At 65.9% G+C, this 54,290-nt stretch carries 62 protein-coding genes (1 of these 62 running past the window's edge); 32 read left to right on the top strand and 30 right to left on the bottom strand.

The genetic code is table 11. The features are described from left to right. From J8G26_RS04070 to J8G26_RS04100, 7 genes are all read right to left on the bottom strand, one after another. Positions 1-214, bottom strand: a 214-nt coding sequence (locus J8G26_RS04070; RefSeq protein WP_210568047.1) for a hypothetical protein, incomplete at its 3' end; no start/stop codon positions are given. Then, a complete protein-coding gene (locus J8G26_RS04075) occupies positions 211-654 on the bottom strand; it encodes a hypothetical protein (RefSeq protein ID WP_086911679.1) in 444 nt (147 codons plus the stop codon). The genes J8G26_RS04075 and J8G26_RS04070, both read right to left, overlap by 4 nt. Next, positions 651-1,268, bottom strand: coding sequence for a DUF3164 family protein (locus J8G26_RS04080; RefSeq protein WP_086911678.1), 618 nt, complete (start codon positions 1,266-1,268; stop codon positions 651-653). The genes J8G26_RS04075 and J8G26_RS04080 overlap by 4 nt, the downstream gene beginning before the upstream one ends. A gap of 12 nt (positions 1,269-1,280) precedes the next feature. Continuing rightward, complete coding sequence (locus tag J8G26_RS04085; RefSeq protein ID WP_086911677.1) at positions 1,281-1,562, bottom strand: hypothetical protein; 282 nt, start codon at positions 1,560-1,562, stop codon at positions 1,281-1,283. Between the two features lie 13 nt (positions 1,563-1,575). Next, on the bottom strand, positions 1,576-1,782 hold the full coding sequence (locus tag J8G26_RS04090) for a hypothetical protein (protein ID WP_157896544.1): 207 nt from the start codon (positions 1,780-1,782) through the stop codon (positions 1,576-1,578). Beyond that, entirely contained in the window at positions 1,779-2,414 is a 636-nt protein-coding gene (locus tag J8G26_RS04095) for a hypothetical protein (RefSeq protein WP_086911676.1), read from the bottom strand. Before J8G26_RS04095 ends, J8G26_RS04090 begins: the two co-directional genes overlap by 4 nt. Further along, complete coding sequence (locus J8G26_RS04100) at positions 2,414-2,608, bottom strand: hypothetical protein (RefSeq protein ID WP_094122659.1); 195 nt, start codon at positions 2,606-2,608, stop codon at positions 2,414-2,416. Before J8G26_RS04100 ends, J8G26_RS04095 begins: the two co-directional genes overlap by 1 nt. Between J8G26_RS04100 and J8G26_RS04105 the strand changes: the two genes are divergently transcribed. From J8G26_RS04105 to J8G26_RS04155, 11 genes are all read left to right on the top strand, one after another. Further along, positions 2,607-2,876, top strand: a complete 270-nt coding sequence (locus J8G26_RS04105) for a hypothetical protein (protein WP_086911674.1) — start codon at positions 2,607-2,609, stop codon at positions 2,874-2,876. The two genes, J8G26_RS04100 and J8G26_RS04105, sit on opposite strands and share 2 nt — an antisense overlap. A gap of 5 nt (positions 2,877-2,881) precedes the next feature. Next, positions 2,882-3,472 (top strand): phage protein Gp27 family protein, encoded by a 591-nt coding sequence (locus J8G26_RS04110; RefSeq protein WP_086911673.1) that lies wholly within the window; start codon positions 2,882-2,884, stop codon positions 3,470-3,472. 47 nt (positions 3,473-3,519) lie between these two features. Continuing rightward, positions 3,520-6,003: a hypothetical protein gene (locus tag J8G26_RS04115; protein ID WP_086911672.1), complete on the top strand. Its 2,484-nt coding sequence runs from the start codon at positions 3,520-3,522 to the stop codon at positions 6,001-6,003. Then, the gene (locus J8G26_RS04120; protein ID WP_086911671.1) at positions 6,000-6,680 is read left to right on the top strand and encodes a hypothetical protein; all 681 of its coding nucleotides are present in this window, start codon (positions 6,000-6,002) and stop codon (positions 6,678-6,680) included. The genes J8G26_RS04115 and J8G26_RS04120 overlap by 4 nt, the downstream gene beginning before the upstream one ends. Before the next feature lie 51 nt (positions 6,681-6,731). Further along, positions 6,732-6,902 (top strand): hypothetical protein, encoded by a 171-nt coding sequence (locus tag J8G26_RS04125; protein WP_157896543.1) that lies wholly within the window; start codon positions 6,732-6,734, stop codon positions 6,900-6,902. Further along, positions 6,902-7,579: a hypothetical protein gene (locus J8G26_RS04130; protein WP_086911670.1), complete on the top strand. Its 678-nt coding sequence runs from the start codon at positions 6,902-6,904 to the stop codon at positions 7,577-7,579. Before J8G26_RS04125 ends, J8G26_RS04130 begins: the two co-directional genes overlap by 1 nt. Then, on the top strand, positions 7,580-9,094 hold the full coding sequence (locus J8G26_RS04135; RefSeq protein WP_086911669.1) for a sialidase family protein: 1,515 nt from the start codon (positions 7,580-7,582) through the stop codon (positions 9,092-9,094). Between the two features lie 12 nt (positions 9,095-9,106). Next, positions 9,107-9,607 (top strand): hypothetical protein, encoded by a 501-nt coding sequence (locus tag J8G26_RS04140; protein ID WP_086911668.1) that lies wholly within the window; start codon positions 9,107-9,109, stop codon positions 9,605-9,607. Then, positions 9,604-9,852 carry a hypothetical protein gene (locus tag J8G26_RS04145; RefSeq protein WP_086911667.1) on the top strand — a complete coding sequence of 83 codons (249 nt, stop codon included), beginning with the start codon at positions 9,604-9,606 and terminating at the stop codon, positions 9,850-9,852. The genes J8G26_RS04140 and J8G26_RS04145 overlap by 4 nt, the downstream gene beginning before the upstream one ends. 146 nt (positions 9,853-9,998) lie before the next feature. Then, entirely contained in the window at positions 9,999-10,235 is a 237-nt protein-coding gene (locus J8G26_RS04150; protein ID WP_086911666.1) for a Com family DNA-binding transcriptional regulator, read from the top strand. Then, entirely contained in the window at positions 10,159-10,947 is a 789-nt protein-coding gene (locus J8G26_RS04155; protein ID WP_086911665.1) for a DNA adenine methylase, read from the top strand. The genes J8G26_RS04150 and J8G26_RS04155 overlap by 77 nt, the downstream gene beginning before the upstream one ends. 166 nt (positions 10,948-11,113) lie before the next feature. Here the strand turns inward: J8G26_RS04155 and J8G26_RS04160 are convergent, their stop codons facing one another. The 9 genes from J8G26_RS04160 to J8G26_RS04200 all read right to left on the bottom strand — a co-directional run bounded on the left by J8G26_RS04160 (position 11,114) and on the right by J8G26_RS04200 (position 18,673). After that, positions 11,114-11,752, bottom strand: coding sequence for a DUF2026 family protein (locus J8G26_RS04160; RefSeq protein WP_086911664.1), 639 nt, complete (start codon positions 11,750-11,752; stop codon positions 11,114-11,116). Positions 11,753-11,793: 41 nt separating this feature from the next. Continuing rightward, positions 11,794-13,590 carry a DUF2326 domain-containing protein gene (locus J8G26_RS04165; RefSeq protein ID WP_086911663.1) on the bottom strand — a complete coding sequence of 599 codons (1,797 nt, stop codon included), beginning with the start codon at positions 13,588-13,590 and terminating at the stop codon, positions 11,794-11,796. Further along, positions 13,577-13,825, bottom strand: a complete 249-nt coding sequence (locus J8G26_RS04170; RefSeq protein ID WP_086911662.1) for an ABC-three component system middle component 8 — start codon at positions 13,823-13,825, stop codon at positions 13,577-13,579. Before J8G26_RS04170 ends, J8G26_RS04165 begins: the two co-directional genes overlap by 14 nt. Further along, positions 13,809-14,774, bottom strand: a complete 966-nt coding sequence (locus J8G26_RS04175) for an ABC-three component system protein (RefSeq protein ID WP_086911661.1) — start codon at positions 14,772-14,774, stop codon at positions 13,809-13,811. The genes J8G26_RS04170 and J8G26_RS04175 overlap by 17 nt, the downstream gene beginning before the upstream one ends. 37 nt (positions 14,775-14,811) lie before the next feature. Next, the gene (locus J8G26_RS04180) at positions 14,812-15,132 is read right to left on the bottom strand and encodes a helix-turn-helix transcriptional regulator (RefSeq protein WP_086913969.1); all 321 of its coding nucleotides are present in this window, start codon (positions 15,130-15,132) and stop codon (positions 14,812-14,814) included. 2 nt (positions 15,133-15,134) lie between these two features. Beyond that, positions 15,135-15,494, bottom strand: a complete 360-nt coding sequence (locus J8G26_RS04185) for a type II toxin-antitoxin system RelE/ParE family toxin (protein WP_086911660.1) — start codon at positions 15,492-15,494, stop codon at positions 15,135-15,137. Between the two features lie 98 nt (positions 15,495-15,592). Next, positions 15,593-16,954 carry a site-specific integrase gene (locus J8G26_RS04190; protein ID WP_086913968.1) on the bottom strand — a complete coding sequence of 454 codons (1,362 nt, stop codon included), beginning with the start codon at positions 16,952-16,954 and terminating at the stop codon, positions 15,593-15,595. A gap of 414 nt (positions 16,955-17,368) precedes the next feature. Beyond that, positions 17,369-17,587, bottom strand: coding sequence for a hypothetical protein (locus tag J8G26_RS04195; protein WP_087747034.1), 219 nt, complete (start codon positions 17,585-17,587; stop codon positions 17,369-17,371). A gap of 147 nt (positions 17,588-17,734) precedes the next feature. Further along, the gene (locus J8G26_RS04200; protein ID WP_087747036.1) at positions 17,735-18,673 is read right to left on the bottom strand and encodes a LysR substrate-binding domain-containing protein; all 939 of its coding nucleotides are present in this window, start codon (positions 18,671-18,673) and stop codon (positions 17,735-17,737) included. A gap of 218 nt (positions 18,674-18,891) precedes the next feature. Here J8G26_RS04200 and J8G26_RS04205 point away from each other — a divergent pair, with 218 nt between their 5' ends. After that, a complete protein-coding gene (locus J8G26_RS04205; RefSeq protein WP_087747038.1) occupies positions 18,892-20,097 on the top strand; it encodes an acyl-CoA dehydrogenase in 1,206 nt (401 codons plus the stop codon). A 208-nt stretch (positions 20,098-20,305) separates the two neighbouring features. Next, on the top strand, positions 20,306-21,577 hold the full coding sequence (locus tag J8G26_RS04210; RefSeq protein WP_210568048.1) for a CaiB/BaiF CoA-transferase family protein: 1,272 nt from the start codon (positions 20,306-20,308) through the stop codon (positions 21,575-21,577). Positions 21,578-21,601: 24 nt separating this feature from the next. On the opposite strand, the gene J8G26_RS04215 is transcribed toward J8G26_RS04210, so the two are convergent. Both J8G26_RS04215 and J8G26_RS04220 read right to left on the bottom strand, forming a co-directional pair. Beyond that, on the bottom strand, positions 21,602-22,795 hold the full coding sequence (locus J8G26_RS04215) for a sugar transporter (RefSeq protein ID WP_210568049.1): 1,194 nt from the start codon (positions 22,793-22,795) through the stop codon (positions 21,602-21,604). A 330-nt stretch (positions 22,796-23,125) separates the two neighbouring features. Continuing rightward, positions 23,126-23,620, bottom strand: coding sequence for a hypothetical protein (locus tag J8G26_RS04220; protein ID WP_210568050.1), 495 nt, complete (start codon positions 23,618-23,620; stop codon positions 23,126-23,128). Between the two features lie 214 nt (positions 23,621-23,834). On the opposite strand from J8G26_RS04220, the gene J8G26_RS04225 reads away from it, so the two are divergent. The 3 genes from J8G26_RS04225 (at position 23,835) to J8G26_RS04235 (ending at position 26,597) form a co-directional block, all read left to right on the top strand. Beyond that, positions 23,835-24,794: a chemotaxis protein gene (locus tag J8G26_RS04225; RefSeq protein ID WP_210568051.1), complete on the top strand. Its 960-nt coding sequence runs from the start codon at positions 23,835-23,837 to the stop codon at positions 24,792-24,794. Positions 24,795-25,141: 347 nt separating this feature from the next. Continuing rightward, positions 25,142-25,762, top strand: coding sequence for a hypothetical protein (locus J8G26_RS04230; protein ID WP_210568052.1), 621 nt, complete (start codon positions 25,142-25,144; stop codon positions 25,760-25,762). Between the two features lie 184 nt (positions 25,763-25,946). Then, a complete protein-coding gene (locus J8G26_RS04235) occupies positions 25,947-26,597 on the top strand; it encodes a DUF4124 domain-containing protein (RefSeq protein WP_210568053.1) in 651 nt (216 codons plus the stop codon). 18 nt (positions 26,598-26,615) lie between these two features. On the opposite strand, the gene J8G26_RS04240 is transcribed toward J8G26_RS04235, so the two are convergent. Further along, entirely contained in the window at positions 26,616-27,566 is a 951-nt protein-coding gene (locus J8G26_RS04240; protein ID WP_210568054.1) for an NAD-dependent epimerase/dehydratase family protein, read from the bottom strand. 181 nt (positions 27,567-27,747) lie between these two features. Between J8G26_RS04240 and J8G26_RS04245 the strand changes: the two genes are divergently transcribed. After that, entirely contained in the window at positions 27,748-28,806 is a 1,059-nt protein-coding gene (locus tag J8G26_RS04245) for a CDP-6-deoxy-delta-3,4-glucoseen reductase (protein ID WP_210568055.1), read from the top strand. Positions 28,807-28,911: 105 nt separating this feature from the next. After that, on the top strand, positions 28,912-29,889 hold the full coding sequence (locus J8G26_RS04250) for a tripartite tricarboxylate transporter substrate binding protein (protein ID WP_210568056.1): 978 nt from the start codon (positions 28,912-28,914) through the stop codon (positions 29,887-29,889). A 43-nt stretch (positions 29,890-29,932) separates the two neighbouring features. On the opposite strand, the gene J8G26_RS04255 is transcribed toward J8G26_RS04250, so the two are convergent. Then, positions 29,933-31,246, bottom strand: coding sequence for an aminotransferase class III-fold pyridoxal phosphate-dependent enzyme (locus tag J8G26_RS04255; RefSeq protein ID WP_210568057.1), 1,314 nt, complete (start codon positions 31,244-31,246; stop codon positions 29,933-29,935). Between the two features lie 118 nt (positions 31,247-31,364). Here J8G26_RS04255 and J8G26_RS04260 point away from each other — a divergent pair, with 118 nt between their 5' ends. Continuing rightward, positions 31,365-32,102, top strand: coding sequence for a TetR family transcriptional regulator (locus tag J8G26_RS04260; RefSeq protein ID WP_210568058.1), 738 nt, complete (start codon positions 31,365-31,367; stop codon positions 32,100-32,102). Here J8G26_RS04260 and folK read toward each other — a convergent pair. Genes folK through hda form a run of 4 tightly spaced genes read right to left on the bottom strand, consistent with a single transcriptional unit; the run spans position 32,099 to position 35,799 of the window. Next, a complete protein-coding gene (folK, locus tag J8G26_RS04265; protein ID WP_210568059.1) occupies positions 32,099-32,596 on the bottom strand; it encodes a 2-amino-4-hydroxy-6-hydroxymethyldihydropteridine diphosphokinase in 498 nt (165 codons plus the stop codon). The genes J8G26_RS04260 and folK overlap by 4 nt on opposite strands. 14 nt (positions 32,597-32,610) lie before the next feature. After that, positions 32,611-34,275 carry a polynucleotide adenylyltransferase PcnB gene (gene pcnB / locus J8G26_RS04270; protein ID WP_210568060.1) on the bottom strand — a complete coding sequence of 555 codons (1,665 nt, stop codon included), beginning with the start codon at positions 34,273-34,275 and terminating at the stop codon, positions 32,611-32,613. A gap of 52 nt (positions 34,276-34,327) precedes the next feature. Then, positions 34,328-35,065 (bottom strand): HAD family hydrolase, encoded by a 738-nt coding sequence (locus J8G26_RS04275; protein WP_210568061.1) that lies wholly within the window; start codon positions 35,063-35,065, stop codon positions 34,328-34,330. A 35-nt stretch (positions 35,066-35,100) separates the two neighbouring features. Beyond that, the gene (gene hda, locus J8G26_RS04280; protein ID WP_210568062.1) at positions 35,101-35,799 is read right to left on the bottom strand and encodes a DnaA regulatory inactivator Hda; all 699 of its coding nucleotides are present in this window, start codon (positions 35,797-35,799) and stop codon (positions 35,101-35,103) included. 175 nt (positions 35,800-35,974) lie between these two features. On the opposite strand from hda, the gene purM reads away from it, so the two are divergent. Continuing rightward, a complete protein-coding gene (gene purM, locus J8G26_RS04285) occupies positions 35,975-37,051 on the top strand; it encodes a phosphoribosylformylglycinamidine cyclo-ligase (RefSeq protein ID WP_087747069.1) in 1,077 nt (358 codons plus the stop codon). A 16-nt stretch (positions 37,052-37,067) separates the two neighbouring features. Beyond that, complete coding sequence (locus J8G26_RS04290; RefSeq protein ID WP_087748339.1) at positions 37,068-38,147, top strand: AI-2E family transporter; 1,080 nt, start codon at positions 37,068-37,070, stop codon at positions 38,145-38,147. Positions 38,148-38,229: 82 nt separating this feature from the next. Here J8G26_RS04290 and J8G26_RS04295 read toward each other — a convergent pair whose 3' ends face one another. Continuing rightward, entirely contained in the window at positions 38,230-39,309 is a 1,080-nt protein-coding gene (locus J8G26_RS04295; RefSeq protein ID WP_210568063.1) for a PHB depolymerase family esterase, read from the bottom strand. A gap of 309 nt (positions 39,310-39,618) precedes the next feature. Here J8G26_RS04295 and J8G26_RS19310 point away from each other — a divergent pair, with 309 nt between their 5' ends. The 4 genes from J8G26_RS19310 to J8G26_RS04315 all read left to right on the top strand — a co-directional run bounded on the left by J8G26_RS19310 (position 39,619) and on the right by J8G26_RS04315 (position 41,908). After that, entirely contained in the window at positions 39,619-39,762 is a 144-nt protein-coding gene (locus tag J8G26_RS19310; RefSeq protein WP_246881237.1) for a hypothetical protein, read from the top strand. Next, a complete protein-coding gene (locus J8G26_RS04305) occupies positions 39,759-40,385 on the top strand; it encodes a DJ-1/PfpI family protein (protein WP_210568064.1) in 627 nt (208 codons plus the stop codon). The genes J8G26_RS19310 and J8G26_RS04305 overlap by 4 nt, the downstream gene beginning before the upstream one ends. Next, the gene (locus J8G26_RS04310; protein ID WP_210568065.1) at positions 40,367-41,377 is read left to right on the top strand and encodes a helix-turn-helix domain-containing protein; all 1,011 of its coding nucleotides are present in this window, start codon (positions 40,367-40,369) and stop codon (positions 41,375-41,377) included. Before J8G26_RS04305 ends, J8G26_RS04310 begins: the two co-directional genes overlap by 19 nt. A gap of 132 nt (positions 41,378-41,509) precedes the next feature. Further along, positions 41,510-41,908, top strand: coding sequence for a universal stress protein (locus J8G26_RS04315; RefSeq protein WP_210568066.1), 399 nt, complete (start codon positions 41,510-41,512; stop codon positions 41,906-41,908). A gap of 70 nt (positions 41,909-41,978) precedes the next feature. Here J8G26_RS04315 and J8G26_RS04320 read toward each other — a convergent pair whose 3' ends face one another. Further along, complete coding sequence (locus tag J8G26_RS04320) at positions 41,979-42,830, bottom strand: tetratricopeptide repeat protein (protein ID WP_210568067.1); 852 nt, start codon at positions 42,828-42,830, stop codon at positions 41,979-41,981. 77 nt (positions 42,831-42,907) lie between these two features. Beyond that, on the bottom strand, positions 42,908-44,473 hold the full coding sequence (gene murJ / locus J8G26_RS04325; RefSeq protein WP_210568068.1) for a murein biosynthesis integral membrane protein MurJ: 1,566 nt from the start codon (positions 44,471-44,473) through the stop codon (positions 42,908-42,910). 190 nt (positions 44,474-44,663) lie between these two features. Here murJ and rpsT point away from each other — a divergent pair, with 190 nt between their 5' ends. Next, complete coding sequence (gene rpsT / locus J8G26_RS04330; protein WP_087747085.1) at positions 44,664-44,963, top strand: 30S ribosomal protein S20; 300 nt, start codon at positions 44,664-44,666, stop codon at positions 44,961-44,963. 185 nt (positions 44,964-45,148) lie between these two features. Here rpsT and J8G26_RS04335 read toward each other — a convergent pair whose 3' ends face one another. Continuing rightward, positions 45,149-45,472: a DUF3579 domain-containing protein gene (locus tag J8G26_RS04335; protein WP_087747087.1), complete on the bottom strand. Its 324-nt coding sequence runs from the start codon at positions 45,470-45,472 to the stop codon at positions 45,149-45,151. A 231-nt stretch (positions 45,473-45,703) separates the two neighbouring features. Between J8G26_RS04335 and J8G26_RS04340 the strand changes: the two genes are divergently transcribed. After that, the gene (locus J8G26_RS04340; RefSeq protein WP_210568069.1) at positions 45,704-46,900 is read left to right on the top strand and encodes an aspartate aminotransferase family protein; all 1,197 of its coding nucleotides are present in this window, start codon (positions 45,704-45,706) and stop codon (positions 46,898-46,900) included. A 22-nt stretch (positions 46,901-46,922) separates the two neighbouring features. Then, on the top strand, positions 46,923-47,843 hold the full coding sequence (gene argF, locus J8G26_RS04345) for an ornithine carbamoyltransferase (protein WP_210568070.1): 921 nt from the start codon (positions 46,923-46,925) through the stop codon (positions 47,841-47,843). A gap of 82 nt (positions 47,844-47,925) precedes the next feature. Here the strand turns inward: argF and J8G26_RS04350 are convergent, their stop codons facing one another. Further along, positions 47,926-49,086, bottom strand: a complete 1,161-nt coding sequence (locus tag J8G26_RS04350; protein ID WP_210568071.1) for a sensor domain-containing diguanylate cyclase — start codon at positions 49,084-49,086, stop codon at positions 47,926-47,928. Positions 49,087-49,296: 210 nt separating this feature from the next. Here J8G26_RS04350 and kynB point away from each other — a divergent pair, with 210 nt between their 5' ends. The 4 genes from kynB to J8G26_RS04370 all read left to right on the top strand — a co-directional run bounded on the left by kynB (position 49,297) and on the right by J8G26_RS04370 (position 53,703). Further along, positions 49,297-49,923 carry an arylformamidase gene (kynB, locus tag J8G26_RS04355; protein WP_210568072.1) on the top strand — a complete coding sequence of 209 codons (627 nt, stop codon included), beginning with the start codon at positions 49,297-49,299 and terminating at the stop codon, positions 49,921-49,923. Between the two features lie 81 nt (positions 49,924-50,004). Further along, entirely contained in the window at positions 50,005-51,327 is a 1,323-nt protein-coding gene (gene kynU / locus J8G26_RS04360) for a kynureninase (protein ID WP_210568073.1), read from the top strand. Positions 51,328-51,345: 18 nt separating this feature from the next. After that, a complete protein-coding gene (gene kynA / locus J8G26_RS04365; RefSeq protein ID WP_210568074.1) occupies positions 51,346-52,233 on the top strand; it encodes a tryptophan 2,3-dioxygenase in 888 nt (295 codons plus the stop codon). A gap of 201 nt (positions 52,234-52,434) precedes the next feature. Beyond that, positions 52,435-53,703: an MFS transporter gene (locus J8G26_RS04370; RefSeq protein WP_246881244.1), complete on the top strand. Its 1,269-nt coding sequence runs from the start codon at positions 52,435-52,437 to the stop codon at positions 53,701-53,703. Between the two features lie 55 nt (positions 53,704-53,758). Here the strand turns inward: J8G26_RS04370 and J8G26_RS04375 are convergent, their stop codons facing one another. Then, positions 53,759-54,290, bottom strand: partial view of an FAD-dependent monooxygenase gene (locus J8G26_RS04375; RefSeq protein WP_210568075.1) — the 3' portion only. Its footprint extends 677 nt past the window's final position; the window shows 532 of its 1,209 coding nt (coding positions 678-1,209); its start codon lies beyond the right edge, outside the window; the stop codon is at positions 53,759-53,761.

Below are 54,290 nucleotides of genomic sequence, written 5' to 3' on the forward strand. Positions count from 1 at the left end.
ATTCCCCTATCGGAATGTCCGAAAAAACTTGACCAGGACACCCGATTTTGAAGAACTTGGCTTCGCGATCAGTAAGAGGAAAACCCTCGTCGTCGTCGCCCAGCTTGAGCAAGGTTCCTTCCTTGGAAGCCTCTTGGACGTCACGCAAATTGCTCACCTTCTTGCTATGCCACGCGGTGAGCATTTCAACGAAATCACCCAATTCGTCGTTCATGCTGCGCTCCCTTCCTTACGCTCCACCAGAGCCAGGGGATAGCGGATGTTGTCTACCGAGGTGGAATCGCCCATGGAGCGGTAGTGCACCGTGTCGCCAGCGCGCAGCCGGTCGTAGCCCAACACGTACTTGCCTTTCCAGACAAAACCTTGGAACGGCTCACAGCCAATCACCTTGCCCTTGGCGTCCAGTTCCCAGCGCAGGAAATCCTGGCCGAAGTCGGTGAAGTGCAGCACGGTAGCGACCTTGTCGAAATAGCGCAGGCGGCGCTGCACCGCTGCCGCGACGGTCTTCTGCAGGCCGGGTAGCTTGAGGGCTGCCTCGCACTGCGCGCGGTCGAACCATGCAACAGCCCGAATACGGTCCTCGGCCACGCCGTAGTAGGTCTGGGTGCCACCGTGAACTCCGGCCTTGAACGGGTTGATTTCTTCCACGCTCATACCGCCACCATGTCCAGCGAGATAGGCGCATAGCGGTCTGAGTCACCCACGCGCTCGTAGAACCGCACGTACTGCTTGGTGCCGATCACCTGCACAGATTCGCCGATGGCCTTCATGGCGTTCTGCCAGCGCTCGTCGGTGATCTCCAGGCGACGCAGCGCCAGAATGCGGCCCACGTTGACGTTGCCCTCCTTGTCGGTCTGGAACGCCTGCTGTACCAACACCATGATCTCGGGGCGACTGCCCTGGGACCATTCGGTGATGCACTCGTCCACCAGGGCCTTGGCGGCTTGCAGACGCTCGTCGAATGTCACGTTCTCTGCCGTGGCGATCTGCAGCTTGAAGGCGCCGTCGTAGGTGTGCAGCGTGATGTTGCCTTTGGCCCCGCCGCGCTTTACACCGTACTGCTCGGCACTCAGTTCGGCGAATGCGGCCACGTCCCCGAAGATCTTGGTCTTGCTCGCCACCAGGCGGGCATTCAGGTCCTTGGCAATGGCCACCAGCTCGCGCACCAGGCGGTCGCGTTCCTGGTCCACGGGCTTGACCAGGTCGAGGGGGACAAGATGGCCTTGCGCGTTGCGCATGTAGCCATCGGGAACTTTGGGTTGATCCATGAGGATCTCCTTTCAGTGAACGGCGGAAGATCCGCCAAGGGTGGGAGGGTTGGACAAGGCGGCGGACTTCTGCATCAGCTCACCCGCGTACGCAGCCATTGCCACGGCCACTTGACCTACCGCATCGGGCGGCAACTGCAAAGCCGTGAATCGATGGACTCGGCAGAGCGCCTCCAGGAGCACAAACGGGTATTGAGGCCCTTCAAGGGCCTTGACGATCTGGCTGGCCAGATCGTTGGCCTGCTGGTGAAACTGCGCCCGCTGTTCAGGCGTCGGTTCAGTGGTTTTAGGCATGGGCTTCTCCTGATCAGCACCGAAAGCCACGGCTCTCAATGCTCATGTGGTTGAGGGCACCGGCCCGAACGGGCGCGGCAGGTATCGCGGTCCAGACCGGTGCTCGCATCCGGTCGTACTGAGCAGCGGGCACCACATTGGTGGGCCGTGCATGGGGCTTGGGCTTGTTGAGCGAGCCCAAGGGGCGGCCAATTGGCGCGCGGGTAGCGTGGTTGCTCATGGACGGCCCCTCTTTCCCAGCAGCTCAGCCACCTTGGCGCGCACGTCCGAGGGCATCGGTGCGGCCTTCTGGCTGCGCGCGTCGATCTCGGCCAAGGCAGGCTCCTTGCCCGCATATGCCACCTGCAGGGCCTCGCCAATGGGCAGCGTCTGCCCGCGCACCTGCACCGTGTCGCGTTGCGGAACAACGCGGCGGTCCTGCTCGCGCTGCGCCTCCTGCTCGGCCTCGGTCCTGTCGGACTTGCGCAGCAGCACGCTATATAGATAGGCATTGCCGTTCTTCAAAGGCACTTCAAGCGATCCCTTGTCCACGGCGGCAAACACCGCCGCAAAGGCACCCTTCCAGTCCTCCGCGCTGACCATCCAGTTGCGCCCGCTGCGCTCAATGGCACTGCGCTGCATATCCGGCACCAGCTCCGCGAGCAGCGCAGCAACCTTCTCCATGCGCAGGCGCTGCTTGGCAGGCTTGTGCAAGCGCAGGTAACGCACCACAAGGCCACCAAGCGGGAGCGACATGGTCACCACATCGGCGATCAGCCGGCGCACCGTGTCGTCATCGATCATGCGGTGCAGAACGGAGTCCAGCGACTCCTCCGCACCACAGGTCTGGCATGCGTTGACAAACTCAGCCATCAGAGCAGCCCTCCGGATTGGCGCGCGGCGGGCTTGGGCGCTGGTGCACGCTGCAACTCGCTGCGAAAGCCCAGGCACATCTGCTGCCCTAGCTCCATACCGGCCATGTGCACGCGGTCCAGCTGCACATCGGCAACGTCGCGCTGCGAAACCACAAAAACCAGGGCGAACACCCGTGACCGCAGCGCCTTCATGCGCTGGGTGCTGCTGCTGGCCATGAACATCAACCGGCCCACGCATTCCACCCTGCGCTTCCTGCTGCAGGTGGTGCGCGGCGAATACGATGACGCCACCGAAATGCAGGTGCGCCGTGAGCTGGACTATCTGGAAAGCCGCGACCTGGTCAAGGTGTTCACCGACCCGTTGGGCCAGGTCAGCGCAGACCTCACGCGCCATGGCATCGACATCGCTGAATACACGGTGGACGTGGAGCCGGGCATTGCCCGCCCACCGAAGGTGTGACGTCCATGGGCCGAAAAAGCAGCATTGACCGGCTGGACGCGGAGATCAAGGCCTACATCCAGGCCATGCTCGCCCTGGGCAGCATGACACTCGATGAACTGATCGCCGACCTGCAGGCCCGCTACCCAGCCGCAGCCACGGCGGGAGACCTGCCGAGCCGCTCGGCGGTGGGGCGCTATGGCCAGAAGCTGGAGCGGCGCCTTTCCGCCATCCGCGCCAGCACCGAAGCCGCCAAGATGATCCAGGCCCACGCGGGCGACGACAAGGACGCCCGCAGCGAGGCTCTCACGGCCATGGTGCAGACCGAGCTATTCGAGGCCATCCTGGCGTTGCAAGAGGCCGACGAGATCGGTGAGGACGGCGAAAAGCCCGACCCTGGCGAGCGCGTGGCCCTGCTCAGCAAGGCCGCCAAGAACATTGCCACCCTGACCAGGTCGAGCATCAACCTCAAAGAATTCCAGGCCAAGGTCGAAGAGGCCACGCGGAAGAAGCTGCTGGCCGAGCAGCAGGCCAACCTGGAGCAGATCGCCAAAGCCCAGGGCATGGGGCAAGAGCAGCTTGATTTCTGGATGAAAAACTTCCTGGGCATCAAGTAAATGGCCTCCGTCATCCAGCCCCTTGCCTCAACGCTGCGCGTCCTTGAGTGGGACGACCTGCCCGCCACCGTGCGCAGCATCCCGGCCAACCTCAATCTGTTAACCTCCTGGGCCTGGCCAGCAATGCCAGCAGCCTGTACTCCGCAGCCACGGGCAACGGCATTTTGGGCAATGCGGTCAGCACGGTGGGCGGCTGGCTGGGCTTTGGCGGTGCTGCGGCCAGCGGCCTTGGCCTGACGGCCGCAGCTGGTGCCGGCACCACGCTGGCCGCCGCAGGCACCGGCCTGGGCCTCACGGGCGGGCTGGGCGCCGGGTACGGCCTGGCCGCTGGCGGCGGCCTGGGTATCACCGCAGGCAGCGCCGGCGCCGGTGCCATCGGCGCCGGCCTTGGCACGAGCGCGGCCGCAGGCGGCACCGCTGCCGCAGCTGGCACGGGCCTGAGCGGCGCGCTGGCGGCGATCCCCGGCTGGGGCTGGGCGCTCGCCGGTGTCGCTGTGCTGGGCTCCATGCTCAGCAAGCCTTCCACGCCGCACATGGGGGCGCTTGCCGAATACAGCGCGAGCACGGGCCTGAAGACCGGCGACGGCTACCAGTCCGGTAGTTATGGGACGGGCTTTGGCGGCGTTGCAATGAACGCCGAGACCGAAAAGCTCACGGCCGGCATGGCCCAAAGCATCGTCGGCATCCTCGATGGCACGGCCGCCGCGTTTGGCAAGCAGGTCGGGTTCTCCGCCGCAACAGCGTTCGCGGACGATACGTCCAAGGACGGCGCCTGGGGCGGCCTGCGCATCGCGCTGGGCGGCCTGGACATCGTCAACTGGAACGACGACCGCACCAGCCGCTGGGCGCCGAAAGAGTTCGCAGACGGCGAAGCCGGCATGAAGCAGTACCAAGCCACTGCGGCTCTGGGCGTGCGCGATGCGCTGTATGCGATTGACCTGCCCGGCTGGGCCGACAACGCACTGGCCGCCCTGGGCGAGGCGCCCTCGGTCGAGGGGCTTGCCGCGGCTGTCACGCAGATCAATGCGGTGCAGGCTGCATTGCAGCGCATTGGCATGGCCATGCCGCAGATCGCCGCCATGTCCGACGCGGCCATCACCGCGCTGATCAACGCAGCGGGCGGCGCCGACGTCCTGGCCGGAGGCCTGGCCAGCTTCTACGCGAACTATTTTTCAGAAGCCGAGAAGACAACGGTGGCCACGCGCATGGTCACAGACGAGCTGGCCACGCTTGGCTACGCCATGCCCAGCTCGCGCGACGAGTTCCGCGCCTGGGTCGAGAGCGCCATCGATGCGGGCGAATCGGGTGCCAAGAGCGCTGCGGGCCTGTTGCGCCTCGAAGGCGCAGTCGCTGCCGTCCTGCCTGCGACCGAAAATGCGGCCGATGCGATAGACAGCCTTGCCGGTGCACTGGAGCGCGAGCAGCAAGAGCGCAAGACGCTGGCCAGCCTGGCGCAAGACCAGCACGGCCTGTGGGCCGACCTGGCTGAAGCCCAGGGCGACCACGCCACCGCTGCGCAGCGCCGGTACTGGATCGAGACCGCAGGCATGACAGCGGCAGAGCAGGCGGCATACGATTACAACCAAAGCATCCGCGAACAGATCGCAGCTGCAAACGACGCTGCCGCTGCGGTGCAACGCGCATCGAGCGCGATGTCGAGCCTTGGCGACACCCGCTTTGACCTCGAAAACGAATTGCTGACTCTCTCGGGCAACACCAGCGAAGTCGCCCGCCGGCAGCGCGAGCGCGATCTCGCCGAGATGAGCGCTGGTCTGGATGCCGAGCAGGCCGCAAAGATCACCGCTGCATACGACTACAACGTGGCTCTGCGCGAGCAGATCAAGGCCCAGCAAGATGCCCAGGCAGCGGCCGAGGCCGCAGCCCAGGCGCAGGCCCAGGCATCGCAGCAAGCGGCCCAGGCCGCCCAGCAGCTCACGGCCGCCTGGCAGGGCATCACCGACTCAATCTTCGACGAGGTCAAGCGCATCCGGGGCATCACGTCCGGCAACACCGCAGCGAGCCTGGCCGGCGCGCAGTCCGAATTCGCCATTGCGACGGCCCAGGCCAGAGCGGGCGACCAGGAAGCCGCCAAGCGCCTGCCCGAGCTGAGCCGCGCCATGCTGTCGCTGGCCGAGTCCAGCGCGGCCAGCCTGCTCGACCTACGCCGCATCCAGGGCCGAACCGCAGCCAGCCTGGCGCAGACGGGCGGCGGCCTGGCTCAGTCCTACGGGCTCAAGGTGCCGGCGTTCGACGTGGGGACGAACTATGTCCCGCACGACATGCTGGCAATGATCCACAAGGGCGAGGCCATCGTGCCCGAGCGCTTCAACCCTGCGGCCTTCGGTCTGCAGCAGGCCGCGCTCGATCCGCGCGCCGTGCAACTGCTGGGGCAAATCTTCGACGTCCTGCAGAGCATGCAGGCCGAAACCCGGTCCACAGCCGTCAGCAGCGCCTCCGTCGCCAAGGCACTGACGCGGGTCATGACCCCGGCGCGCGATGCGCTGCGCACCCAAGAAAAGGTCTCGGCATGAAGGTGCTCAAGCCCATTGCGCTCACCGACGCGATGATCGTCTCCAACTCGATCCCGCCCGACACGCGGCCTGCCTGGGTGTCCGGTGCCAACTATGCCCAAGGCGCCGAATGCGTGTACCAGCACCGCGCATACGAGCGCCTGGGCGCCGGCGCGGGCGTCAAGACGCCCGACATCGATGTCGACTACTGGCTCGACCTGGGGCCGACCAACGACCGGGCGATGTTCGACAACGTGATCGGCACCGTGAGCCACGGCGACTCGCCGCTCACGCTGGTGCTGCAGCCCGGCGGCGTGGGAGGCGTGGGCTTCGTCGAGGTCTCGGGACGCGAGATCGAAGTGACGCTGACCGACCGACCCGGCCCCGGTGCCACCCAGGTCTACCACCGCAAGATCGATCTGGACGGCACGCCGATTTTCAGCGTCTACGACTGGTTTTTTGCCGAATACGAACCCCTGCGCGACGTGGTGCTGACGGACCTGCCAGAGCACTGGCGCAGCGGCGAGCTGACGATCAAGGTCACGGCCACCAGCGGCCAGGCGAGCATTGGCGTGTGCAAGCCCTGCCGGGTGCTCGACGTGGGCGGCACGCGCTGGGGCGCGCGGGTCTCCATCCTCGACTTCGGGGAAAAAACCCGCGACAAATGGGGCAACTACAGCTACCGCCCCGGCGAGTGAGCCAAGACGGGCTCGTTCGAGGTCGAGTTGCCAACGGCCCGGTTTTCTGCGGTGTACCGCGCCCTCGCGCAGCTGCGCGGCCAGCCTATTTTTGTAGTCGGCGCCGACGGGCTGCGCGGCTACGAGCCCCTCATTGGCTACGGCATCTACAAGGACTTCTCCATCGCCGTGCCGTATGCCAAAACTGTTCTCTGCTCGCTTGACTATGAAGGACTCACCTGATGGCCGCCATCGCCCCATTGCCGTCGATTGACCGCACCTCACCGGATTTCCGGGACGATCTCGATGCGTACTTTTTAACGGAGCTGCCGCGCTTCGGCGTACAGCTCGAAAGCGCGCGCCTGGAGGTGCTGGACGCCGAGCGGTCGGCCGATGAAAGCGCCGGCACCGCCACCGATGCTGCAGCCATAGCCAGCGCCGCCGCCCAGGCCGCCACCGGCAATGCCGCCACCATAGCCGCGCTGGCCGGTGCCGCGCTGTGGACGCCCGGCACCTACGCCGCAGGCAGTGCGCGCTACAGCCCGGTCACCCAGCGCGTCTACCGCGCCCGCGTCGACCACACCGGGGCCATCGACCCCAGCGCCGACCCGGTGCACTGGGCCGTGGTCTACGCCGGCATGCCACTCGTGCCCGCGGCCGACACGCTGGTGCCCGCCCAGGCCGGGCTGCACTACGTGCTGCTGGCCGAGGCCGCGACCACGCTCGTGCTGCCCGCCGAGCCTGGCGCGGGCGATGTGGTCGCCGTCACCACCACCAACGGCCTGGAGACCAACGTGATCGCCTGCGCGGGCCAACCTGTCATGGGCGTGGCCGAAGACATGGTGCTCGACATCGCGATGCAGACCCTGCGTCTGCAGTGGATCGAGGCGCCCGGAATTTCAACCTGGAGGATCGTTTAAATGAGCGCGCTGTCTGACTTTCAACCCTCGGGGCGCCTGCCCGCTGGCGCCTTGCTGCCGGCGATGGCCGCCGACCCCAAGCTGCTGGCCAAGGGCTGGGCGACCTTGGACGGTTCGCTGGTCTCGCGCGCCTTGTACCCCGATGCCAAGAGCGTGGTGGGCGATGTGCGGTTTTTCGACGGTACGCCGCTGGTGGCGGACACCGCGATGGCGCCGCCAGCGGGCGCCACCACATCCGCTGGCTCTTCCAAGACCGTTGCGATCGGCAGCACGTTCATCGTTGCGCCGATCATCAGCTATACCGCAAGCGGCACCACGATGCGCCTGTGGCGCTCTACCGATGCCGGCGCCAACTGGTCCACGGTGGACGTCAATGCAGGCGCTGGTACTCAGGTCAGTGCCGTGGCACTGGAATGGTTTGGCGCTGGCCGCTTGCTGATGGTTGTGCGCGCATGGAACTCAAGCACAGGTTCCTTCTCGCATGCGATTGTTTTTTCCAACGATCTGGGGGCAACCTGGAGCGCGCCGCAGATAGTGGGAAATGGCTACGATCTGAGCAGCATCACCGTGACTGCCGACGCGCAGATGCTGGCCTCTGGCACAGGCTACTACTACGTTGGCGCGACGATGAGCTCGACGCCTGGCCAAGGCGTGCTCTACGCGCTCAACCCGCTGACCAACACGGTCAAGACCTATAACATGGGGCCCGATGGCGCCAGCTTTGGCAACTGCATCGTGCTCGGCGGCCGGGTCACGGGTGCCGGCACCAGCGAGATCCTGCTGGCAAGGTATGTCAGCAGTGTGCTCACGCCGCTCAAGCTGACGTTCGACGGCGCGGCGTTCACCACGGGCGTGGCTGGCGTGGCCTACAGCGCCAGCTACTTCCCGCCGGTGGCTGGCGGGCGCAGCTACCTGACCCGGGGTGGCGACGGCAATGACTATCTGGCCATGGCCACGGGCGCGGTCTACCGCATGCCGGCCAGCTGGAGCGGCACTCCCGTGCAGATCCACACCGGGCTGACCGACGCAGGCACGCGCCTCATCAGCAACACGCTGAGCAACCCGCTGACCGGCCTGGGCTTCGACCTCGCGACCGGCGCCGAGACCCGGCTGTCTGGTGCCAACGCCGGCGCATCGAAGATCGGCGCGCAATACGGCTTGGCGGCAAAAGACTGGACCATCGCCCCGGCCACAGACAAGGTGCCCAGCGCAAACCGGCACTTCATGCAGATCGCCAGCCAGGCTGGGTCTTTCGCGGTGCGCAGCACGCGCTGCGCGAGCAACTTCATGGGCGGCTTTGCGGGCACGGCAGACGCCGGTCGATTCATGACCTACTCCGCAGGCCCGGATATCCGCTGGTACGACCCGGACACGGGTGTCTGCAAGACCGTGCAAATGGTCAACACGGCCGGCAGCAACTACAGCCTGCGCGTCTCAAGCTACGCCCCCGCCCAGGACTACGCCAACTACGTGCACATGCCCTACCTGCCGGGCCTGGTTTGCCGCATCAAGTAAGGAGCCGACCGCATGCCCACCCTCTACCAAATCGGCGCCGCAGGCTACTGGACCGGCGCCACGCAAACCGTCGCCAGCGCGGCCAACGTGCCCTCGGGCTGGACGGCCCGGCCCGTGCCCCAGGACGTGCCGGAAGGCCACTATGTGCGCCTCACGCTGGCAGGCTGGGAGACCACTGCGGAGCCGGCGCCCGAGGCCCTGATCGCCGAGCCCCAGGCTGTGCCCGAGCTGCGGCGCATCACCAAGCGGGCCTTCCGCAGCCGCTTCACCAAGCCCGAGCGCACAGCCATCGAATGGGCTGCCGTGGACCGCCCAGAGCTGACCACCGAGCAGCGCATGCAGGCCGCCGCGCTGCGCTCCGACCTCAAGGACCAGGAGCAGGCGACCTACATTGACTTGGACGATCCAGACGTCGAGTTGGGCGTGCAGACCCTGGAGGCCATCGGTTTGCTGGATGCGGGACGCACCCTGGAAATCATCAATGCCCCGGTGCAGTCCGAGGAGCTGCCATGAGCTGGGCCCTGAACATCGCCATCGCGCTCGACCAGTTGGCCAACGTGCTGCTGGCAGGCGCGCCCGACGAAACGCTGTCGTCGCGCGCACACCGCATGCGCGTCAAGGGGCACCGCTATTGGGGCTGGACCGCCAACGCCATCGACCGGCTGTTCTTCTGGCAGCCGGGCCACTGCGAGCGGGCCTGGCGTTCCGAGCTGCTGCGCCTGCAGCAGCCACCAAGCCTTCGGGTGGATGAGCACTAAATAAAAGACGGGCGACCTGACCAGGCGCGCGAACGCCTGGCCAAACCCCAACCTGCAGATCGAGCCTGCAAGCCGACAAGGCCCGCCACCCTGTACAGAGTGCGGCGAGTCTAGCGGAAGTTACAACCAGCGTAACGGGCTTGCAAATGGAAGAAATACGGTGCGGCGCCTGCCGCCGCAAACTGGGTGAGGGTGAATACACCCGCCTGGTCATCAAGTGCCCCCGCTGTGGGGCCATCAATTCGCTGAGGGCCGAGAGCTCCATCCCAGAGCGCCATGGAGCGTCAAACACCACTGGACCCCACCATGGCTCCCATCATTCCCTGGATCGGCGGCAAACGCCGCCTCGCCGAGCTGCTCCTGAGCCGCTTCCCGCCCCATAGCTGCTACGTCGAGGTCTTCGCGGGCGGTGCGGCCGTGTTCTTTGCCCGCCACCCGGCCGAGGTCGAGGTGCTGAACGACGTCAACGGCGACCTGGTCAACCTCTACCGGGTCGTCACGCATCACCTGGAAGAGTTCGTGCGCCAGTTCAAATGGGCGATCTCTTCGCGCCAGGTGTTCAAGTGGCTGCAGGAGACCCGACCCGAGACGCTGACCGACGTGCAGCGCGCGGCGCGCTTCTTCTACCTGCAGCAGGAGTCGTTCGGCGGCCGCGTGTCTGGCCAGACCTGGGGCACCGCCACCACAGCCCCGTCGATCAACCTCTTGCGGATCGAAGAAAACCTGAGTGCCGCCCACCTGCGCCTGGCTGGCGGTACCTATATAGAGCAGCTCGACTGGGTGGCCTGCGTCGACCGCTACGACCGCCCGCACACCTTGTTCTATTTGGACCCGCCTTACTGGGAGACCGAGGGCTATGGTGTTCCGTTCCCCTGGGAGCAGTACGAGCTGATGGCCGCCAAGCTCAAGACGATCAAGGGCAAGGCCGTCATCAGCATCAACGACCACCCGGCGATCCGGGAGTGCTTTGCAGGCTACGACATGGAGTCGCTCAAGATCGACTACACGGTCGGCGGTGGTGCAAACCGGGTCGAGCGCGGCGAGCTGGTGATCTACAACTGGGACCGCCAAGCCGAACCGGCCGGGTTGTTCTGATATCTGTAATTCGCTTGCGCCTGCTGAAACGGCGCAGCATCTGCTTTATCGCACCGATTCAGGCCAAGTTATCGCGGCGCGCTTCAGCCTCCATGTGCTGCGAACTAAAGGGAGTGATGTGAGCCATGTGCGGGAAGCCGATGGATAAGCGCGTGATCGACCGTACTCACCACGCACCGGCCACCGCGGCATTGCCCAGTCTTATCCTGGTGATTTCTCCCAGGTCGTTTTGCATCTGTAGTTCGGGGAGAATCGATTTCGGTGGCCGTCTGTACCAGTGCAAGCAGACGTTAACGAGATCTGCCCCGGCGGGCTTTTTCAGAAACGACTGCCGCAAGTCGATTGTCAGTCCCGGATTGGGCACCAGGTGAAAGTCGCCCTCTCGATCCAGATGCTCGTGGCTCGGAGCCATGTCAACCCACTTCTTCTGGAACATGCGCCGCGGTGCGATAAACGGATGACCGGCAGCCGCGCACGTCTCCGGAAATATCGGCGCCATAAAGTCGATCACGTATCCATCGCAATGGACCCAGGCGTGAAACGCCGTGTCCGAGCTTTGAACCTGTCCTTCCTCCAACGTTGCGAAAGATATGACATTCCGCTGTTGTTCGTTGACGAGGTAGAACGCGGCCCCGGCGACCTGCACGGCCTCCTTCTTATAGAACTCTTGAAGAATGGCCGCGCCCGCAACGCTGAAGAACATACACGCATGCGCTGTATGCGCATCGACGCTGTCCAGAACCGACCTGATAACCCCGTGAATACGCAGGTAGTCCAACAAAGGAATGAGCGGCTTGGTCTTCATTGCATGTCTTGCCGTGTCCTGATGATCCGTGCCACGCAATGTCACCAAGCTTTCATTTTGAATAGGCGGCCTTGCTCGTTTTCGTCATGCAGGCTCACCACGATTTCATCCTTGCTGAATACCGGCTCATCCTTCTCTGTGCGCACGGGCAAGTCGGAATCGATCAAGGTGATGGTGGGTTGAAGACCAAGGTCGGCATACCGACGAATGACGGCCAAGAGGTTTTCCTTCTTTCGATCATCCAACGACTCGAACACGCCGTCGTGATAGACGAAGCGCGGGAACTTGTCCTCGATATGGGCACGCAGGATTGCCATGTCGAAGGCGATGCACAGCAGCTTGCGGTAGGTGTGCCCGAGGTCAGCGCTCGTCGCATTACCGGATTCGTCCAGAATCTCGGCCTTGAACTCCAGATGCCCTTCTTTATTGGGTGATACGCTGAGCAAAGCCTTGCGGTTGATCACCTCTTCGACGATCTCGCTGAAGAACAGGCGGATGACCGAGAACAGGCTGCTCTTGTCCGAGTTCTGCCTTTCAACGTCTGCCTCGATCTGCGTTTGCAGATGACCGCGCTCTTCCGTCAATGCGCGGATGTCCGTGCGCAATTCTTGCAGTCGGTGCAGGAAACCCCGCTGACGCTCCAGGGACGTGATGTCGGCACGCAGCGTCACCATGTCATCGGACACCTGCTTGTATTTGGTGAACACGTCGGTGCAGCTAAGGAACGACAACATGTCCGAACGTTTCTTGCCCAATGCATTCAGTTCGGCATTGATGCGCTTCAGTTCAGCTTCGACCTCCGTACGCTCCTCTTGGAGATAACCGCGACGCTCGTCCGTAATGGCCTTGTTGAAAGCAATCAACTGCTGGAAGTCCTTCTTGATCTGCCCTTTGAACAGTACGCCCGCTTCCTCAAACATCCGCTGCGCTTCGTCGGGATTGAACAGGATCTGATCCTCCTCCAGTGACGCCAGGATTTTCTTCCTATTCTGGTTCAGCGAGTAGCGCTCGGCGTTGAGTGCTGCGATGCGCTCATCAACGTCGTCGACCACTTGCTTGGTGCGATCCTTGTCCTGAGCCCGGAAGTCGAAGGCGTCGAGCAGCTTCTGCTTCTTCTCAGCTTCCTTCTGCTTAAGCAGCAACAGGCCTTCAATCTTGCTAATGTCCTCGATGGACCCACCCAGTTCATCCTTGATGGTCTGTGCGGTAGTCTGCTTCTGCGTGAGTTCCGTTTCCTTGTCGTAGTGCTGCACGATCAAGGGTGCATCGAAGCCCAGGATATGAGCGAGGAACGGCTTCCAGTCGGCATGTGCGGCCTGGAACTTACGCAGATGGAACACATCGCGGAAATCGTCTTGTGATCGCAACAGGTAGCCCAGCCCCTTGCGGAAAGACCAGGGCTTTAGCGCGCGCAAATCCAGCAGGCCATCGAGCAGATCGCGTGCGCGATCAAACGGCACGTCCTGATGATCCCATTCTGACATCGGTAGGGCCGAGAAGTCCTGATGGCCAGCCTGGTGCTTCTTGAAGCTGATCTTGCTCGCCTCTTCCACACTGCGACGCACGGTCACGTACGAGGCATCCTGCAGCTCGATTTCGAGGAAGAAAACGAAGTCTTTGAAAAGGTCGAGATGCTTAAAGAGAAAAAACTTTGGGTCGCGGCCCGCGAGAAAACCAAAGTCGAGCAGCCGCCCCAGCGTGGTCTTGCCTAGATTGTGAGTGTCCTTGTCGCGGTTCTCCGGCAGGCGTATCTCCGCCATGACGACGTTCAAGCCCGCGACGAAGTCCACGGGCTCGAACTGTTCTGGTTTGTTCGAATAGAGTCTAGAAAGCTTCATTGGGCCCAACGTATTCCACAGCGTCAGTCTTGGGACGATAGTCGATCAGTCCCATCAGATAAAGAAAGTTCAGCGCTGGCAGGAACAGCACATCGCCGCCGCTGACGGTCTTCTTCGCATACTTGCGCAAGTTGTCGTAGTCGTCCAACCGGCGCGATTTGAGGCGTGCCAACAGCAATAGCGACACGTTGATGACCGTGCGGTCCGGATGCGAGTGCTTAGTCGGCCGCAGCATCGCCCACCTCCCCGATATCGCAGTTCCAGTACATGTAGAACAGCACGGCACGGGTCAGGCGCTTGTGGGCATGCTGCCGCAAGACGGGATCACGGTTAAACAACAGATCCACCAGGTACTCCATCACTTCGTCAAAAGTCTGATCGTCCTTGCGTTTAGCAATGATTTTGAGTTCAAACTCATCGACCACCGATTCGTATACGTGCAGCAGTTCAAGGTTTTCCGGGGCGGCCAGAAATGCACGAATCTGAGCCGTCTCTTTCAGGTACTTTCTGCGCTGCGCCTTTGCATACTCGGCGCTTATGTTATTAAGCAGGTTTTTCTGCTCATATGTCACCCGCGTGGTCGGCGGATCGTCAAGCAGTGCCGACACCCCGTCTTTCTGCCGCGCCAACGCCTGCACGACTTCAGCAAGGTCATCGGGACTGACAATCAACGGCGAATCGACTGGATCGAGGTCAGCCTTTCCCACCACATCTGGGAAGGTCTTCAACCAGACTTCCAACTGCTCCAGGCCACACAAGTAGATCGACGAAGAGGGAATGCCGCACTGCGCTGCGAGGTACTCACATATCTCGCTTTGGGCGTTGCCAGCCAAGCGGCGGTTGGCAAACAGCATGTAATGGTCGAGCTGCTTGCTGTCACGCAACTTCTTGATGCGCGGAATTTCCTTGCCGAGTACCGTGTTCTGCGCCGTAGTGCTAAAGAAATCAGACTCCGAAAAATTTCGGTTATAGCCGTTGGTGTGCTTGGCCTGGACGATGGTCGTACCAACCCAGGGGGCAGCCTTGCTCGGATGGAGTTCAGCCGTCCCGACGAACTTCGCATCACGCCCGCCATCAGGCCCTTTGGCGAACCCCTGCACAGAGATGCCAAGCAGGCGCTGGCACAAGAACACGACCAGCTTCTCAAACTGGTCGTCGCTCAAGTCTTCGTAAGCAAACTTCATCGCACCGCCACGCCTGGCGTTTGTTCACGCCTGAACATCAAGCCGCCACCGTAATGCCTGCGCCGTGTGCGCGGCGAGCAGGACGAACGACGATCTCCACCTGCTGATCAAGCGACACGAGCGCCTGCATCAGGCGTTCGAGTGAGATGTTCTGGAGTTTGTACTGACGCACCTGTGACACCTTAGGCTGCGTCATGCCGGTGATGCCCGCCGCCTGGGTTTGGCTCAAGCTCCGCTTTTCGATTAGTTCATTGAGCTTCACGGCGAGCACGGCCTTCGCCGACAACTCCTCCGCGTCCTCGAACCCGAGATCAGTCAAAACGTTGTCCGTGCCCTTGTGGCTGTCTTTGCTTCGCATCGTCATCTCCCGCTGAGCCCGTACCGGGCAAGAACTGCCTTCAACCGTTTTTCAACCAGGTCCACATCCGGCTGCGGCGTCGCAATACCGGATTTGGACTTCTTCTGAAACGCATGCAGCACATGAACGGCATCACCTACCCGCACAGTGTAGACCGCGCGAAAAGTATCGCCCCGATGGTCTTCCACCAGTTCGTACACGCCTGACCCCAGCCCTTTCCAGGGCTTCGAAGAATCCGGCATGCGACCCAACTGCACCACAAACAGCGCAACGCCCATATCCTTCTGGGCTGGAATGGGAAACTCTTTGAAATCCTTCTTCGAGGAGCCTTCCCAGAACAATGGTCGTCGCTTTTCAGTCATGAATTATATCCGTTCGGGAATAGATCGGGCAACCTGAATTTGTACGCCCGCGAATGGAGACGCCTTGCCAGGCACCTTGTGTGATGGGGCAAGGCATTTCAAGCTCCCTCTGTGCCTGCCTGGGCCTCTGTGCGCTTTGTCCCAGGCGGCACTGCCCGCTCCTCGGTGCGCCGATGGCGAAACGGACGATAGGCTCCCGCCGACGCTTTCGATACAACGCCAGTTGCTGCTACCGGAACCTCAATACCGCCATAAGACGGTGTGGGCACTGTCGCCGCAGTTCGACCATCCTCCACCAGGCCTTTGCGTCTGGCGGCCACCAGATCGGCGGCGTTGCGCACCGGGTCGTCCTCCGTGTGTACGTACCGCATGAACATTGTGACCGTCTTGTGCGCTGTCAACGCCATCCCGACCTTTACCGGCACCCCGGAATTGGCGATGTCTGTGGCCGCCCGATGCCGGATGCCGTGCGTTCCGATGTGCGGAACACCGGCTCGGTCGAGGATGCGCTTCCAGCCCTGGTAGTAGGTGTGCTTCGGCAGTGGGCGCGAGGGCTTGAAAATCGCCGGGCAGACAAACGGCGACTCTCCGAAGCGCGGCGCATTCGTCAGCAGGCGCACTGCCTCCTCGCTCATAGGCTTGGAGATGCCCCCGGTCTTGCTGTCGGGCCAGACAATCCGCCGATTCTGGAAATCGACCCACTCCCAGCGAAGCGTCAGGATCTCGGACATGCGCGCGGCACACTCAAACTGCAACCGGATCGCAAGGGTCAGGGTCGGGTGCTCCAAGCCTTCAGCGTCAGATCGCTCCAGGTATGCATACAGCTGAGACAGCTGCACGTCGGTAATAAGCCGGGTTTTGCCCTTCTCCGGGTACTTCTGGACATGCTTGCAAGGGTTAGAGCCGTCCGGCCGGTAGCCCCATACCTCGGCCATATTGAACATCTTGCGCAGGCAGGCGAGCACGCGATTTGCCCCCGTCGGCCCCTTTTCCCGCTTCTTCATCAGAGCGACAACATCCTGGCGCGTGACATCCGGGACCTTCATGCTGCCCAAGGCGGGGCCAATATGCAGCGAGATGTATTTTCGATTGCTGGCAACTGTGCTCGGCTTATTGTGCGGCTTTGAATAGTCTTCAATGAAGCGCACGCACAGTTCTTTCACGGTCGGCGCTTGCCGCGCCGCCGCCTTGAGTGCGCTCGGGTCTTGGCCGCGCCGCACCTCGGCCAACCAATCCTGAGCGATTGATCGGGCCTGTTCCACAGTCAACTCCCCGAACAGCCCGATAGCGGGTTTCCGGCGTTCTCCTGCATTCGTCCGATACTGGACCATGAACACCTTGCGCCCGGTCGGCGTCACCTTGCATAGGAAACCGGGCACCAGCGTGTCACGCAGTTCAATATCCTGCACGCCAGCCTTCGCTGCGTCTACGGTAGTCTTGGTAAGCTTGATTTTGGCCATCTGATCTCCTTGGGTTGCGACCTGAACGCAGGAGCCAGCTAGGAGCCGGGCAAAAGTCAATCAGGTCGAATGCGGTACTAGGCCAAGGTATGATCAGCGCTAAGGCCCATTCGGGGGAACTGAGCGCAAAGCACTGTATCGTGCCCTGGCAAAGGCCAGCGTATCGGAAAAGTCAGCACTCAAAATCCCCCGCCGCAAGGCGTGCCGGTTCGATTCCGGCCCCGGGCACCACAGACAAGGCCGGTAGCTTCCATTAGCTACCGGCCTTTTTCTTTTTCCCTATGGCAAGCGGCTTTGACTAGTGCGCAGACGTGCGCCGAAATGTGCCGGAATCCGCGGATACGTGGGGGTACATTTGGGGGCACATGCCCGAAAAGCGGGGGCATCTGGTGGCACCCAGGCGCCACGGTGAGGTCAGTTGCCCTGGCGCCGGATCAACTGCCGCCCCTGGGGGGTGATGGCCATTTCACCGCCCGCCTTCTTGCTGATGAGCCCCCACTCCAGCAGCCGCCCAGACAGGTGCTCTTTGAGCGCGCCGTCCTGGGTGATGACCTCACCCATCTCCAGCCGTTTGAGAACATCGATCTCGTCCACCGTAGGGTCGAAATGCGCTGCGTGGTAGGTGTTCGTCATGGTTGATCTCCGGGTAGCCGTTGTGCATGCAACTGACGCCGCCAGATTAGACCGATGGCCTGCGCAACGCAAGCACATGTCCCCAGAACCTGGCCCTGCCCGTTGCATGGACGTGCGTGCGGCCGCTGCGGGCCGGGGCAGCGCGCTTCAGGGTGCGGGCAAATCCCCCTTCGCCATGCCCAGCAGCCACTGCGCAAACGCCGCCAGCACCGGGGGCTGGGCCTGCGCGGGGCTGATGAGGTAGTAGGCACGCTCGCCACGCAGCGGGCGTGCGCAGGCCACCACCAGCTCGCCACTGGCCAGTTCAGCCTCGATGAGCAAGGGCGGGATCAGCGCCACGCCCATGCCATGCGTGGCGGCCACGGCCAGCATCGAGAACAGCTCGTAGCGCGGGCCATCCAGCGCGTGCGGCGCATTCACACCCATGGCATCAAACCACTGGCGCCAGCCGTAGGGGCGGGTGCTTTGCTGCAAAAGGGGCAGCCCGGCCAGCGCCTCGGCCGACACGGGCTGGTGGGCCCGGCCCCGGCCACGCGGCGCGGCGGATTCGAGCAGGCGTGGGCTGCACACGGGCACCACGTCTTCGTGCATCAGCAACTGCGCCTGCACGCCCGGCCAGTGGGCCACCTGCTCGGGCGTGCCGGCATACAGCGCGGCGTCGAAAGTGGTGTCGGCAAACAGAAAGGGCCGCGTCTGGGTTTCGATGTGCACCACGATGTCCGGGTGCTGCTGCGCCAGTTGCGGCAGGCGCGGGATGAGCCAGCGCGTGGCAAACGTGGGCACCGCCGCCAGCGTGAGCGTGCCGCCCTCGCCCTGGTGGGCCATCACATCGAGCGTGTCGCGCTCCAGCCCCTGCAGCCAGCGCGCCACCTGGCGGCCGTAGTGCGCGCCGGCGGGCGTCAGCACCACGCCGTGGCGCGTGCGGCGAAACAGCTGCACGCCCAAAAATTCTTCCAGCGCCTGGATCTGGCGCGACACCGCGCTTTGCGTGAGCGAGAGCTCTTGCGCGGCGCGCGTGTAGCTCTCGTGCCGGGCGGCGACTTCAAAACAGGCCAGGGCCTGGGTCGATGGAATATTGCGGCGCATGCTTGACTCGAACTCGTTAACGGCTCTCCACCCCAGGAAAGCCCATGCAACAAGTATTCCATACATGCCAAAAACGCATTTCTGGATGAAAAGAAGTCGCTTGCAGGCCTTGCGTGGCAAGCCTACGATGCCCCCTCACGCAACAACGCCATGCGCAACCCGCATGACGCCAGGCGCCGCTTCATTGATTCCTTGATCTACCGACCGGAGACACCACCATGGCCCACGCCGCTTTCCAATGGGATGACCCTTTCCTGCTCGACCAGCAACTCACCGACGACGAGCGCGCCATCCGCGACGCCGCCGCCGCCTATTGCCAGGACAAGCTGGCCCCCCGCGTGCTCGAAGCCTTCCGCCACGAGAAGATGGACACCACCATCTTCCGCGAGATGGGCGAGCTGGGCCTGCTGGGCCCCACCATCCCCACACAGTACGGCGGCGCCGGCCTGAACTACGTTAGCTATGGCCTGGTGGCGCGCGAAATCGAGCGCGTGGACTCGGGCTACCGCTCCATGGCCAGCGTGCAAAGCTCGCTGGTGATGGTGCCGATCAACGAATTCGGCACCGAAGCGCAAAAGCAGAAATACCTGCCCAAGCTGGCCACGGGCGAATTCATCGGCTGCTTCGGCCTGACCGAGCCCGACCACGGCTCCGACCCCGGCAGCATGGCCACGCGCGCCTACAAGACGGCCGGCGGCTACAAGCTCAAGGGCAGCAAGATGTGGATCACCAACAGCCCCGTGGCCGACGTGTTCGTGGTCTGGGCCAAAGAGGTGAGCGAAGGCGGCGATGGCAAGGATGTGGTCGGCCCCATCCGCGGCTTCATTCTGGAAAAGGGCATGAAGGGCCTCACGGCACCCGCCATCCACGGCAAGGTGGGACTGCGCGCCTCGGTCACCGGCGAGATCGTGATGGACGATGTGTTCGTGCCTGAAGAAAACGCCTTTCCTGAAGTGCAGGGCCTGAAGGGCCCCTTCACCTGCCTGAACAGCGCGCGCTTCGGCATCGCCTGGGGCGCCCTGGGTGCGGCCGAGTTCTGCTGGCACACCGCGCGCCAGTACACGCTGGACCGCAAACAGTTTGGCCGGCCCCTGGCCGCCAACCAGCTCATCCAGAAGAAGCTGGCCGACATGCAGACCGAAATCACCCTGGGCCTGCAAGCCGCGCTGCGCGTGGGCCGCATGAAGGACGAGCACCAGAACGTGGTCGAAATCACCTCGCTGATCAAGCGCAACAACTGCGGCAAGTCGCTGGACATTGCCCGCATGGCGCGCGACATGATGGGCGGCAACGGCATCAGCGACGAATTCGGCGTAGCGCGCCACCTGGTGAACCTGGAAGTGGTCAACACCTACGAAGGCACGCACGATGTGCACGCGCTGATTCTGGGCCGTGCGCAGACGGGCATTGCGGCATTTGCGTGACATCCCCCTGAGGCGCTACGCGCCTTCCCCCTTCTCTCGGCTTCGCCGGGAAGGGGGGACGACGCCCTCGCTGCGGGGCGGCCCTTGCTCGGCGTCCCTGGCCTGGAGACACGCGCAACTCATCCCTCATGCCAACTCCATACGTTTAGGCTGCTAGCGCTTGATATACAAGCGCTAGCAGCTATGAATTTAATAGCAACCCAACTTCATGACCACACCCTCCCCCAACGCTGGCGCCCTCGCTGGCATCAAGGTCCTCGACCTCTCCCGCGTGCTGGCGGGCCCCTGGTGCACCCAGATGCTGGCCGACCTGGGAGCCGATGTGGTCAAGGTCGAGCGCCCCGGCCTGGGCGACGACACACGCCAGTGGGGCCCGCCCTTTTTGAAGGACGCCGAGGGCAACGACACGAACCAGGCCAGCTATTTCACGGCCTGCAACCGCAACAAGCGCTCGGTGACCATCGACATGGCCACGCCCGAGGGGCAGGCGCTCATCCGCCAGATGGCCCTGCAGGCCGACATCGTGGTGGAGAACTTCAAGGTCGGCGGCCTCAGGCAATACGGGCTGGACCATGAAAGCCTGCGCACGCTGAACCCGCGCCTCATCTACTGCTCGGTCACCGGTTTCGGGCAAGACGGGCCGTATGCCGAGCGCGCCGGCTACGACCTGATGGTGCAGGCCATGACCGGCATGATGAGCATCACCGGCCGCGCCGACAGCGAACCCGGCGGCGGCCCGCTGCGCGTGGGCGTAGCGGTGATCGACCTGTTCACCGGCATCTATGCCAGCAACGCCATCCTGGCCGCGCTGCATGTGCGCGACAACGCCGTGAGCGGCACCGGCCTGGGCCAGCACATCGACATGGCACTGCTCGACGTGGGCATGGCCGTGCTGGCCAACCAGGCTTCGGGCTTTCTCGCCACGGGCCAGGCGCCCGGCCGCATGGGCAACAGCCACCCGAGCCTGGCGCCTTACCAGGACTTCCCCACGCAGGACGGCAACATGCTGCTGGCCATTGGCAACGACGGGCAGTTTCAGCGCTTTTGCGCCGCTGCCGGCCAGCCCCAGTGGGCCGCCGATGCCCGCTTTGCCACCAACACGCTGCGCGTGCAGCACCGCGCCGAACTCATCCCCGCCATGGAAGCCGTCACGCGCACGCGCACCACGGCCGCGTGGATTGCACTGCTGGAAGACAAGGCCGTGCCCTGCGGCCCCGTCAACACCATTGCCCAGGCGTTTGACGACGCGCAGGTCAAGGCGCGCGGCCTGGCCGTGACGCTGCCGCGCTGGAAGGCGGGCGAGGCCGGCGACGGCGTGGCGCAGATCACCGGCGTGGCCAGCCCGCTGCGCCTGTCCAGCAACCCGCCGGTGCTGCGCAACGCGCCACCTGCGCTCGGGCAGCACACCGACGAGGTGCTGCGCGAACTGGGCCTGAGCGCGCAGGCCATTGCCGCACTGCGTGAGAGCAGAACCCTCTGAGAGGCACAGGGGTGATGGAAACGATCAACCCGCCGGCACCCCGCGAAAGCCCTCGCCCCAGCGCCAGAAGGCCAGCGCACACCACGCCAGGCCCAGCGCCACCAAGGCACCGCCGACCACACCGATGTGCTGCATGCCCCAATGCTGGCTGACCTGGCTGCCCAACAGGGCACCAGCCCCAATGCCGATGTTGAAAATGCCGGAGAACATGGACATGCCCACATCCGTGGCATCGGCGGCCATGCGCAGCACCTTGGCCTGCATGGCCAGCGTGAAGCAGATCAGCGCCACGCCCCACACCGCGCAGACCAGGTACAGCGCGCCGATGGAACGCGTGCTGGCCAGCAAGACCAGCAAACACAGCGCCAGCGTCGCCAGCGCCAGCAACAGGAACCCGTGCGGAAAGCGCATGCCAAAGCGGCTGAACAGCAGACTGCCGCCCACGCCCATGCCGCCAAACAGCAGCAGCACCACGGTGGTGGTGTCGCCGCTATAGCCGGCTATGGTCTGCACCAGCGGCTCGATATAGCTGTAGGTGGTGAACTGCCCCGTCACCACGACGACCAGCAGCAGGTACAGCGACACCAGCGCCGGACGGCGCAGCAGCATGGGCACGCTGGCCAGCGACCCGGCGTTCTGGCTGGGCAGCAGCGGCAGCCATTTGGCCAGCCCCAGCAGCACCACCGCCGCCACGCCGCCAATGGCCCAGAACGTGGTGCGCCAGCCCAGCCATTCGCCCACCACGCGCCCCAGGGGAATGCCCAGCACCATGGCCAGTGTCGTGCCCGTGGCCAGCAGGCTGAGCGCCTGCGCCTGTTTTCCCTGGGGTGCCACGCGCACGGCCAGCGAGGCGGTGATCGACCAGAAAATCGCGTGCGACAAGGCCACACCCACGCGGCTGAGCACCAGCACCGGAAAGCTCCAGGCAACGCCCGACAGCCCATGGCTGACGATGAACACCAGAAACACGCCCACCAACAGCTTTCGCCGCTCGACGCTCTTGGTCAGCAGCATGAAGGGCAAGGACGCCAGCGCCACGATCCAGGCATAGATGGTGAGCATCAGCCCCACCTGCTCCGTTGGCATGCCAAAGCTGCCGCCAATGTCGCTGAGCAGGCCGACGGGCACGAATTCGCTGGTGTTGAAAACAAAAGCCCCCAGGGCCAGGGCAATGACGGCCAGCCAGGCTTGGGCAGGGCTGCGGGAAATGTTGGACATAAGGCAATGAAAAACGTGCCCCACCTCCTGCGCGACTTCCTGCGCGGCCACGGGCATCCGCGTTGGTTATTGCAACTGCGGTGACGACTGCGGCGGCACCAACGCGCAATGCCACGGCGCAACCGGCAAGGCTTGCCAGTGAAGGTTCAGGGTGGGGAGACAAAGAAGGCGCACAAAAAGTGCACGAACAGGGGGCAGGCACGCAACCTGCCCATGAATGCTGCACCGCACAACGCTTCGATTCTGGCATTTTCCAGCCTTGCGCGCTCGCGCTGCCGAAACACCATTTCTGCAGGCAAGGGCAGCGGGACTGAACGGTTCCGCCAGCCTTCAGCGCGGCCGCTCAAAACCGCTCACCACCCACGCCTCAGCGCTGGCCACGGTCAACTTGAAGCCCGGCGACACCGGCACGCGCGCGACCTCTTCACCGTATTCGTCCTGTGCGTGCAGCGTGGCGGTCGCGCCTTCTTCGTCGGGCACGATGGCCAGCGCCACGCGCAGGCACTGGCCCTGCACCGTCACGGTGACGTTTTTGTTCAGTTGGGCATGCAGCTGCTGCTCGTGGCGGCGCAGCACCTCGCTGGCCGTCTTGACCAGGGTGTTGAAGGCCGACACATCCAGTGGCTTGGGGTTCTTCTTGTCGCGCCCCATGGTCCACGGCCCCACCAGCGCCGGCTCGGCCTCGCCCTGCAGCGTCATGGCCACCGCCCAGCCATCGTCGTCCTCGTTCTTGATGACCCGCGCCGTCCAGCGCCCATCGCTCCACAGGCGCGGTTCTTGAACGGGGGCGGGCGTGTCGGGGGTATCAGGGATGGCGTCGGTCATGGGCACTGCGGCAGATCGGGGAAAAGGCGCAGAGCATACGGCGGATTGCCACGGCCCCGCCCGCGCCCTGTAGCACCGCGCCACATGGCGGGGCTTTTCGACCGATCCGCGCTGGCCCCGGCAGTATTTCTTCGCGCAGCCCACTGATTCAGGCGGTTCCATCGCTTCTGCTTCTAAAATTTGTAAAAGCGCGTATCCGCGCCAAGGACACTCCATGCAAACCGTACAGCGAGATAGCGAAGAGCGCACCCACCTCACCGGCAACAACCAGTTCGAGCTCTTGCTTTTTCGCCTGGGCGCCGACAGCGCGCTGGGCCAATCCGAGCTGTTTGGCATCAACGTTTTCAAAATCCGTGAAATCGTTGCCATGCCCAGCATCACCCCCATCGCGGGCGCTGCGGCGCACTCGATGGGCGTGGTCAACCTGCGCGGGCAGATCATTCCGGTGCTCGACCTGCCGGCCATCATGGGCTGCACGCCCAAAACCGGGCTGAACATCATGCTGGTGACCGAATATGCGCGCACCACCCAGGCGTTTGCCGTGGAGTCGGTGGAAGACATCGTGCGGCTCGACTGGAAGCAGGTGCTGTCCGCCGAGGCCAGCGGCGCGGGCGGCAAGCTGGTGACCAGCATTGCGCGCCTGGATGGCAACACCGACGGCTCGCGCCTGGCGCAGGTGCTGGATGTCGAGGCCATCCTGCAGCTGGTGTCGCCGCCCGAAGGCAACCCGGTTGACGCCCAGAAAGTGGGCCCGCGCCTGGCGATGCAGCCCGGCACCATCATCCTTGCGGCCGATGATTCCTTTGTGGCCCGCTCGCTCATCGAGCAAGAGTTGCAATTGCTGCACGCCCCCTTCGAAATGGTCAAGTCGGGCCAGGAAGCCTGGGACCGCCTCAATGCCCTGGCCACCCAGGCCGCCGCCGAAGGCAAAACCGTGCTGGACAAGGTGGCGCTGGTGCTGACCGACCTGGAAATGCCCGAGATGGACGGTTTCACGCTCACACGGCACATCAAACAGGATGCGCGCTTTCAGGGGCTGCCGGTGATCATCCACTCGTCGCTGTCGGGCTCGGCCAACGAACACCATGTGCGCAGCGTCGGTGCGGACGGCTATGTGGCCAAGTTTGTGGCCGAAGACCTGGCCGGCGCCATCCGGCGCGTGCTGCCGGCATAGCCGGCAGGTGGCGCGCGATAATTGTTGGTCAAAAGTGGCCTTGGCGTTTACCAGACAAGCGCAAGCAGCTATATAAAATATAGCAATTATCAGGCGCGCTTTGGCGGATCGGCTAAATCCTCGGGTCTGACAATGCCACGCGGCCCAGGCCCCATTGCCGCACGGGTAGTTGCACTGGTAGCTACACGGGCAGCGGCGTTGGTCATGGGGCCAGGTCAACCAAGTGGTGTCGTCAGGCGTCTAATGGGCACGGCCGGTCCGTGAAGTTGTAACGCCCCGCCGGGGCGCTTTTCAAGGGCTTTACGCAGCGGGCGGAACGCCTGCCGCAGCGCCAGAGTCTGACCACCATGACATACCAACTTGCCCGCCTTGTTTCTGCCGTTGCGCTTGCCGCGCTGGCCACGGGCTGCGCCGTGGTTCCTGGCGACCCTTACGACCCTTATTACACGCCCCAGCCGTCGGGCTATGGCGTGTATGAGCAGCCTGCCTATATCTACGGCAGCCCGCCGCGCGCCTATGGCTACCCGGTGGCCCCGCCACCCGGCTATTACGGGCGCCACCACGACGACCGCAATGACTGGCGTGAACGCGAGCGTGCCCAGCGCGAGCGCGAGGCACAGCGCGAACGCGAAGCCCTGCGTGACCGGGAAGCCCACCGCGAACGCGAAGCCCGCCAGGCCCAGGACGCTCGCCGCGCGCAGGACGCCCGCCGGGACCGCGAGCGCGACCAGGCGCGTGAACAAGGCCGCCGTGAGCAGGCTCAGCGTGAGCAGGCCCAGCGGGATCAGGCGCACGATCGAGGGCGCCGTGACCAGGCCCAGCGGGATCACGGCAACCGCGATCAGGCCCAGCGCCCGCGCCGCGATGACGAACGCCACCCGACGGGCGACAACGCACGGCAAAATCGCCCGGATCGCCCGGACCAGCCGCGCTGGAGAGGCGACGCCCCGCGCGGCCAGGGCAACTGAGAGGCTGAGAATCTTTTGCGCATGCCCGCTCATCACGCCAAAACGCACCCGCTCGTCGTTGCAAATGCGCGCCATAGCCCGAGCTATGGCTGTGCTTTGCGCCTAGATCGGCTGCGTTGTGGCGCGCTGCTCGGACCCGCGCAAAAAACTCTCAGCCTCTGAGGAACCCTGAAGGAAAACCACCATGCCCCTCGTGCGCAATTGCCTGGTCGCCGCCGCGGCGCTGCTGTGTTTCGCCGCGCAGGCCCAGGTGCTGCGCTGCACCGACGCGCGCACCGGCCAGGTCACCTACACCGACGGCGCCTGCGCGGGCTCTGCATCGGTGCGCGAGGTCGAACCCCGCAAGACGCCGCAGGAAATCCAGCTGGAGCGCGAGCAGGCCGCCGAGGCGCTGGCGCGCAAGCAGCAACAACTGCAGGCCGAGGCGGCTGCCCAGCAGATCGACGCCGACCGCGCTGCCCAACGTGAGCGGGATCTTGCGGCACGCACTGCTCGCCCGGCGGCGCGCGCGCAGGACTATGCGCGGTCGGCCGAATGCGCCCGGTCGCGCCGCAACCTGGATGTTGTCGTCAGCAACACCAGCGGCACCTACGACCAGAACCTGCGGGTGGAAACCGCACAGCGCCAGGTGGACCTGGACTGCCTGGGCCCCGAGGCCTATGCCGAGGTGGAAAAAGCCCGCGCGGCCAGGCAGGAGACGGCCCCTGCGGTCGTGGTGGTTCCGCCGCGCCACCCGACCTACACCCGGCCCAGCCCACCGCCGCCACCGCGCAAGTTCACGCAGTGCAACGTGTTTCGCTGCTACGACAGCCAGGGCAACAGCTATCCACGCTGACAGCGCGGTGGTCAGGGATCAGGCGCGCAGGCCTTGCGCCACGGTGGGGTAGCGCAGCCGCAGGCCCAGCTCGCCCAGCAGCCGCTGGTTGTCGAGCCGGCGCGATTCGCTCATGAAGCTCAGCAGCATCACCGGCAGCGCATCCTGCGCCGTGCTGCGCGGCACCCGGGGCGGGCGCGGCAGGCCATACAGGTCGGCGGCCAGATCGAAATAGTCGCCCATCTTCATCTCACTGCGGTCGCTGGCGTTGTAAACCCGCTGGGGCTTGCCACGCCACAGCGCCGCCAGGCAGGCGCGCGCCAGGTCATCGGCATGGATGTGGTTGGTGTACACGTCATCCTGCGCCAGCAGCACAGGGGTGCCCTTGCGCAGCCGCGCCTCGGGCGTGCCGCCCTCGCGGTCGGGTGCGTAGATGCCCGGAATGCGCAGGATGCTGGCGCGCACGCCGGCACGCCCCAGGTGGCGCACAGCGCGCTCGGCATTCACGCGGCGCTGGGCCCGCGGCGTGCCGGGCGCCACGGTGCGGGTTTCGGCCACCCGCGCGCCCGCGCAGTCGCCATACACACCGCTGGTCGATGCATACACCAGCGACACGGGCAGGCTGCGCAGCCGCAAGGCCCGGGCCAGGGCCACGGTGCGCGGGTCGCGCCACCATGCAGTGCCGCCGCCACCTTCACCCGGTGGCGGGGCCAGGTGCACCACGCGCGTGGCCAGGCCCGACAGGCGGCGCAGTGTGGCGGTCTGATCGAGGTTGCCCACCAGCGGCGTCACCCCCTGCGCGCGCAGACTGCCCACGCGCCCGGCCTGCGAGGTCAGCGCCAGCACGCGCATGCGCCGCGCACCCGGCCCGGCCAGCAGGCTGCGCGCCACGCGCTGGCCCACATCGCCATAGCCCACGATCAGCAGGCGCTCGCGCCGAAAGCGCGAGGGCAGCGCGCCCAGCCCGCTGGCCAGTGCGACGGTGCTCATTGCGCCCCCCGCCATGAACGGGCACGGCGCGCGCTGTGGCTCTGGCGCGCCGCGGGCGTGCCGGGCAGCCACACGCGGCGGCAGGCCTTTGCGCGGTTAAGGGAGTGATCAGGTTCTGAGGGCAAAATCGGGGCCATTCGCATGAAGACAGCTTGAAGAATAGTCCAAGGATACCCACAACATGACCCGTGCCGAGACTGCCAACGCAGCGTTCCAGATCACCGTGCAACCCAGCGGCCGCGCATTCAGCGCCCAGGCCAACGAAGCCATTCTGGCCGCCGCCATCCGCAGCGGGGTGGGCCTGCCCTATGGCTGCAAGGACGGCGCCTGCGGCTCGTGCAAGTGCAAGAAGCTCAGCGGCGCCGTGCACCATGGCGCGCACCAGTCCAAGGCCCTGACGGCCGACGAGGAAGCCGCGGGCTTCGTGCTGACCTGCTGCGCCCACGCCCTAAGCGACGTGGTGCTTGAATCGCGCCAGGTCACCGACGAAAGCGCCTACCCCATCAAGAAGATGCCGGTGCGCGTGGCCGCGTTCGAGAAAAAATCGCACGACGTGATGCAGCTGCGCCTGCAGCTGCCCGCGGCCGACACCTTCCGCTACCACGCGGGGCAATACATCGAGTTCATGCTGCGTGACGGCGCGCGCCGTGCCTATTCGATGGCCAACGCCCCCCACACCCAGGCCGAGGCGCCGGGGCTGGAGCTGCACATCCGCCACATGCCGGGTGGCCTGTTCACCGACCATGTGTTTGGCGCCCTGAAGGAAAAAGAAATCCTGCGCATCGAAGGCCCGTTTGGCAGTTTTTTCCTGCGCGAAGACACGGACAAGCCCATCGTGCTGCTGGCATCGGGCACGGGGTTTGCGCCCATCAAGGCGCTGATCGAGCACATGCAGTTCAAGGGCATCACGCGCCCCACCACGCTGTACTGGGGCGGCCGCCGGCCGGGCGACTTGTACCTGCACGACTGGATGCTGGCGCGCGCCGCAGAGATGCCCCATCTCAGCTATGTGCCCGTGGTGTCCGATGCCCTGCCCGAAGACGGCTGGACGGGCCGCACCGGCTTCGTGCACCAGGCCGTGCTGCAGGACTTTGCCGACCTCTCGGGCCACCAGGTGTATGCCTGTGGCGCGCCCATCGTGGTGGACTCGGCACGCGCCGCCTACAGCGCCGAGCGCGGCCTGCCGCCCGACGAGTTCTTTGCCGACTCCTTCACCTCCGAGGCCGACAAGCACGGCTGAACCCGCCAGATTGCGGGTGGATGGAGGCGCCGCTAGCGCGGTGCCCATCGCACCGGCCAGCGGCCTTTTTCAGGGCCAGCGCTGCGTTTTTTGCACAATGGAGCCATGAACCGCCGAAACATCCTTCTTGCAAGTGCCGCTGCCGCAGCGGTTTTTTCTTCTTCCCTGGCCATGGCGCAGGACGCGGGCGCGCCCATTCGCCTGATCGTTCCCTACGCCCCCGGCGGCCCGCTGGACATCACGGCCCGCGCGCTGGCCGAGCGGGTGCGCGACTCGCTGGGCACGGTGATCATCGACAACAAAGGCGGTGCCGGCGGCAACATCGGTGCCGATGCGATCGCCAAGGCGGCGCCGGACGGCCTGACCATCGGCATCGCGGCCACCGCCACGCACGCGGTGAACCCCTGGCTGTACAGCCGCATGCCCTACGACGCGGGTAAGGACTTCGCCGGCATCACGCAGATGGTGCGCGTGCCCAACGTGCTGGTGATCAACGCCGCCAAGGCTGAGCAGCTCAAGATCAACACCCTGGCGGACCTGATCGCCTATGCCAAGGCCAACCCGGCCAAGCTCAACTACGGCAGCGGCGGCAACGGCAGCGCCGGCCACCTGGCGGGCGAGATGTTCAAGCAGCGCGCCGGCATCTTCGCGCTGCACATCCCCTACCGCGGCGCCAACCCCGCGCAGTTGGCCCTGTTGGCCGGCGAGGTGGATTTCAACATCGACAACCTGGCGGCTGCGGCCCCCAACATCCGTGCCGGCAAGCTCAAGGCCCTGGCCGTGACCTCGCTGGCCGCCAGCCCCTCGCTGCCGGGCGTGCCCCCGCTGTCGGACACCTTCAAGGGCTTTTCCATCGACACCTGGTGGGGCCTGGTGGCCCCTGCGGCCACGCCCAAGCCGGTGATCGACAAGCTCAACAAGGCCTTCGTGGCGGCCCTGAATGCGCCCGAGACCAAGACCCGCTTCGGCCTGCTGCTGGCCGAGCCCGTGCCCACCACGCCGGCGCAGTTCGAGTCCTTCATGGCCAGCGAGCGCGCCAAGTACCAGCAGGTGGTGAAAGCCTCCGGCGCAAAGGTCGACTGATCGTCCCCCCGCTCCCTTCTTCAGCGCCCCGCGGGGCGCTTTTTCATGCCCGGGCCGGCAGCACGTTGCGCTGCCTTGCCACCACGGCATCGAGCGCGGCCACCAGGGCATCGCATTCGGCGTCGCCCACGGGCAGCGACAGCGCGATCAGGCCGCGCCTGGCCATGAACACGCCCTCTTCCAGCAGGCCGAAGAACACCAGGTCCTTGGCGCGCCCGTCGGTGCCCTGCAGGTCGGCGGGTGAGTGCACGGGCGCGGCCGTGGCGTGCAGCGCCATCAGCGATCCGGTGCCGGTGAAGGCCATGTCCACACCGTGGCCGGCCAGCACGGCATTGAAGCGCGCGCGCAGCTGCTCGCCGCGCTGGTTGAGCGCCTGCACCACTTCGGCGGTCAGCACCTGCGTGAGGCCCGCATGGCCGGCGGCCATGGTGAGCACGTTGTTGTTGAAGGTGCCGGCGTGGGCCAGCGCATCGGGGCGGCGCGGGTCGAAGCGCTCCATCACGTCGCGGCGCCCGCCGAACACCCCGAACGACATGCCTCCCCCGAGGTACTTGCCTGCCGTGGTGAGGTCCGGCCGGATGGCCAGCAGCGCCTGGCGCCCGCCGAAGGACAGGCGCGAGGTCATGACCTCGTCGAACACCAGCAGCGCACCGCAATCGTCGGCCAGATCACGCAGCGCCTGCAGGAAGGCCGGCTCGCCAGCAATGCAGCCGCCCGCGCCCAGCATGGGCTCGACCAGGATGGCCGCGATGTCCGCCCCGTGCGCGGTCACCAGCGCGCGCACGCCGTCGGCATCGTTGTAGCGCGCCAGCACGAAATCGTGCGGCACGTTCATCGGCGAGCCCCCGCCCGCAAAGGTGAGCACGCCGCCGTGGTAGGCCCCGTCGAACACGACCACCTTGCTGCGCCCCGTGTGCGCCTTGGCGGCGGCCAGGGCCAGCAGATTGGCCTCGGTGCCCGAATTGGCAAAGCGCATCAGCTCCATGGAGGGAAAGCGCCGCTGTATCTCGTGCGCCAGCAGGCCCTCGCGCGCCGTGTGGGACGACAGGTTGATGCCGCCAGCCAGCGCCTCCTGGATGGCACCCATGATGACCGGGTGCGAGTGGCCGTAGAGCCCCGCCGTGAACTCGCCCAGCGCATCGATGTATTCGTGGCCATCGGCATCCCACACCCGGCACCCAGCGCCACGCGCCATGCTGAGCGGGAAGGGCCCGTGGAACAGCACGCTGCGGGTGTTGCCACCGGGCAGGGATTTTTCCGCCTCGGCCAGCAAGGCGGCGCTGCGCGGGTTGCGCGCGCGGTAGGTTTCCACCGCCTCGAAAAGGGCGTGGTCCAAGGGGGTCTGGGTGGCGTTCATGCGATCTCCTGTACGGTGTACAAGAAATTATGAGTCCAAGGGGGCGATCTGGCAAGCGGCGGCGTCCAACGCAGCCGGATGCCCGACAATCCAGCCACCGCCTTCGCCCTTGTTCCCCATGCCCCGCGCCCGCACCAAAGCCCCTGTTTCCGCCGACACCGCTGCTGACGCCACGGCCACGCCCCTGTCGCGCGAGAGCGTGCTGGCCGCCGCCCTCACGCTCATCGACCAGCGCGGGGTGGAGGCCTTCAGCGTGCGCGACCTGGCCCGCTCGCTCGGCGTGTACCCCACGGCGCTGTACTGGCATGTGCCCGGGGGCCGCAATGCGCTGATCGCCGGAGCGGTGACAGCCGCGGTGGGCGCGCTGGAACCACCTGACGCGGCAGGCGACTGGCAAGCCGAGCTGCGCGCCCTGTTCGCACGCTACCGCCGGGCCGTGCAACGGCACCCGCGCATCGCCCCGGTGCTCGGTGCGCAGCTGGTCTCCAACGCCAGCCTGGATCCGCTGCTGCTGGAGAGCATCCTGGCACTGCTGGAATCGGCCGGCTTCGCGGGCCAGGGCCTGTTCGATGCCTACAACGTGGTGATTGCCGCCATGGTCAGCTTCGTGACCCTGGAACTGGCGCCGCAGCCCGAGGACGACCCCGATGGCTGGGCCGCAGGCCACCAGGCTCGGCTGGCACAGATCGACGCTACGGCCTGCCCCACCCTGGCGCGCCACCTGCCGCAGATGGCCAACCGCGCCTTCGTGGTGCGCTGGAGCAGCGGCAGCACGCACCCGCTGGATGCGGGCTTCGATGCCTGGACGGAGGTGGTGGTGCAGGGGCTGGCCGCTCGGCTGCCCCAGGCGGATTAGCTGCTGGCGCTTGCCACCGGCCAGAGCAGGGTGTCGGTGCGCTCGATGCGCTGGCTGGCAACGGCATCGAGCTGCGCTGGCGTGACGCGCTCGGGCGCCAGCTCGGACAAGGGCAGCAGCACGAAGGCCCGTTCCCCCATGCGCGGGTGCGGCACGGTGAGGTCCACAGTGGCAATGGCCTCGTCGCCATAGAGCAGGAGGTCCAGGTCCAGCGTGCGCGGCGCGTTGCGGTACAGGCGCTCCCGGCCCGCCGCCACTTCGATGGCCTGCAGGGCCTGCAGCAGGGCTGTGGGCGACAGCCCGGTGGCCAGCTCGGCCACGGCATTCAGGTAGTCGGGGCCATCGGCATCCACCGGCGCGCTGCGGTACAGCGAAGACACCTGGCGCACCTGCGTCTGCGGCAGGGTGGCCAGGGAGGCCAGCGCCTGCTGCAGCGCGGCGCCCCGGTCACCGAGGTTGGCACCCAGGCCGATGAAGGTCGCTACTACGGCCATGCCGGTGCAGCCGCTCACTCGGCCGCGGGCGCGGCAGAGCCTTCACTGCCACCACCCGCACCACCACCGCCCGTGGGCTTGCGGCGACGGCGGCGGCGCTTCTTGGGGGCGCTGCCGTCGGGGGGCACGGCATCGCCACCGTGCTCGGGGGCGAAATCATCGCCCTCGTCCTGCCCGCCGTCGGCGGAGACAGCGCGGGGCGCACGTGGCTTGGGTTGCGCGGCCGCCGGGGCCTGGCCCTCGCCAGCGGGCGCCGCCTTGGGCACGCGGCGCGCCGTGGGCTGGGCCACGCGCTGGCGCGCCTTCTGTTCCTCGCGGGCCTGGTCCATCAGGTCTTCGCGGCGGTCGTCGTCGGCAGCCTGGAAGTCCTGCCACCATTCGGCCAGGGCCTCGCCGATCTCGCCCACATCGGCACGCAGGCGCAAGAAGTCGAAGCCGGCGCGAAAGCGCGGCTGCATGACCATGCCGAAGGGTGTGCTGCCCACGCGCTTTTCGAAGCGCGGCTGCATGACCCAGATTTCGCGCATGTCGGCCGCCAGCTTGCCGCGGCCCGAGACGTCGCCGATGCGCTTGTCGAACACCTCGTCGATGGCCTCCTGCAGCGCCGGCAGCGCGTGCTGGCGCTGGTTGGTCATGCGCGCATCCCAGCCATTGCGCACGTCTTCCCACAGCACGCAAGCCAGCAGGAAGCTCGGCGCCACGGGCTTGCCTTCGCCAACGCGGCGGTCGGTGTCGGCCAGGGCGGCGCTCACGAACGGCGTGTCGGCGCGTTCCACCGCCACGTCCAGCAGCGGGTAGATGCCCTTGGACATGCCGAGCTTCTTGAGCTGGGCGATGGTGGCGATGGCATGGCCGGTCTGCAAGAGCTTGAGCATCTCGTCGAACATGCGGCTTTGCGGCACGTCGGCCAGCAGCGCCTGGGACTGCACCAGCGGCGCGGCCGTCTTGGTCTCGATGGTGAAGCCCAAGGCGCTGAGCTTGGCCGCGAAGCGCACGGCGCGGATGATGCGCACGGGGTCTTCGCGGTAGCGCGTGGCCGGGTCGCCGATCATGCGCAGCGTCTTCTTCTTGGCATCCTGGATGCCCTTGTGGTAGTCCACCACGATCTGGCTGACCGGGTCGTAGTACATGGCGTTGACGGTGAAGTCGCGGCGCGTGGCGTCCTCGTCCTGCGGGCCCCAGACGTTGTCGCGCAGCACGCGGCCGCTGGCGTCCACGGCATGCTGCATGCCCGACAGCTGGGCCTTACTGGTCTTTTCGTTGCCCGCCACCTGGCCGGCGGCGGCGTTGTCGAGGTAGGCGCGGAAGGTGGATACCTCGATCACCTCGTGCTCGCGTCCCCGTCCATGCACCACATGCACGATGCGAAAGCGCTTGCCGATGATGAAGGCGCGGCGAAACAGGCCTTTGACCTGCTCGGGCGTGGCGTTGGTGGCCACGTCAAAGTCCTTGGGGCGCAAACCCAGCAGCAGGTCGCGCACGGCGCCTCCCACGATGTAGGCCTCAAAACCCGCCTGCTTGAGCGTGGCCACCACCTCGGCGGCGCGGCGGTCCACCAGCTCGGGATTGATGCCGTGCACCGAGGCGGGCACTTCTTCGCGCTTGCCGAAATGCGGCTTGCCGCGCGAGGTGCCGGGCGTGGATTTGCCGAGCAGTTTGTCGATGAACTTCTTGATCATGGGTATGCAGTAAACAGATGGAGCGGCGCAGACATGCGGTCACGGTGCGGTTTCAGGGTGCGGCATCCTGCACTGGAGCGGGCTGCGCATTCTGGTTTGTGCCGGTCGAAAACAGGTCCAGTATGCGCCAGCCGCGCTCTCGCGCCAGCGCCCTCAGCCGGGCGTCGGGGTTGGTGGCAACGGGGTGGTTGACTTTTTCCAGCAGCGGCACATCGTTCATGGAATCGCTGTAGAACGTGCTCTCCACATCGCCCCACGAAAGCCGCCGCTCGGCCAGCCATTGTTCCATGCGCCGCACCTTGCCCTCGCGCATGGTGGGAATACCGTCGATCTCGCCGGTGTACCAGCCCTGCGCATCGCGGGCGAGCTGCATGGCCAGCAATTGCTGCACCCCCAGGGCCTGGGCAATGGGGCGGGTCACGAACTCGTTGGTGGCCGTGATGATCAGCACGTCATCGCCGGCCGCCTGGTGCTGGCGCAACAGTTCGCGCGCCTGCGGGTGGATGGCAGGCTCGATCACTTCGCGCATGAATTGCGCATGAGCGGCAGCAGCGGCCTCGGGCCCGCGCCGGCGCACGGCCTCGGTGGCAAAACGCACATAGTCATGCACATCCAGCGTGCCGGCCTGGTAGTGCGCATAGAACGCGTCGTTGCGCCTCGCAAATTCGACCGGGTCGTTCCAGCCGATGCGGATGGTGAACTCGCCCCACTCGTAGTCGGAGTCGATGGGCAACAGCGTGTGGTCCAGGTCGAACAACGCAAGCCGCAGGCGGCGGGGTTCAGAAGTCATTCAGGTTCACAAAAGAGCAAAAAAATGGCACGGCGTCATTCGGATTCGAGCATCGTCTTGAGCAGCGGAATCGTGATGGCGCGCTGGGTGCGCAAGGCAAACGCATCGAGCTGGTCGAGCAGTTGCATGAGGCTGCCCAGGTCGCGCGAGAAGCGATTGAGCATGAAGTCCATCACCTCGTCGCCCAGAAACACGCCCCGGGCATCGGCCTCCTGGCGCAGCACCGCGCGGCGGGCGGTTTCGTCGAGCAAATGCAGCTGGAACACATGGCCCCAGCCCAGGCGGCTGCGCAGGTCGTCGCGCAGCGGCAGATCGGCCGGCGGCAGGTTGCCGGCCGCCAGCACCCAGCGCGGTGCGCCGTTGGCGGGGCTGATGGCATTCACAAACCAGTTAAAAGCCATGGCCTGCTGGGCGGTGCTGTAAAGGTGCACGTCGTCCAGAACCACGGCGGCCCAGCGCTCGTCGAATTCGGCGGGCATGGCCACCGAGGCATCGAGCCAGCCCACGCTGGCGCCCTGGTCGCTCAGGGCCTGGTGCACCGCCTTGAGCAAGTGGGTCTTGCCGCTGCCCGCCTCGCCCCAGAGGTAGGTGGGCACGGGCGAGCGGGTGTCCTGCTGGCTGCCCTCGCCCACCCACAGCTGCAGGTGCTGCAGCGCGGCCTCGTTGGGGCCGGCAAAAAAACGCGCCAGCGTGGGCCCCGTCGCCAGGCCAATGTCCAGGGCCAGCTGTTTCATGGCTGCAGCCCGCAGGCACAGGGGCAGGCGCAGGGTTGGATAACGGCAAACGGCATGGGCATGAAAGGCAAAACGGGGCAGGAAGTAAGGGTGAACGGAGGGTGCGCGGTGCGCACCCCGTAAAATCTGCGCAAATTTTAGTCTGCCGCGCACGCTGGTCCGTGCCATCCCTGCCATGAGCTCCTCTGCATCCACCCCCACCCCCCTGTCCTACAAAGACGCTGGCGTTGACATCGACGCGGGCGACGCCCTGGTCGAGCGCATCAAGCCGCTGGCCAAAAAGACCATGCGCGAGGGCGTTTTGGCCGGCATCGGCGGCTTTGGCGCGCTGTTTGAAGTGCCCAAGCGCTACCAAGAGCCCGTGCTGGTGAGCGGCACCGACGGCGTGGGCACCAAGCTCAAGCTGGCCTTTGAATGGAACATGCACGACACCGTGGGCATCGACCTGGTGGCCATGAGCGTGAACGATGTGCTGGTGCAAGGCGCCGAGCCGCTGTTCTTCCTCGACTACTTCGCCTGCGGCAAGCTCGACGTGGACACGGCCGCTGCCGTGGTGGGCGGCATTGCCAAGGGCTGCGAGCTCTCGGGCTGCGCGCTGATCGGCGGCGAAACCGCCGAGATGCCCGGCATGTATCCGGCGGGCGAATACGACCTGGCCGGCTTTGCCGTGGGTGCGGTCGAAAAATCCAAAATTCTCACAGGCAAGGATGTGCAGCCCGGCGACGTGGTGCTGGGCCTGGCGTCGAGCGGCGTGCACTCCAATGGCTTCTCGCTGGTGCGCAAGTGCATCGACCGCGCCGCCGGCAACCTGCCCGCCACGCTGGACGGCAAGCCCTTCAAGCAGGCCGTCATGGAGCCCACCCGCCTGTATGTGAAGAACGTGCTGGCCGCGCTGGCCGCCCACCCGCATTCGGCAGATGCCACCTCGCCCGGCGGCATCAAAGCCCTGGCCCACATCACCGGAGGCGGCCTGCTGGAGAACATTCCCCGCGTGCTGCCTGACGGCACCGCTGCCCACCTGCAAAAGGGCAGCTGGCCGCAGACCGAACTGTTTGCCTGGCTGCAGAAAACGGCGGGCATCGACGACATCGAAATGAACCGCACCTTCAACAACGGCATCGGCATGGTGGTGGTGGTGGCTGCGGCCGCTGCCGACGCCACGGCCGCCACGCTGCGCGCCGCGGGCGAGCAGGTGTACGCCATTGGCACCATCGCACCGCGCGGCGAAGGTGCCGCCGTGGTGGTGGGCTGACGCCGCACGGGCCCCGATGGCGCCGCGCTCCCGCTCCGACACCACGGCCATTGCACCGGCGGCACCCTCCCCCCGCCCTGCGACGCGCAGCATCGAGACCGCCAGCTACCTGCTGATGGCCGCAGCGCTGCTGCTGATCATGTGGCGCGGCTTGCTGCCCGGCCTGCTGTGTGTCTGCCTGGGCTTTCTGCTGACGCGGGCCTTCAGCGGCTGGTTCGCCCGGCTGGTTCGCCCGCCGTCCCACGCCAGCGTGCCACCGCGCGCCGCCCAGGTGGCAGCCGCCGCGCTGGTCATGCTCAGCCCGCTGGTGCTGCTGGCGGTGGGCCTGACGCAGTCGCGCAGCTATGTGGTCGAGCTGCCGCAGCAATACCGCGAGCTGCTGGACTACATGGCGCGCACGGTGCTGGAGCTGCGCCTGAAGCTGCCCCCCGACATGGCGGTGTACCTGCCAGAGGGCGCCGCCGAAATCCAACGCGCCATCGCCAGCTACCTGGGCGCCAAGGCCGGCGCGCTGGCCATGGCGGGGCGTGCCTGGCTGGCGGGCCTGCTGTTTGCCTATGTCGGCCTGCTGATCGGGGCGCTGGCCGCCGTGCGCCCGCCCGGTCTGGCGCGCGGCCCGCTGGCGCAGCAACTGGCGCAGCGCATCAGCCGGTTCGGCGAGGCCTTCCGGCAAATTGTTGCGGCGCAGTTCTGGATCGCAGCCTTCAACACCCTGCTCACGGCCCTGTTCCTGCTGTTCGTGCTGCCGTACTGGGGCCTGCAATTGCCCTACACGCCGGTGCTGATCACCTTCACCTTCGTGGCCGGGCTGGTGCCCATCGTGGGCAACCTGCTGTGCAACGCGGTCATCACCATCGTGGGGCTGTCGGTGTCGCCCATGGCGGCGGCCGCCTGCCTGGGCTTTCTCATCCTGATCCACAAAGCCGAATACGTGATCAACGCCAAGGTGGTGGGCAGCCGCACGCAGATGGGCGTGTGGGAGCTGCTCAGCGTGATGTTCGTGGCCGAGGCGGTTTTTGGCCCGGCGGGGCTGGTGGCGGCGCCGCTGTTTTACGCCTACCTCAAGAAAGAACTGGTGGCGGCGCGGCTGGTGTAGCGGCAGCGTCGTGCGGGGACGCCAATACTTCATTATTGATAGCACACGGCGCTTTATCCATAAGCGCCAGCGGCCATTTTTCTTATATTTTCTTGAACTGCCGCGCCACAAATGCCCAGACCGGGGCTGACGCATCGGGGCCCGCCGGGTCGCTGTAAGGCAGGCCGGGCGCGCCGCCACTCCAGGCGTGGCCCAGGCCCACGATTTCACGCAGCGTGACCTGGATGCGGCCACGCGCCTTGTACTCGGTCACCCGCACCGCATGGCGCCTGCCACGTTGCAAGGTGCGCATCGGGCCAGCGCGCGCGCCCAGTGCCTCGGCCCACAGTTCGGCCGTGGCTGCCGCGTTGCGCACCGAGACCACATGGTCCGCATCGCCATGCAGGATCAGCAAGGGGGGCAGTGGCGCAGGAACCGCCCCGTTGGCAGCCAGCGCCTGCGGCGGATCGGGCAGATGCGCTTCCCGGCGGCCATGCATGGCCGCCATGGCGGTGGCGGCGGATTCGGCCGAACCGGGTGCCACGCCCGAATGCATGGCCACGGCACAGAACCGCTCGGGGTAGCGCGCCGCCAGCAGCGCCGCCATGCTGCCACCGGCCGACAGACCCGCCACGGCCACACGGGCCAAGTCCACCGGGTGGCGGCGGGCCACCAAGTCGATGGCGGCCAGCAGGGTGGCCGCCTCGGCATCGGCTTTGCCGCTGCGGCGATCAAACCAGTTCCAGCAACCGTGGGCGTTGGCCAGGCGCTCCTGCTCGGGATAAAGCACCAGAAAACGCAGGCGCACTGCCAGGCGATTCATGCGCGAGCTGGCTGCCAGTTCGCGCCCGGTCTGGCCGCAGCCGTGCAGCATCACCATAAGGGGCAGCTTCTCGCCCGACCGCAACGCCAGCCCCGGCGGCACATACAGGTGAAAGCGCCGCGCACCCGCCGGGCCGGGGGCAATGCCGGCAATCCACTCGCCGCTGGCAGGCAGCGGCTTGCGCGGCGTGCGCACGCCAGGCACCGCTTGGGGCCGCGCGCGGGGCACCGCCTGCGCCTTGGCACGCACCGGCGTGGCAGCAGCCCGCACGGGCTTGGTGGCGCGCGCAAAGGCCTTGAGGTTGCGCTGATAGGCGCGCGTCAGCGCGGACAGCGAGAACAGGGGTGAGCGGCGGGACATGGGTGCGGGGGGTCAATCATCAGGGTAAACCCTGCTCACGATAGCAGCTTACGGGCCAGCGCGGTTTTTGCTCTTGATTAAATAGCAGCCTGCACAGGATGCACCTGCGCCCAACGCCTGCCAGGGTTGAAATGGCGGTTGCACCCATGGTGCAGCGGGGTCATCACCCTGCACGGTTTTGGGTATTTTTGGCAACAACTGCAGAAAATATGGCCTGAATTGATCGATATTGGTCTGATGAGGATTGGACTTATGCCGATAGCGCAGGCACGATAAGCGCTACAGACCATCCATCCAGTGAGAGTTTTCATGAAATCATGTCTGATAGTGATTGATGCGCAGGAATCCTTCCGCCACCGCCCATTTTTCACCGAGCAGGGCATTGGCCGCCTCATCGCGCGCGGCATCCGCACCGAACCATGCGGCGAAACCACCACCGGCGGTGCCGCATGAACGCCGCACCGCGCCCAGCCCCACTGCAGGTGGCGATTTTGGTGTTTGACGAGGTGGAAGTGCTGGACCTGGGCGGCCCCTACGAGGTTTTCACCACGGCCACCCGCATGCACCAGCGCCTGCAGCCGGGCAGCCCGGCCCTGTTTGCCGTGCAGTGCGTAGCGCGCACCCTGCAGCCGGTGCGCGCCCGCGCGGGCTTGCAGGTGCTGCCCGATGCCGACTTTGCCACGGCGTCAGCCCCCGATGTCCTCATCGTGCCGGGCGGCGTGGTGGATGCCGCGGCGGCGTGCCCCACCACCCAGGCCTGGGTGGCAGGTGCGGCCCACGGGGCGCAGATCAGCGCATCGGTGTGCACTGGCGCCTTCATCCTGGCCGCAGCCGGTGTGCTGACACAGGGGCCCGTCACTACGCACTGGGAGGACATCGCCGATCTGCGCAGGCAGTTTCCGCAACTGGCGGTACAGGAAAATGTGCGCTGGGTGGACCAGGGCGCACGGGTGACGTCGGCCGGCATCAGCGCCGGCATCGACATGTGCCTGCACCTGGTGGGGCGCCTGGCCGGCTTGCCGCTGGCCGAGCGCACCGCCCGCCAGATGGACACGCCATGGACGCCGCAGCCCTGAACCCGCATACCGCACCCACCATTGACGTCTATTTCGCGCTGCTGCCCGGCAGCCTGGCGCTGGACTGGGCGGGCCCGGCCGAGGCTTTGCGCATTGCCAACCAGGTGCTGCTGGCGCAGGGCCAGCCCGCACGCTTTGCGCTGCACTTTGTCAGCCCCAGCCCGCAATCGCCCACCTCGGTGGGCGTGGTGCTGACGGGGCTGGCGCCCTTGCCGGCCACTCTGCCAGCCCCCGCCTGGGTGGTGCTGGTGGGGCTGCCAGGGCAGCGCATTGAAGTGGACCACGATGACGCGCGCGCCCTGCTGCACTGGCTGCGCGGCCTGCGGCTGGCCAACGAGCGGCTGGAGCTGGTCACCGTGTGCGCCGGCGCGGTGCTGGCGGCGCATGCCGGGCTGCTGGCGGGCCGGCGCGCCACCACGCACCACCAGCACCTGGCTGAACTGACCGCCGTGGAGCCCCGCTGCGACGTGGTGAGCAACCGCGTCTTCGTGGCCGACGGCCCGCTGCACAGCAGCGCGGGGGTGACCACGGGCATCGACCTGATGCTGCAACGCATTGCCGACACCTGCAGCCCCGCCGTTGCAGCCCAGGTGGCGCAAACCATGGTGGTGGCGCTGCGGCGCGGGCCCCACGACCCCGAACTCTCGCCGTTTTTGCTGCACCGCAACCACCTGCATGCCGCCTTGCACCGGGTGCAGGACGCCGTGGGCCAGCAGCCGCAGGCCGCCTGGAACGTGCCGGGCATGGCGCAGGTGGCGCACACCTCGCCCCGCCATCTGACACGGCTGTTTCTGGAGCATGCGGGCATCGCCCCGCTGCAGTATCTGCGCCGCATCCGCCTGGCGGCCGCCGAGGCGGCGCTGCGGGCCGGGCACAACGTCACCCAGGCAGCGGCGCTGGCGGGGTTCAGTTCGGATACGCAGTTGCGCCGGGCATGGCACCATTTCGGGCAACCGGGAACACCATCGGAGGGCGGCAACCGCTCGCGTTGAGCGCCGGCACAGCGCCGCCCAAACCCCTGCGCCAGGCGTTACCATTTGCGAGCGCAGACTGCACCGGTCACGCACGGCCACCCCAAGCCTTGGGCAAGCCGCCACCCCAAAAATACCCAGGAGACACAAGACATGACCATCCTCGTCGCATACGCACCCCGTCCCGAAGGCCGGGCCGCACTGGACAAGGGCATCGAAATCGCCAAGCGCCGCCAGGAACCCCTGATGGTGGTGAACGCCGGCCCCGGTGGCCAGCAGGAAGACACCTCGCTGGCCACCGGCTCCGAGGTGGAGCGGGTGGAAGAGTTGCTGGCCGCGCAAGGCATCACCGCCGAGTTCAAGCAATTTGTGCGCGGCAAGGGCACCGTGGACGAAATCAACGACCTGGTGGAGTCGCGTGACATCTCGGTGCTCGTGATCGGCCTGCGCAGGCGCACCGCCGTGGGCAAGCTGATTATGGGCAGCGTGGCCCAGGAACTGCTGATGACGGTGTCCTGCCCCGTCCTTTGCGTCAAGGCTGCGGGCGCCTGATTATTTGCTATTTAATTAATAGCATAAAGCGCTTACCTGGCAAGCGCTTTTATTCATTTCAGACGTGCATTCAGCGGCCGGCACCGCGCAGGGCGCTGATCCGCTCGGCGATGGCGGCCACATCCAGCCCGTCTTCCACATGCGCCAGATAGGTCTGCAGATCGGCCACGGCCTGGGCCGCGTTGCCGCGCTCGGCGTGGGCCAGACCGCGATCACGCCATTCGCTCCAGGCCTGGGGCAACAGCACGATCAGGCGGTCCTGCACGGAAATCAGCCGCTGCCAGTCTTGCTGCGTGCGGTGCACCTCCTTGAGGTTGCGCAGCATGCGCGCAATGATGTCGCGCGGCGTGGCCGCCTGCAAATAAAGGCCCAGCGGCACGTCGTAGTCATCCACCAGACCGCCCTGCCGCTTGTACGGCTCCAGCCGCTCGGATAGATCCTCCCGGCTGAGGGATTGCCCCGACACCGGGTCCATCACCACCTGGCCCTTGGGCAGCAGCACCTTGACCATGAAGTGCCCGGGAAACGCAATGCCGCGCGCCTGCAGCCCCAGTCCCTGGGCCAGCTCCATCCACAGCACGGCCAGCGATATCGGGATGCCACGGCGCGTGCGCAGCACGGCATTCAGATAGCTGTTTTCGGGGTCGTAGTAATTGTTGACGTTGCCGGCAAAGCCCAGGTCGGCGAAGAAAAACTGGTTGAGCGTGCGCAGACGCTGCAACGCGGGTGCATCAGCAGACAAGCGGCGCTGCAAGCGCGCCAGCAATTGATCCACATCGCCCAAGAGCTGCTGCACATCCAGGTCGATGTATTCGTCCTGCGCCAGGCTGGCGGCGGCTTCTAGCAGCGGGAAATGCTCGTCGCTCTGCACCAGCGCGGCAAAATATTCCAGTGCGGTGGGGACGGAATAGCGGAGAGACATGAGAGGGTTGTACGGTGGGCGCTGCGCCGCGTCAAGCCACGGACAGCGCGCGATCCCGGCTCATTTCCGAGCGGGCATCAACGGCGCAGCATCTGGCGCAGCTTCAACCCGGCAGCCCACAGTGCCCCGAAATACAGCGCCACCGATGCACACAGCACCAGGGCCAGCAGGCCCGCCCGCTGGCCGCTGTGCGCGCGCATCTGCACCCAGGGGAAATACTGCGCCGCCCACACCAGCAGCACCGCCAGCAGGGCACTGGCAGCCACCACCTGCAGGGCAAAGCGCGCCCAGCCGGGCTGCGGCCGGTAACTGCCACGGCGCAGCAGCCCCACCAGCAACCACAGCGCATTGACCAGCGCGCCCAGTCCGATCGACAGCGCCAGCCCCGCATGGGCCATGAACGGCACCAGGGCCACGTTGAGCAACTGGGTGATGACCAGCACCGCAATGGCGATCTTCACCGGCGTGCGGATGTCCTGGCTGGCGTAATAGCCCGGCGCCAGCACCTTGATGGCCACCAGCCCCAGCAGGCCGGCCCCGTAACCGGCCAGGGCGATGGCGATCTGGCCCACATCGCTGTCGAGCAAGGCGCCGTGGTGGAACAGCGTGGCCACCAGGGGCGTGGCAAAGGTCAGCAGCGCCACGGCGCAAGGCACGGCCAGCAGCACCACGATGCGCAAGCCCCAGTCAAGCATGGCCGAATAGCGCAGCGCATCGCCCGCGGCCTTGGCAGCAGCCAGCTGGGGTGTGAGCACCACGCCCAGCGCCACGCCCAGCAAGGCGGTGGGAAACTCCATCAGCCGGTCGGCGTAAAACAGCCAGGTGACGCTGCCCGGCGCCAGGTAGGAAGCGATCTGGGTGTTGATCATGAGCGATATCTGCGCCACGCCCACGCCCAGCAGCGCAGGCGCCATCAGCGTAAGGATGCGGCGCACGCCGGGCTCTGCCCAGGCGGCGCGCACAGCACCCCAGGTCACGCCGATGCGTGGCAACAAACCGAGGCGGTACAGCACGGGCACCTGCACCGCCAGCTGCAGCACGCCGCCCAGCATCACGCCCCCGGCCATGGCATAGATGGGCTCGATGCCACGGGCCGCCAGTTGCGGGGCGCCCAGCCAGGCCGCGGCGATCATGCACAGGTTCAACAGCACCGGCGTGGCAGCCGGCACGGCAAAGCGCTTCCAGGTGTTGAGCACGCCCGCCGACAGCGCCACCATCGACATGAAGCCGATGTAGGGGAACATCCAGCGCGTCATCAGCACGGCGGCGTCGAAGCTGGCCGGGCTCTGGCGCAGGCCGCTGGCCAGCAACCACACCAGAAGCGGCGCGCCCAGCACCCCCAGAATGCAAGTGAGCAGCAGCACCCAGGCCAGCACTGTCGCCACGCTGGCAATCAGCACGCGCGTGGCCGCCTCGCCATGCTGGGCCTTGGAGGCCGCCAGCACCGGCACGAATGCCTGGCTGAACGCGCCCTCGGCAAAAAGGCGCCGGAACAGGTTGGGAATGCGGAAGGCAACGTTGAAAGCATCGGTCAGCGCGTTGGCACCAAACATCGAGGCCATCAGGAGGTCGCGCCCCAGGCCCGTCACGCGGGAGGCCAGGGTCAGCAGGGAGACGGTGGAGGCAGCTTTGAACAGGGACACCGCAGGGAGTGTATTCGCTGCCCGTGCACTGCCCCGTGCACGGGCAGCGACGGCACTTGCGCTGATGCGTCCACTTACCCGCCCGCCGCTTCCCGAAGGGATGGCTTGACCGGGGCTGGGCACGCACGGCGGGCTGGGCTATAATCGTCGGCTTTGCTGGCATCATCCTCAGACACAAGGAAACACATCAATGGCATCCGCTAAACCCAAGAAAAAGAACCCGCGCCTGGCGTCGGGCCGCAAGCGCGTCCGTCAGGACATCAAGATCAACGCCGCGAACACTTCGCTGCGCTCCAAATACCGCACAGCTGTCAAGAACGTCGAAAAGGCTGTTCTGGCTGGCGACAAGACCAAGGCGAGCGAACTGTTCGCCAAGATGCAGGCCGTGGTCGACACCGTGGCCGACAAGGGCATCTTCCACAAGAACAAGGCTGCTCGCGACAAGAGCCGTCTGTCTGCCAAGGTGAAAGCCCTGGCCCTGGCTGCCTGACCATCTTCAGGCAAACAGCCCGAACGGGTCATACCGTTCGCCGTTTGTAACGGGTGCGCTGCCAGCAACGAACAAAACCGCCTCCGGGCGGTTTTTTCGTTGCTGGGCCGGTTTCTTCCGACGTGAAAGGCAGGGCAAAAAAACGGCCCCGAGATTCTGGGGCCGCGATGCCAACATTGCCGGTCTCAAGGCGTGGGCAGGGGCGGGTCGGGCAGCAGGCAGGCTTCAGCGACCTGCAAGTCGTTGTCACGCGCAAAGTTGATGACGAAGTCCCAGGCCATGGGCTCATGGTCGCGCAAATCGCTGTTGACGACCACGCATTTCACTCCATTGAGCGTGGTCGGAATGCACCAGGGCGAGTAGCTCAGATGGCTGCCGGGCTTCGCTCCGCCAGGGCGAAAGCCGCTCATCACACCGGCCAGCCGCTCGGCCCAGTCGCTGGGACGAAAGGTTTTCCCTGCGTGGGTGATGCCCTGAATGAAGACTTCTTTGGAGGTGGGGGAAACCATCGGGATGTGATAGATAGAGGGCTGATACCACAGGATCACTGCTTGCTACGCCGCGCCTCGCATTCTAACTCTTATATAAGAGCTGGCCTGCCCCCTCACCCGCCAAGGCATTGCAGTGATGCGCAATCGTCATCTTCGGGCGCCTGCGCTCGCCCTAAAATCGTGCTTCGCTTTTTCAGGGCGCGACCAGCACGGGCCGCCCCCTTCACCCCACCGTCTGGAGTCCACTGCATGACCGCTTTCATTGAGGCCGCCTCGCCCCACGTGATGAACACCTATGGCCGCGTGCCGATTGCGCTGTCGCACGGGCAAGGCTGCCGCGTGTGGGACGTGAACGGCAAGGAGTACCTGGATGCCCTGGGCGGCATTGCGGTGAACACGCTGGGCCACAACCACGCCAAGCTGGTGCCCGCCTTGCAGGACCAGATCGGCAAGATCATGCATTCGTCCAACTACTACCACGTGCCGGGCCAGGAGCAGTTGGCCACCCGGCTGGTGGAGCGCTCGGGCATGACCAATGTGTTCTTCTGCAACTCGGGCCTGGAGGCCAACGAGGCGGCGCTCAAGATCGCGCGCAAATACGGCGTGGACAAGGGCATCGCCAAGCCCGAGATCGTGGTGTACGAAAAAGCCTTTCACGGCCGCTCGATCGCCACCATGTCGGCCACGGGCAACCCCAAGATCCACAACGGCTTTGGCCCGCTGGTGGAAGGCTTCATCCGCGTGCCGCTCAACGACATCGACGCCATCCAGAAAGCCACCGAAGGCAACCCCAACGTCGTGGCCGTGTTCTTCGAGACCATTCAGGGCGAAGGCGGCATCAACCCCATGCGCGTGGAATACCTGCAGCAGCTGCGCAAGCTGTGCGACGAGCGCGGCTGGCTCATGATGATCGACGAAGTGCAGTGCGGCATGGGCCGCACCGGCAAATGGTTTGCCCACCAGTGGGCCGGCATCGTGCCCGATGTGATGCCCCTGGCCAAGGGCCTGGGCTCGGGCGTGCCGATTGGCGCCGTGGTGGCGGGCCCCAAGGCGGCCGCCGTGCTGCAGCCGGGCAACCATGGCACCACCTTTGGCGGCAACCCCCTGGCCATGCGCGCGGGCAACGAAACCATCCGCATCATGGAAGAAGACGGCCTGCTGCACAACGCCGCCGCCGTGGGCCTGCACCTCAAAACCGCGCTGCAACACGCATTGGGCAGCCTGCCCGGCGTGAAAGAAGTGCGCGGCCAGGGCCTGATGCTGGGCGTTGAGCTGGACAAGCCCTGCGGCGCGCTGGTAGGCCGCGCAGCGGAGGCCGGCTTGCTGATCAGCGTGACGGCCGACAGCGTGATCCGCATCGTGCCGCCGCTGATTCTCACCACCGCCGAGGCCGACGAAATCGTCGCCAAGCTCGCCCCTCTGGTCAAAGCCCTGCTGGCGGAATAAGCCCGCCCGCAACGAGAGCGCCATGAAACATTACCTGCAGTTCAACGACCTCACCGCCGACGAGTACACCTACCTGTTCGAGCGCGCCGCGCTCATCAAGAAGAAGTTCAAGGCCTACGAAAAGCACCACCCGCTGGTGGACCGCACCCTGGCCATGATCTTCGAGAAGGCCAGCACGCGCACGCGCGTGAGTTTTGAGGCCGGCATGTACCAGCTGGGCGGCAGCGTGGTGCACCTGACCACGGGCGACAGCCAGCTGGGCCGCGCCGAACCGATTGAAGACAGCGCCAAGGTTATCAGCCGCATGACCGACCTGGTGATGATCCGCACCTACGAGCAAGCCAAGATTGAGCGTTTTGCCGCCAACTCGCGCGTGCCCGTCATCAACGGCCTGACCAACGAATACCACCCCTGCCAGATCCTGGCGGACATCTTCACCTTCATCGAACACCGTGGCTCCATCCAGGGCAAGACCGTGGCCTGGGTGGGCGACGGCAACAACATGGCCAACACCTGGCTGCAGGCCGCTGCGCTGCTGGGCTTCAAGGTGCATGTGAGCACGCCTCGCGGCTACGAAATTGATGAGAAATTGGCCGCAGGCGCAGGCGGGATAAGCGCCAGTAGCTATCAATTTTTTAGCAACCCGCTCGAAGCCTGCCGGGGTGCCGACCTGGTCACCACCGACGTGTGGACCAGCATGGGCTACGAGGCCGAGAACGAAGAACGCAAGAAGGCGTTTGCCGACTGGTGCGTGGACGCCGAAATGATGGCCGCCGCCCAACCCGATGCCCTGTTCATGCACTGCCTGCCTGCGCACCGCGGCGAAGAGGTGGAGGCGGATGTGATTGACGGCCCCCAGTCCGTCGTCTGGGACGAGGCCGAAAACAGGATGCACGTGCAAAAGGCCCTCATGGAGTACCTTTTGCTCGGCCGGGTTGCATGAAGGCTGTACCTGCCCGCCCTATCCCGTATTCCGCTAAAGCGCCTTGTGCCTGAGTGACTGAGGGCACGGCAAGCCCCCGGCATTACGAGGCCGGAAGTGCGGGCGCTTTAACGCCCGCGGTCTCTGCCGCCGCAACAGCCTCTGCCACGCACACCCGGTTGCGCCCCTCGGCCTTGGCCTGGTAGAGCGCGCGATCTGCCAGGTCGATCAGCGCGGCCGGCGATATTGCGGCGTTGTCCGCGCAAGCCACCCCCACCGACAGCGTGACCCCGATCGGCTGGCCATCGGCCAGCCAGCGCCGTTCGGCCACCTGCTGGCGCAAGGCTTGCGCTCGGTCCATGGCAGTTTGCAGCCCCATGCCAGGCAGAACCAGCAGAAACTCCTCCCCGCCATAGCGGCAGCAGATGTCGCTCGGTCGCATGGACTGCAGCAACAGAACCGCGATCTGGCGCAGGACATCATCCCCGGCGGCATGGCCGTGGCGGTCGTTGATCTGCTTGAAGAGGTCCAGATCGATCAGCAGCAGGGCCAGCGTGGCGCCCTCGCCCACGCAGTCGTCAAGCTCCCGCTTCAGTGCCGTGTTCAGGTAGCGGCGGTTGTACAGGCCGGTCAGAGGGTCGCGGTGGGCCTGCTCGGTCAGCTGGGTCTGCAAGGACTGGACAGCCTGCAACTGGCTTTGCAGCGCCGTTTCGCTCTGGCGCAGTCTGGCCCGCGTGGTGGTGAGCGCGACTGTGCGGGTATGGGCGTCGCGGGCAAACAAGACCAGGTAGGACGACAGGCACAGGATGCTCAAGGCGCTGACGCGCAGCGAGGTGTCGGGGGTAAAGCGCCACCCGTCCACCGCCACCACCAGCACCGCCCCCGCGGCTGCGCATGCCAGTGCCTGCAGCATCCCCTTGAGCGCCCGAAAAGCAGTCATATTGATGCAGCCGCAAATGACCAGGGCATAACAAATCCAGAGCGGAAACCCCAGCGCCGCAGACCACAGGCCGAAACAGAAGTTGTCGAGCAGCAGGTTCTGGATTTCCGCTGCCAGCGGATCCCTGGCATGGCGGGCCCGCAGGTACACGGCATGCGGATACACCAGAAACTGCAGCACCATGAGCCCCCATGCCCAGGGGCCATAACCATGCTCAAGGAAATGGACCGAAAGGACGACCACAAAAATCAGCCAGGACACGCTGCGATTGCGGTGGTTCATACGGACCACCCAGTGGGTCGGCGCGGCAGGTACGGCGGTCATGGAGGTGGTGCGACGATGGCGGGAGAATCGCCCGTAAATGGGTACAAGGAGAGCCGTCCCGCTGGCGATCACCTCACGGTCAGGGGCCGAGACTGTTTCGCACTGTAACAACAAATTGGCGGGAAGGCCCGCGCCGCAGCGCCCGGTTTTTTGCCCATGCGTTGCCATAAAGCGACACCACGAACGGCCCAGCGCGCTACCTTGTCGCCCATGCAAAAGCTCTGGGACATATCCCCTCCTGTCCACCCCGGCACACCGGTGTTTCCCGGCGACACGCCCTACCAGCAACAGTGGAGCGCCACCATCGCACCCGGCTGCCCGGTGAACGTGAGCGCCATCACGCTGTCGCCCCATGTGGGCTCCCACGCAGATGCGCCGCTGCACTACGACGAGCGCGGCGCCGCCATTGGCGAGGTGTCGCTCGACGCGTTTCTGGGCCCCTGCCGCGTGGTCCACGCCATGGGCTGCGGTCCGCTGATCGAGTGGCGGCACATTGCCCACGCGGTGGACGCCACCCTGCCCCAACGGGTGCTGGTGCGCACTTATGCCAGCGCGCCCGCGCAATGGGATGCCCAGCTCACCGCCTACGCCCCCGCAACCATTGAGCGCCTGGCCGACCGGGGCGTGCTGCTGGTGGGCATCGACACCGCCAGCATCGACCCGGCCGACAGCAAGACGCTGGACAGCCACCAGGTCATCCGCCGCCGCAACCTGCGCGTGCTGGAGAACCTGGTGCTCGACGACGTGCCCGAGGGCGACTACGAGCTCATCGCCCTGCCGCTGAAGCTGACCACCGCCGATGCATCGCCGGTGCGCGCGGTACTCCGCACACTTTGAATTTCAAGCCTTTTCGGCCTCTAGCGCATATCCCATAAGCGCTAAAAGCTATCAAAAAAGAAGCAACCGTTCTTGACTGCCATGACCATCACCCACCAAGATTGCCGCGCCCTGGATGCGCAAGACCCGCTGGCGCCGCTGCGCGCGCACTTCACGCTGCCACCCGGCGTGATCTACCTCGATGGCAATTCGCTGGGCGTGTTGCCCAAGGCCACCGCCGCCCGCGTGGCCGATGTGGTGGCGCGCGAATGGGGCACCGATCTCATCAAATCCTGGAACACCGCGAGCTGGTTCGACCTGCCCCAGCGCCTGGGCAACCAACTGGCACCACTGATCGGCGCGGGCAAAGACGAGGTGGTGTGCACCGACAGCACCTCCATCAACCTCTACAAGGTGCTGAGCGCGGCGCTGAACATCGCCCGCGAAGACAGCCCCACGCGCAAGCGCATCGTGAGCGAGCGCAGCAACTTCCCCACCGACCTCTACATTGCCGAAGGCCTGTGCAAGGAACGCGGCCTGGAGCTGGTGCTGGTGGAGCCCGAAGACATTGCCGCAGCCCTCACCAGCGACGTGGCCGTGCTCATGCTCACGCATGTGAACTACCGCACCGGCGCCATGCACGACATGGCCGCCATCACCGCCGCCGCGCACGCCCAGGGCATTTTGTGCGTGTGGGACCTGGCGCACAGCGCGGGTGCGGTGCCGGTCGATCTGAACGGCGCGGGCGCGGATTTCTCGATTGGCTGCGGCTACAAGTATCTGAACGGTGGCCCCGGCGCCCCGGCCTTTGTGTGGGTGCATCCGCGCCATGCCAGCCGCCCGGATTTGAAGTTCATGCAGCCGCTGTCGGGCTGGTGGGGCCACGCCGCGCCGTTTGCCTTCACGCCCGACTACCAGCCCGCGCCGGGCATCACACGCTATCTGTGCGGCACGCAGCCCATCATCAGCCTGTCGGCCCTGCAGTGTGGACTGGATGTGTTCACCGCCGCGCAAAGCCTGGGCGGCATGGCCGCGCTGCGAACCAAGTCGCTGGCGCTCACCGACCTGTTCATCAAGCTGGTGGAAGAGCGCTGCGCAGGCCACGGCCTGGGCCTGGCCACTCCGCGCGACCACGCCCGGCGCGGCTCGCAGGTATGCCTTACAAAAGACACCGGCGCCTATGCCATCGTGCAGGCGCTGATTGCGCGCGGTGTGATTGGCGACTACCGCGCCGGGTCCGGTGCGGCTTCCGGTTCAGGCAAAGGCAATGGCGGCACGGTGCACAAGGACATCCTGCGCTTTGGCTTCACGCCGCTGTACATCGGCTTCGAAGACGTGTGGAATGCCGTGGAACACCTGCGCCAGGTGCTCGACACAGCCGAGTGGCAGCGCCCCGAATTCAACCAGCAACACGCAGTGACCTGACCGAGAAGGAACCCCGCCATGTGCCCCTTTTCCCAAAACCCTGCCAGCGAAACGCCCGCATCCGCATCTGCCCTGCCCGAATCCATCGTGCACGCCGAGCGCGCCCAGCTCGACTTCAGCCAGCGCATGAGCTACGGCGACTACCTGCAGCTCGACGCCGTGCTCACGGCGCAAAAGCCGCTGTCGCCCGCGCACGACGAAATGCTGTTCATCGTGCAGCACCAGACCAGCGAACTGTGGATGAAGCTCATGCTGCACGAGCTGCGCGCGGCCATCGGCCACATCGCGCACGACGAGTTGCAGCCCGCGTTCAAGATGCTGGCGCGCGTCTCCAAGATCATGGAACAGCTGGTGCACGCCTGGGACGTGCTGGCCACCATGACCCCGCCCGAATACAGCGCCATGCGCCCCTATCTGGGCAGCTCCAGCGGCTTTCAAAGCTACCAATACCGCTGCATCGAGTTCGCCCTGGGCAACAAGAACCGCGCCATGCTGCAGCCCCACGCCCACCGCTCCGACCTGCTGGCCCAGGTGCAGGCCGCGTTCGAGGCGCCATCGCTGTACGACGAAGCCCTGCGCCTGCTGGCCCGGCGCGGGCTGGATGTGCCCGCCAGCCACACCGACCGCGACTGGACCCTGCCCTACGCCGAGAACGATGCGGTGGAGCGGGCCTGGCTCACCGTGTACCGCAACCCGCAACAGCACTGGGACCTGTATCAGCTGGGCGAGGAACTCACCGACCTCGAAGACGCCTTTCGCCTCTGGCGCTTTCGCCATGTGACCACGGTGGAACGCATCATCGGCTTCAAGCGCGGCACGGGCGGCACCGGCGGCGTGAGCTACCTGCGCAAGATGCTGGATGTGGTGCTGTTCCCCGAGATCTGGAAGCTGCGCACCGATCTGTAGAATTGGGGCTAAATAGACCTCCAGCGCTTGTACAGCAAGCGCTGGCAGCTATTAAAAACAGAGTTACACCACCGCGACAGCGCCCGCACGCGGCTGCGTGTAGGCTGCACACTCTGCAAGACGCCCGCCGTGCCTCCGCAACCACTCCCCGCTTCACCGCCTGTGCCCCATCCCGACGCCGCCCCCACACACCCGCCGCCCTTGCCGCCCGCCCCGCCAGTAGCACCCGCCCCACCACCCCAGGCCACGCTGTGGTTCATGCTGCTGGCGCTGCTCTCGGCCTTTGCGCTGAGCCAGGCCTACCGCACCGTCACCGCCATCATGGCCACGGGCCTGCAGAGTGACTTTGGCCTCTCGCCGGCGTCGCTGGGCGCGTTTGCCGGGTTGTTTGGCCTGTCGTTTGGTGTGACGCAGTTTTTCATGGGCATTGGCATGGACCTGTATGGCCTGCGCCGCACCGTACTCAGCGCCTTTCCGCTGGCCATTGCCGGCGCCGCCGTGTCGGCCTGGGCGCCCAACTATGGCTGGCTGATGTTCGGCCAGCTGCTCATTGGCGTGGGCTGCGCGCCGGCCTTTCTGGCCTGCACGGTGTTCATTTCGCGGCATTTCCCCAGTTCGCGTTTTGCCTTCATGTCGGGCGTGGGCATGGGCGTGGGCGGGCTGGGCCTGCTGCTCACCGGCACGCCGCTGGCTTGGCTGGTGCAGCGCACAGGCTGGCGCAGCGGCTTTGTGCTGCTGGCGGGGCTGTCGGCGCTGGCGTGGCTCTTGATCTGGCGCTGCGTGCACGAGCCCGCGCTGCCCGGCCCGACGCCCGTGCGCGAGCGCTGGGGCACCGCCGTGCGCCGCTTTGGCGCGCTGTTCATGCTGCCGCACACGCTGGGCATTCTGCTGCTGGGCATGGTCGGCTACGCCTCGTTTCTGGCGCTGCGCGGCCTATGGATTGGGCCGATGCTGATCGACCGCTATGCATTCACGCTGGTCGAGAGCGGCAACATGGCCCTGGGCATGTCGCTGATTTCGCTGTTCACCCCCGCCTTTTTTGGCCGCATCGACCCCGGCCCGGCGCGCCGGCGCGCCTGGGTGGCCAACTTTTCGCTGCTGGTGGCCGCGCTCTACCTGAGCTTGGGGCTGGTGCACCACGCCATGCTCAACCTGGCGCTGGTGGTGTGCATTGCACTGGTGTCGGGCTATTCGGTGCTGCAGTATTCGGATGTGCGCTCGTCTTACGCGCCCGACCTGACCGGGCGCGCGCTGTCGGTGTTCACCATGGCCATGTTTCTGGGCGTGGGGCTGGTGCAATCGCTCACCGGCTGGGTCGCCAGCTGGGCGCAGGGCCAGGGGCTGGAACCCTACAGCGCAGTGATGGCCACGATTGCCGCGCTGCTGGCGCTGGGCTCCACCGCGTTCCGCTGGCTGCCGGCATCGCCGCTGCTGCAGCAAGCCGGGGCGGTCGACAAAGAATCTGCATAAAAAAGCACTCAAGCGCTTATGAATAAAGCGCTGACGGCTATATTTTCAATAGCAATTAGAGCGAACTGGCGCTGGAGCCATCGCCCCGGTACAGCCAGGGCACGTCCAGCAGCCGCTCGCCCAGCAGGCGCAGCGACGCATCGCGCGCCCAGCGCACGGGGCCCGTGGCGTGAAAGATGCGGCCATTGCGGGTGGAGCGGGCCTGCACGCGCGCATTGCGCTGCCAGCGGTTGAGCGCATAGCGGGTCAGGCGCAGCGGCACCTCCAGGTCGTGCATGGCCAGCGCGCGCTGCAGCTCGGCGGCGTCTTCAATGGCCATGCCGGCGCCCTGCGCCAGATAAGGGCGCATGGGATGGGCGGCGTCGCCCAGCAAGGCCACCACGCCCCGCGCCATCTCGCCCGGCCCGCGCACGGGCGGGCGGTCGCACAGCGGCCACAGGCGCCAGCCAGCGCCCGCATCAACCACCCCGCGCACCACCTGCTGCAGCGCCGTGCAGGTGCCCGCCAGCGCGGCCTCCAGGTCGGCGCCATTGGCCGCGTGGTCCCAGTTTTCCAGGTCGTGCGGCGCGGGGCCTTGCACGATGACC

This window comes from Acidovorax sp. JG5 (assembly GCF_017939685.1).
Classification (GTDB): domain Bacteria; phylum Pseudomonadota; class Gammaproteobacteria; order Burkholderiales; family Burkholderiaceae_C; genus Acidovorax.

Bases quoted from the DNA above. Each gene is read 5' to 3' on its own strand.
- J8G26_RS04075 (WP_086911679.1), bottom strand. From the start codon at position 654: ATGAGCGTGGAAGAAATCAACCCGTTCAAGGCCGGAGTTCACGGTGGC.
- J8G26_RS04080 (WP_086911678.1), bottom strand. From the start codon at position 1,268: ATGGATCAACCCAAAGTTCCCGATGGCTACATGCGCAACGCGCAAGGC.
- J8G26_RS04085 (WP_086911677.1), bottom strand. From the start codon at position 1,562: ATGCCTAAAACCACTGAACCGACGCCTGAACAGCGGGCGCAGTTTCAC.
- J8G26_RS04090 (WP_157896544.1), bottom strand. From the start codon at position 1,782: ATGAGCAACCACGCTACCCGCGCGCCAATTGGCCGCCCCTTGGGCTCG.
- J8G26_RS04095 (WP_086911676.1), bottom strand. From the start codon at position 2,414: ATGGCTGAGTTTGTCAACGCATGCCAGACCTGTGGTGCGGAGGAGTCG.
- J8G26_RS04105 (WP_086911674.1), top strand. From the start codon at position 2,607: ATGCGCTGGGTGCTGCTGCTGGCCATGAACATCAACCGGCCCACGCAT.
- J8G26_RS04100 (WP_094122659.1), bottom strand. From the start codon at position 2,608: ATGAAGGCGCTGCGGTCACGGGTGTTCGCCCTGGTTTTTGTGGTTTCG.
- J8G26_RS04110 (WP_086911673.1), top strand. From the start codon at position 2,882: ATGGGCCGAAAAAGCAGCATTGACCGGCTGGACGCGGAGATCAAGGCC.
- J8G26_RS04120 (WP_086911671.1), top strand. From the start codon at position 6,000: ATGAAGGTGCTCAAGCCCATTGCGCTCACCGACGCGATGATCGTCTCC.
- J8G26_RS04130 (WP_086911670.1), top strand. From the start codon at position 6,902: ATGGCCGCCATCGCCCCATTGCCGTCGATTGACCGCACCTCACCGGAT.
- J8G26_RS04135 (WP_086911669.1), top strand. From the start codon at position 7,580: ATGAGCGCGCTGTCTGACTTTCAACCCTCGGGGCGCCTGCCCGCTGGC.
- J8G26_RS04140 (WP_086911668.1), top strand. From the start codon at position 9,107: ATGCCCACCCTCTACCAAATCGGCGCCGCAGGCTACTGGACCGGCGCC.
- J8G26_RS04145 (WP_086911667.1), top strand. From the start codon at position 9,604: ATGAGCTGGGCCCTGAACATCGCCATCGCGCTCGACCAGTTGGCCAAC.
- J8G26_RS04150 (WP_086911666.1), top strand. From the start codon at position 9,999: ATGGAAGAAATACGGTGCGGCGCCTGCCGCCGCAAACTGGGTGAGGGT.
- J8G26_RS04155 (WP_086911665.1), top strand. From the start codon at position 10,159: ATGGCTCCCATCATTCCCTGGATCGGCGGCAAACGCCGCCTCGCCGAG.
- J8G26_RS04160 (WP_086911664.1), bottom strand. From the start codon at position 11,752: ATGAAGACCAAGCCGCTCATTCCTTTGTTGGACTACCTGCGTATTCAC.
- J8G26_RS04165 (WP_086911663.1), bottom strand. From the start codon at position 13,590: ATGAAGCTTTCTAGACTCTATTCGAACAAACCAGAACAGTTCGAGCCC.
- J8G26_RS04170 (WP_086911662.1), bottom strand. From the start codon at position 13,825: ATGCTGCGGCCGACTAAGCACTCGCATCCGGACCGCACGGTCATCAAC.
- J8G26_RS04175 (WP_086911661.1), bottom strand. From the start codon at position 14,774: ATGAAGTTTGCTTACGAAGACTTGAGCGACGACCAGTTTGAGAAGCTG.
- J8G26_RS04180 (WP_086913969.1), bottom strand. From the start codon at position 15,132: ATGCGAAGCAAAGACAGCCACAAGGGCACGGACAACGTTTTGACTGAT.
- J8G26_RS04185 (WP_086911660.1), bottom strand. From the start codon at position 15,494: ATGACTGAAAAGCGACGACCATTGTTCTGGGAAGGCTCCTCGAAGAAG.
- J8G26_RS04190 (WP_086913968.1), bottom strand. From the start codon at position 16,954: ATGGCCAAAATCAAGCTTACCAAGACTACCGTAGACGCAGCGAAGGCT.
- J8G26_RS04195 (WP_087747034.1), bottom strand. From the start codon at position 17,587: ATGACGAACACCTACCACGCAGCGCATTTCGACCCTACGGTGGACGAG.
- J8G26_RS04200 (WP_087747036.1), bottom strand. From the start codon at position 18,673: ATGCGCCGCAATATTCCATCGACCCAGGCCCTGGCCTGTTTTGAAGTC.
- J8G26_RS04205 (WP_087747038.1), top strand. From the start codon at position 18,892: ATGGCCCACGCCGCTTTCCAATGGGATGACCCTTTCCTGCTCGACCAG.
- J8G26_RS04210 (WP_210568048.1), top strand. From the start codon at position 20,306: ATGACCACACCCTCCCCCAACGCTGGCGCCCTCGCTGGCATCAAGGTC.
- J8G26_RS04215 (WP_210568049.1), bottom strand. From the start codon at position 22,795: ATGTCCAACATTTCCCGCAGCCCTGCCCAAGCCTGGCTGGCCGTCATT.
- J8G26_RS04220 (WP_210568050.1), bottom strand. From the start codon at position 23,620: ATGACCGACGCCATCCCTGATACCCCCGACACGCCCGCCCCCGTTCAA.
- J8G26_RS04225 (WP_210568051.1), top strand. From the start codon at position 23,835: ATGCAAACCGTACAGCGAGATAGCGAAGAGCGCACCCACCTCACCGGC.
- J8G26_RS04230 (WP_210568052.1), top strand. From the start codon at position 25,142: ATGACATACCAACTTGCCCGCCTTGTTTCTGCCGTTGCGCTTGCCGCG.
- J8G26_RS04235 (WP_210568053.1), top strand. From the start codon at position 25,947: ATGCCCCTCGTGCGCAATTGCCTGGTCGCCGCCGCGGCGCTGCTGTGT.
- J8G26_RS04240 (WP_210568054.1), bottom strand. From the start codon at position 27,566: ATGAGCACCGTCGCACTGGCCAGCGGGCTGGGCGCGCTGCCCTCGCGC.
- J8G26_RS04245 (WP_210568055.1), top strand. From the start codon at position 27,748: ATGACCCGTGCCGAGACTGCCAACGCAGCGTTCCAGATCACCGTGCAA.
- J8G26_RS04250 (WP_210568056.1), top strand. From the start codon at position 28,912: ATGAACCGCCGAAACATCCTTCTTGCAAGTGCCGCTGCCGCAGCGGTT.
- J8G26_RS04255 (WP_210568057.1), bottom strand. From the start codon at position 31,246: ATGAACGCCACCCAGACCCCCTTGGACCACGCCCTTTTCGAGGCGGTG.
- J8G26_RS04260 (WP_210568058.1), top strand. From the start codon at position 31,365: ATGCCCCGCGCCCGCACCAAAGCCCCTGTTTCCGCCGACACCGCTGCT.
- folK (WP_210568059.1), bottom strand. From the start codon at position 32,596: ATGGCCGTAGTAGCGACCTTCATCGGCCTGGGTGCCAACCTCGGTGAC.
- pcnB (WP_210568060.1), bottom strand. From the start codon at position 34,275: ATGATCAAGAAGTTCATCGACAAACTGCTCGGCAAATCCACGCCCGGC.
- J8G26_RS04275 (WP_210568061.1), bottom strand. From the start codon at position 35,065: ATGACTTCTGAACCCCGCCGCCTGCGGCTTGCGTTGTTCGACCTGGAC.
- hda (WP_210568062.1), bottom strand. From the start codon at position 35,799: ATGAAACAGCTGGCCCTGGACATTGGCCTGGCGACGGGGCCCACGCTG.
- purM (WP_087747069.1), top strand. From the start codon at position 35,975: ATGAGCTCCTCTGCATCCACCCCCACCCCCCTGTCCTACAAAGACGCT.
- J8G26_RS04290 (WP_087748339.1), top strand. From the start codon at position 37,068: ATGGCGCCGCGCTCCCGCTCCGACACCACGGCCATTGCACCGGCGGCA.
- J8G26_RS04295 (WP_210568063.1), bottom strand. From the start codon at position 39,309: ATGTCCCGCCGCTCACCCCTGTTCTCGCTGTCCGCGCTGACGCGCGCC.
- J8G26_RS19310 (WP_246881237.1), top strand. From the start codon at position 39,619: ATGAAATCATGTCTGATAGTGATTGATGCGCAGGAATCCTTCCGCCAC.
- J8G26_RS04305 (WP_210568064.1), top strand. From the start codon at position 39,759: ATGAACGCCGCACCGCGCCCAGCCCCACTGCAGGTGGCGATTTTGGTG.
- J8G26_RS04310 (WP_210568065.1), top strand. From the start codon at position 40,367: ATGGACGCCGCAGCCCTGAACCCGCATACCGCACCCACCATTGACGTC.
- J8G26_RS04315 (WP_210568066.1), top strand. From the start codon at position 41,510: ATGACCATCCTCGTCGCATACGCACCCCGTCCCGAAGGCCGGGCCGCA.
- J8G26_RS04320 (WP_210568067.1), bottom strand. From the start codon at position 42,830: ATGTCTCTCCGCTATTCCGTCCCCACCGCACTGGAATATTTTGCCGCG.
- rpsT (WP_087747085.1), top strand. From the start codon at position 44,664: ATGGCATCCGCTAAACCCAAGAAAAAGAACCCGCGCCTGGCGTCGGGC.
- J8G26_RS04335 (WP_087747087.1), bottom strand. From the start codon at position 45,472: ATGGTTTCCCCCACCTCCAAAGAAGTCTTCATTCAGGGCATCACCCAC.
- J8G26_RS04340 (WP_210568069.1), top strand. From the start codon at position 45,704: ATGACCGCTTTCATTGAGGCCGCCTCGCCCCACGTGATGAACACCTAT.
- argF (WP_210568070.1), top strand. From the start codon at position 46,923: ATGAAACATTACCTGCAGTTCAACGACCTCACCGCCGACGAGTACACC.
- J8G26_RS04350 (WP_210568071.1), bottom strand. From the start codon at position 49,086: ATGACCGCCGTACCTGCCGCGCCGACCCACTGGGTGGTCCGTATGAAC.
- kynB (WP_210568072.1), top strand. From the start codon at position 49,297: ATGCAAAAGCTCTGGGACATATCCCCTCCTGTCCACCCCGGCACACCG.
- kynU (WP_210568073.1), top strand. From the start codon at position 50,005: ATGACCATCACCCACCAAGATTGCCGCGCCCTGGATGCGCAAGACCCG.
- kynA (WP_210568074.1), top strand. From the start codon at position 51,346: ATGTGCCCCTTTTCCCAAAACCCTGCCAGCGAAACGCCCGCATCCGCA.